Source organism: Clostridium sp. Marseille-QA1073 (assembly GCF_054863625.1).
Window position 1 is genome coordinate 115,343 of sequence record NZ_JBSVQM010000006.1, and the last position, 57,671, is coordinate 173,013.

61 protein-coding genes and 2 pseudogenes (2 of these 63 running past the window's edge) are annotated in these 57,671 nt (G+C 27.3%); 1 reads left to right on the plus strand and 62 read right to left on the minus strand.

Annotation, left to right across the window (positions count from 1 at the left end):
- The 46 genes and pseudogenes from scpB to dapF all read right to left on the minus strand — a co-directional run.
- A protein-coding gene (gene scpB, locus ACY1IQ_RS07395) for an SMC-Scp complex subunit ScpB (RefSeq protein WP_461613343.1) crosses the window boundary here: on the minus strand, positions 1 to 346 show its 5' portion. Its footprint begins 224 nt before the window's first position; the window shows 346 of its 570 coding nt (coding positions 1-346); the start codon lies at positions 344 to 346; its stop codon lies off the left edge, out of view.
- Complete coding sequence (locus tag ACY1IQ_RS07400; protein WP_461613344.1) at positions 339 to 1,088, minus strand: segregation/condensation protein A; 750 nt, start codon at positions 1,086 to 1,088, stop codon at positions 339 to 341. Before ACY1IQ_RS07400 ends, scpB begins: the two co-directional genes overlap by 8 nt.
- A 526-nt stretch (positions 1,089 to 1,614) precedes the next feature.
- The gene (locus ACY1IQ_RS07405) at positions 1,615 to 2,805 is read right to left on the minus strand and encodes a D-alanyl-D-alanine carboxypeptidase family protein (RefSeq protein ID WP_461613345.1); all 1,191 of its coding nucleotides are present in this window, start codon (positions 2,803 to 2,805) and stop codon (positions 1,615 to 1,617) included.
- A 347-nt stretch (positions 2,806 to 3,152) separates the two neighbouring features.
- On the minus strand, positions 3,153 to 4,457 hold the full coding sequence (locus ACY1IQ_RS07410) for a pyrimidine-nucleoside phosphorylase (protein WP_461613346.1): 1,305 nt from the start codon (positions 4,455 to 4,457) through the stop codon (positions 3,153 to 3,155).
- 64 nt (positions 4,458 to 4,521) lie between these two features.
- On the minus strand, positions 4,522 to 5,340 hold the full coding sequence (locus ACY1IQ_RS07415) for a purine-nucleoside phosphorylase (protein ID WP_461613347.1): 819 nt from the start codon (positions 5,338 to 5,340) through the stop codon (positions 4,522 to 4,524).
- Positions 5,341 to 5,411: 71 nt separating this feature from the next.
- Entirely contained in the window at positions 5,412 to 6,227 is an 816-nt protein-coding gene (locus tag ACY1IQ_RS07420; RefSeq protein ID WP_461613348.1) for a purine-nucleoside phosphorylase, read from the minus strand.
- Between the two features lie 11 nt (positions 6,228 to 6,238).
- On the minus strand, positions 6,239 to 7,414 hold the full coding sequence (locus tag ACY1IQ_RS07425) for a phosphopentomutase (protein ID WP_461613349.1): 1,176 nt from the start codon (positions 7,412 to 7,414) through the stop codon (positions 6,239 to 6,241).
- Between the two features lie 33 nt (positions 7,415 to 7,447).
- Positions 7,448 to 8,326: a site-specific tyrosine recombinase XerD gene (gene xerD / locus ACY1IQ_RS07430; protein WP_461613350.1), complete on the minus strand. Its 879-nt coding sequence runs from the start codon at positions 8,324 to 8,326 to the stop codon at positions 7,448 to 7,450.
- Between the two features lie 261 nt (positions 8,327 to 8,587).
- The gene (spoIIM, locus tag ACY1IQ_RS07435) at positions 8,588 to 9,211 is read right to left on the minus strand and encodes a stage II sporulation protein M (RefSeq protein ID WP_461613351.1); all 624 of its coding nucleotides are present in this window, start codon (positions 9,209 to 9,211) and stop codon (positions 8,588 to 8,590) included.
- 74 nt (positions 9,212 to 9,285) lie between these two features.
- Positions 9,286 to 9,804, minus strand: a complete 519-nt coding sequence (locus ACY1IQ_RS07440; RefSeq protein WP_461613352.1) for an NUDIX hydrolase — start codon at positions 9,802 to 9,804, stop codon at positions 9,286 to 9,288.
- A 1,269-nt stretch (positions 9,805 to 11,073) separates the two neighbouring features.
- Positions 11,074 to 11,883, minus strand: a complete 810-nt coding sequence (gene spo0A / locus ACY1IQ_RS07445; RefSeq protein WP_461613353.1) for a sporulation transcription factor Spo0A — start codon at positions 11,881 to 11,883, stop codon at positions 11,074 to 11,076.
- Positions 11,884 to 12,069: 186 nt separating this feature from the next.
- Positions 12,070 to 13,257 (minus strand): SpoIVB peptidase, encoded by a 1,188-nt coding sequence (gene spoIVB, locus ACY1IQ_RS07450; RefSeq protein WP_461613354.1) that lies wholly within the window; start codon positions 13,255 to 13,257, stop codon positions 12,070 to 12,072.
- Between the two features lie 441 nt (positions 13,258 to 13,698).
- Positions 13,699 to 15,390 (minus strand): annotated as a pseudogene (gene recN / locus ACY1IQ_RS07455) (DNA repair protein RecN).
- A 12-nt stretch (positions 15,391 to 15,402) separates the two neighbouring features.
- The gene (locus ACY1IQ_RS07460) at positions 15,403 to 15,855 is read right to left on the minus strand and encodes an arginine repressor (RefSeq protein WP_461613355.1); all 453 of its coding nucleotides are present in this window, start codon (positions 15,853 to 15,855) and stop codon (positions 15,403 to 15,405) included.
- Positions 15,852 to 16,706: an NAD(+)/NADH kinase gene (locus ACY1IQ_RS07465; RefSeq protein WP_461613356.1), complete on the minus strand. Its 855-nt coding sequence runs from the start codon at positions 16,704 to 16,706 to the stop codon at positions 15,852 to 15,854. Before ACY1IQ_RS07465 ends, ACY1IQ_RS07460 begins: the two co-directional genes overlap by 4 nt.
- The gene (locus ACY1IQ_RS07470) at positions 16,703 to 17,527 is read right to left on the minus strand and encodes a TlyA family RNA methyltransferase (RefSeq protein ID WP_461613357.1); all 825 of its coding nucleotides are present in this window, start codon (positions 17,525 to 17,527) and stop codon (positions 16,703 to 16,705) included. Before ACY1IQ_RS07470 ends, ACY1IQ_RS07465 begins: the two co-directional genes overlap by 4 nt.
- Positions 17,528 to 17,537: 10 nt before the next feature.
- Positions 17,538 to 19,403, minus strand: a complete 1,866-nt coding sequence (dxs, locus tag ACY1IQ_RS07475) for a 1-deoxy-D-xylulose-5-phosphate synthase (protein WP_461613358.1) — start codon at positions 19,401 to 19,403, stop codon at positions 17,538 to 17,540.
- 4 nt (positions 19,404 to 19,407) lie between these two features.
- Complete coding sequence (locus ACY1IQ_RS07480; RefSeq protein WP_461613359.1) at positions 19,408 to 19,983, minus strand: hypothetical protein; 576 nt, start codon at positions 19,981 to 19,983, stop codon at positions 19,408 to 19,410.
- 677 nt (positions 19,984 to 20,660) lie between these two features.
- Positions 20,661 to 21,527, minus strand: coding sequence for a polyprenyl synthetase family protein (locus ACY1IQ_RS07485; protein ID WP_461613438.1), 867 nt, complete (start codon positions 21,525 to 21,527; stop codon positions 20,661 to 20,663).
- Between the two features lie 118 nt (positions 21,528 to 21,645).
- Positions 21,646 to 21,870, minus strand: a complete 225-nt coding sequence (locus ACY1IQ_RS07490; RefSeq protein ID WP_461613360.1) for an exodeoxyribonuclease VII small subunit — start codon at positions 21,868 to 21,870, stop codon at positions 21,646 to 21,648.
- Positions 21,870 to 23,075, minus strand: coding sequence for an exodeoxyribonuclease VII large subunit (gene xseA / locus ACY1IQ_RS07495; protein ID WP_461613361.1), 1,206 nt, complete (start codon positions 23,073 to 23,075; stop codon positions 21,870 to 21,872). Before xseA ends, ACY1IQ_RS07490 begins: the two co-directional genes overlap by 1 nt.
- Positions 23,068 to 23,913 carry a bifunctional 5,10-methylenetetrahydrofolate dehydrogenase/5,10-methenyltetrahydrofolate cyclohydrolase gene (locus ACY1IQ_RS07500; RefSeq protein ID WP_461613362.1) on the minus strand — a complete coding sequence of 282 codons (846 nt, stop codon included), beginning with the start codon at positions 23,911 to 23,913 and terminating at the stop codon, positions 23,068 to 23,070. Before ACY1IQ_RS07500 ends, xseA begins: the two co-directional genes overlap by 8 nt.
- A 167-nt stretch (positions 23,914 to 24,080) precedes the next feature.
- A complete protein-coding gene (nusB, locus tag ACY1IQ_RS07505; RefSeq protein WP_461613363.1) occupies positions 24,081 to 24,485 on the minus strand; it encodes a transcription antitermination factor NusB in 405 nt (134 codons plus the stop codon).
- 596 nt (positions 24,486 to 25,081) lie between these two features.
- A complete protein-coding gene (locus ACY1IQ_RS07510) occupies positions 25,082 to 25,483 on the minus strand; it encodes an Asp23/Gls24 family envelope stress response protein (RefSeq protein WP_461613364.1) in 402 nt (133 codons plus the stop codon).
- 76 nt (positions 25,484 to 25,559) lie between these two features.
- Positions 25,560 to 26,060: a SpoIIIAH-like family protein gene (locus ACY1IQ_RS07515; RefSeq protein WP_461613365.1), complete on the minus strand. Its 501-nt coding sequence runs from the start codon at positions 26,058 to 26,060 to the stop codon at positions 25,560 to 25,562.
- Positions 26,061 to 26,100: 40 nt separating this feature from the next.
- Positions 26,101 to 26,775, minus strand: a complete 675-nt coding sequence (gene spoIIIAG, locus ACY1IQ_RS07520) for a stage III sporulation protein AG (RefSeq protein WP_461613366.1) — start codon at positions 26,773 to 26,775, stop codon at positions 26,101 to 26,103.
- A gap of 38 nt (positions 26,776 to 26,813) precedes the next feature.
- Positions 26,814 to 27,422, minus strand: a complete 609-nt coding sequence (spoIIIAF, locus tag ACY1IQ_RS07525; RefSeq protein ID WP_461613367.1) for a stage III sporulation protein AF — start codon at positions 27,420 to 27,422, stop codon at positions 26,814 to 26,816.
- Positions 27,423 to 27,440: 18 nt separating this feature from the next.
- Entirely contained in the window at positions 27,441 to 28,592 is a 1,152-nt protein-coding gene (gene spoIIIAE, locus ACY1IQ_RS07530) for a stage III sporulation protein AE (RefSeq protein WP_461613368.1), read from the minus strand.
- A 9-nt stretch (positions 28,593 to 28,601) separates the two neighbouring features.
- Positions 28,602 to 28,985, minus strand: coding sequence for a stage III sporulation protein AD (gene spoIIIAD, locus ACY1IQ_RS07535; RefSeq protein ID WP_461613369.1), 384 nt, complete (start codon positions 28,983 to 28,985; stop codon positions 28,602 to 28,604).
- 12 nt (positions 28,986 to 28,997) lie between these two features.
- Positions 28,998 to 29,195, minus strand: a complete 198-nt coding sequence (spoIIIAC, locus tag ACY1IQ_RS07540) for a stage III sporulation protein AC (RefSeq protein WP_039632654.1) — start codon at positions 29,193 to 29,195, stop codon at positions 28,998 to 29,000.
- Between the two features lie 12 nt (positions 29,196 to 29,207).
- Positions 29,208 to 29,726, minus strand: coding sequence for a stage III sporulation protein SpoIIIAB (spoIIIAB, locus tag ACY1IQ_RS07545; protein ID WP_461613370.1), 519 nt, complete (start codon positions 29,724 to 29,726; stop codon positions 29,208 to 29,210).
- Positions 29,720 to 30,643: a stage III sporulation protein AA gene (gene spoIIIAA, locus ACY1IQ_RS07550; protein WP_461613371.1), complete on the minus strand. Its 924-nt coding sequence runs from the start codon at positions 30,641 to 30,643 to the stop codon at positions 29,720 to 29,722. The genes spoIIIAB and spoIIIAA overlap by 7 nt, the downstream gene beginning before the upstream one ends.
- Positions 30,644 to 31,141: 498 nt before the next feature.
- Positions 31,142 to 31,699 carry an elongation factor P gene (efp, locus tag ACY1IQ_RS07555; RefSeq protein ID WP_039632650.1) on the minus strand — a complete coding sequence of 186 codons (558 nt, stop codon included), beginning with the start codon at positions 31,697 to 31,699 and terminating at the stop codon, positions 31,142 to 31,144.
- 321 nt (positions 31,700 to 32,020) lie between these two features.
- Positions 32,021 to 32,455 carry a type II 3-dehydroquinate dehydratase gene (aroQ, locus tag ACY1IQ_RS07560; RefSeq protein WP_461613372.1) on the minus strand — a complete coding sequence of 145 codons (435 nt, stop codon included), beginning with the start codon at positions 32,453 to 32,455 and terminating at the stop codon, positions 32,021 to 32,023.
- A gap of 165 nt (positions 32,456 to 32,620) precedes the next feature.
- Positions 32,621 to 33,136: a shikimate kinase gene (locus tag ACY1IQ_RS07565; protein WP_461613373.1), complete on the minus strand. Its 516-nt coding sequence runs from the start codon at positions 33,134 to 33,136 to the stop codon at positions 32,621 to 32,623.
- A gap of 21 nt (positions 33,137 to 33,157) precedes the next feature.
- Positions 33,158 to 33,385 carry a hypothetical protein gene (locus ACY1IQ_RS07570; RefSeq protein ID WP_461613374.1) on the minus strand — a complete coding sequence of 76 codons (228 nt, stop codon included), beginning with the start codon at positions 33,383 to 33,385 and terminating at the stop codon, positions 33,158 to 33,160.
- A gap of 31 nt (positions 33,386 to 33,416) precedes the next feature.
- Entirely contained in the window at positions 33,417 to 33,539 is a 123-nt protein-coding gene (locus ACY1IQ_RS07575) for a hypothetical protein (protein ID WP_461613375.1), read from the minus strand.
- Positions 33,540 to 33,611: 72 nt separating this feature from the next.
- Positions 33,612 to 33,836, minus strand: a complete 225-nt coding sequence (locus tag ACY1IQ_RS07580) for a hypothetical protein (protein ID WP_461613376.1) — start codon at positions 33,834 to 33,836, stop codon at positions 33,612 to 33,614.
- 415 nt (positions 33,837 to 34,251) lie between these two features.
- Positions 34,252 to 34,722, minus strand: a complete 471-nt coding sequence (locus tag ACY1IQ_RS07585; RefSeq protein WP_461613377.1) for a hypothetical protein — start codon at positions 34,720 to 34,722, stop codon at positions 34,252 to 34,254.
- Positions 34,719 to 35,129, minus strand: coding sequence for a hypothetical protein (locus tag ACY1IQ_RS07590; protein WP_461613378.1), 411 nt, complete (start codon positions 35,127 to 35,129; stop codon positions 34,719 to 34,721). Before ACY1IQ_RS07590 ends, ACY1IQ_RS07585 begins: the two co-directional genes overlap by 4 nt.
- Entirely contained in the window at positions 35,108 to 35,590 is a 483-nt protein-coding gene (locus ACY1IQ_RS07595) for a prepilin-type N-terminal cleavage/methylation domain-containing protein (RefSeq protein WP_461613379.1), read from the minus strand. The genes ACY1IQ_RS07590 and ACY1IQ_RS07595 overlap by 22 nt, the downstream gene beginning before the upstream one ends.
- Positions 35,559 to 35,987 carry a prepilin-type N-terminal cleavage/methylation domain-containing protein gene (locus ACY1IQ_RS07600; protein WP_461613380.1) on the minus strand — a complete coding sequence of 143 codons (429 nt, stop codon included), beginning with the start codon at positions 35,985 to 35,987 and terminating at the stop codon, positions 35,559 to 35,561. The genes ACY1IQ_RS07595 and ACY1IQ_RS07600 overlap by 32 nt, the downstream gene beginning before the upstream one ends.
- On the minus strand, positions 35,968 to 36,399 hold the full coding sequence (locus ACY1IQ_RS07605; RefSeq protein WP_461613381.1) for a hypothetical protein: 432 nt from the start codon (positions 36,397 to 36,399) through the stop codon (positions 35,968 to 35,970). The genes ACY1IQ_RS07600 and ACY1IQ_RS07605 overlap by 20 nt, the downstream gene beginning before the upstream one ends.
- A 13-nt stretch (positions 36,400 to 36,412) precedes the next feature.
- Positions 36,413 to 37,606: a type II secretion system F family protein gene (locus ACY1IQ_RS07610; RefSeq protein WP_461613382.1), complete on the minus strand. Its 1,194-nt coding sequence runs from the start codon at positions 37,604 to 37,606 to the stop codon at positions 36,413 to 36,415.
- 18 nt (positions 37,607 to 37,624) lie between these two features.
- Complete coding sequence (locus tag ACY1IQ_RS07615; RefSeq protein WP_461613383.1) at positions 37,625 to 39,103, minus strand: GspE/PulE family protein; 1,479 nt, start codon at positions 39,101 to 39,103, stop codon at positions 37,625 to 37,627.
- Between the two features lie 153 nt (positions 39,104 to 39,256).
- Entirely contained in the window at positions 39,257 to 40,054 is a 798-nt protein-coding gene (gene dapF, locus ACY1IQ_RS07620; protein WP_461613439.1) for a diaminopimelate epimerase, read from the minus strand.
- 218 nt (positions 40,055 to 40,272) lie between these two features.
- Here dapF and ACY1IQ_RS07625 point away from each other — a divergent pair.
- A pseudogene (locus tag ACY1IQ_RS07625) lies at positions 40,273 to 42,019 on the plus strand (Rqc2 family fibronectin-binding protein).
- A 145-nt stretch (positions 42,020 to 42,164) separates the two neighbouring features.
- Here the strand turns inward: ACY1IQ_RS07625 and ACY1IQ_RS07630 are convergent.
- The 16 genes from ACY1IQ_RS07630 to uvrC form a co-directional block, all read right to left on the minus strand.
- Positions 42,165 to 43,277 (minus strand): THUMP domain-containing class I SAM-dependent RNA methyltransferase, encoded by a 1,113-nt coding sequence (locus ACY1IQ_RS07630; RefSeq protein WP_461613384.1) that lies wholly within the window; start codon positions 43,275 to 43,277, stop codon positions 42,165 to 42,167.
- 10 nt (positions 43,278 to 43,287) lie between these two features.
- Positions 43,288 to 43,824, minus strand: coding sequence for a bifunctional pyr operon transcriptional regulator/uracil phosphoribosyltransferase PyrR (gene pyrR / locus ACY1IQ_RS07635; protein ID WP_039632622.1), 537 nt, complete (start codon positions 43,822 to 43,824; stop codon positions 43,288 to 43,290).
- A 12-nt stretch (positions 43,825 to 43,836) separates the two neighbouring features.
- Positions 43,837 to 44,757, minus strand: coding sequence for an RluA family pseudouridine synthase (locus ACY1IQ_RS07640; RefSeq protein ID WP_461613385.1), 921 nt, complete (start codon positions 44,755 to 44,757; stop codon positions 43,837 to 43,839).
- Entirely contained in the window at positions 44,757 to 45,209 is a 453-nt protein-coding gene (lspA, locus tag ACY1IQ_RS07645; RefSeq protein ID WP_461613386.1) for a signal peptidase II, read from the minus strand. Before lspA ends, ACY1IQ_RS07640 begins: the two co-directional genes overlap by 1 nt.
- 70 nt (positions 45,210 to 45,279) lie before the next feature.
- Positions 45,280 to 45,885 carry a TraR/DksA C4-type zinc finger protein gene (locus tag ACY1IQ_RS07650; protein ID WP_461613387.1) on the minus strand — a complete coding sequence of 202 codons (606 nt, stop codon included), beginning with the start codon at positions 45,883 to 45,885 and terminating at the stop codon, positions 45,280 to 45,282.
- A gap of 73 nt (positions 45,886 to 45,958) precedes the next feature.
- On the minus strand, positions 45,959 to 47,260 hold the full coding sequence (gene aroA / locus ACY1IQ_RS07655) for a 3-phosphoshikimate 1-carboxyvinyltransferase (protein ID WP_461613388.1): 1,302 nt from the start codon (positions 47,258 to 47,260) through the stop codon (positions 45,959 to 45,961).
- Between the two features lie 13 nt (positions 47,261 to 47,273).
- Complete coding sequence (aroF, locus tag ACY1IQ_RS07660; RefSeq protein WP_461613389.1) at positions 47,274 to 48,074, minus strand: 3-deoxy-7-phosphoheptulonate synthase; 801 nt, start codon at positions 48,072 to 48,074, stop codon at positions 47,274 to 47,276.
- 11 nt (positions 48,075 to 48,085) lie between these two features.
- Positions 48,086 to 48,778 carry a 5'-methylthioadenosine/adenosylhomocysteine nucleosidase gene (locus tag ACY1IQ_RS07665; protein WP_461613390.1) on the minus strand — a complete coding sequence of 231 codons (693 nt, stop codon included), beginning with the start codon at positions 48,776 to 48,778 and terminating at the stop codon, positions 48,086 to 48,088.
- A 1-nt stretch (position 48,779) separates the two neighbouring features.
- Positions 48,780 to 49,868 carry a 3-dehydroquinate synthase gene (gene aroB / locus ACY1IQ_RS07670; protein ID WP_461613391.1) on the minus strand — a complete coding sequence of 363 codons (1,089 nt, stop codon included), beginning with the start codon at positions 49,866 to 49,868 and terminating at the stop codon, positions 48,780 to 48,782.
- A gap of 322 nt (positions 49,869 to 50,190) precedes the next feature.
- Entirely contained in the window at positions 50,191 to 51,495 is a 1,305-nt protein-coding gene (locus ACY1IQ_RS07675; RefSeq protein WP_461613392.1) for a DRTGG domain-containing protein, read from the minus strand.
- Between the two features lie 3 nt (positions 51,496 to 51,498).
- Positions 51,499 to 52,449, minus strand: a complete 951-nt coding sequence (whiA, locus tag ACY1IQ_RS07680) for a DNA-binding protein WhiA (protein ID WP_461613393.1) — start codon at positions 52,447 to 52,449, stop codon at positions 51,499 to 51,501.
- Positions 52,450 to 52,451: 2 nt separating this feature from the next.
- Positions 52,452 to 53,795, minus strand: coding sequence for a gluconeogenesis factor YvcK family protein (locus tag ACY1IQ_RS07685; RefSeq protein ID WP_461613394.1), 1,344 nt, complete (start codon positions 53,793 to 53,795; stop codon positions 52,452 to 52,454).
- Entirely contained in the window at positions 53,792 to 54,676 is an 885-nt protein-coding gene (rapZ, locus tag ACY1IQ_RS07690) for an RNase adapter RapZ (protein ID WP_461613395.1), read from the minus strand. The genes ACY1IQ_RS07685 and rapZ overlap by 4 nt, the downstream gene beginning before the upstream one ends.
- Before the next feature lie 380 nt (positions 54,677 to 55,056).
- A complete protein-coding gene (murB, locus tag ACY1IQ_RS07695) occupies positions 55,057 to 55,974 on the minus strand; it encodes a UDP-N-acetylmuramate dehydrogenase (RefSeq protein ID WP_461613396.1) in 918 nt (305 codons plus the stop codon).
- A 77-nt stretch (positions 55,975 to 56,051) separates the two neighbouring features.
- A complete protein-coding gene (locus tag ACY1IQ_RS07700; RefSeq protein ID WP_461613397.1) occupies positions 56,052 to 56,771 on the minus strand; it encodes a PHP domain-containing protein in 720 nt (239 codons plus the stop codon).
- A 128-nt stretch (positions 56,772 to 56,899) separates the two neighbouring features.
- A protein-coding gene (gene uvrC, locus ACY1IQ_RS07705; protein WP_461613398.1) for an excinuclease ABC subunit UvrC crosses the window boundary here: on the minus strand, positions 56,900 to 57,671 show its 3' end. It continues 1,103 nt past the right edge of the window; 772 of the gene's 1,875 nt are visible here — the last part of the coding sequence; the start codon falls outside the window, past its right edge — the gene reads right to left on this strand; it ends in the stop codon at positions 56,900 to 56,902.

Consider the following 57,671-nt stretch of genomic DNA (forward strand, 5'->3'; position numbering starts at 1 on the left):
AGGCAATTATAGCTAAAGTTTCTAAAGCTGCTTGAGATAAAGATTGTCTTACATTAGTTTTAAGTAATTTTTGAATATAATCAGAATTTTGAGGCTTAGTTACAAATTGATATTCCTTATTGTTTTTTATTATTTTAAGTCCTCTGACTTCTTCTTCTTTATACAATTTCATTAATTCTTTCATTAACTTTTCTGTATAATCTACAGAGCATTCTATTATAGATGCTATAGTATTTACACTTAATGGATCCCCACTAACATAAAGCAATGATTCTATAATAGAATAATATACTTTTTTATGAGACACTTCTTCTATTTCTAATTGATTATTATCATATTTACTCACTATCCTCTATCCTTTCTATGTATATATCATAAAAATTTTTTTCTTGTATAACCTTCACTGTTTTCAACTTTATCAATTCAAGCAGCGCTAAAAAAGTAACAATAACCTCAGTTTTACTTTCATATTTACGAATAAGCTTCGTAAAATAAAGTTTTGACTGAGAGGATGTTAAACTCTTTAATTCTTCCATCTTATCTTCAATTTTAAAAGTTTCTATTTGAATCTTCTCTTGGAAATTTGAGCCTACATTCATTTTGTTTATGTAATTATTTATTAGCTCATTATATAAATTATACAAATCTAACATTGTTACATTCTTAAGTAGATCTAATGGATTTTCTTTTTTACTGCTTTTTTCTTCAATTATTTCTGGTTTTTTGCTAAATACCGCTCCTGTTTCCCTTTGTTTAGATGCTAAAAATTCAGAAGCTAATTTATATTTTTTATATTGAACTAACTTTTCAATAAGTTCCTTAGCTGCATCTTCTTCATTTTCACTTTCTTCAACTTTAGGCTTAGGTAATAAAAGCTTTGACTTAATTTCAATAAGTGTAGCAGCAATAACAATAAACTCTGAAGTTATTTCTAAATCCATTTCCTTCATATCATTTAAATATTGTAAATACTGATTTGTTATCTCCATTATTTTTACATCATAAATATCCATTTCATTCTTTTTAATTAAATGTAACAATAGATCAAAAGGACCTTCAAAGTTAGTTATTTTAATACTTAATGCCATAAAAATACTCCTTTTTTATATTAGACATCTTTAAAAAATAATTAATCATCATGTTAAATTTTACATATCATATTTCATTAGAAGAAAGCAATTATATTAGCTCTATTAGTAGAACCTACTTTCTCATTTGATAAAAAGTATTTCTTTCATTTTAACTTTAAATAATTATTTTATTACATTGCCTTAAGTTATATTTTATTATTCAGCGTGAACTACTATATTCTATGTATTATATTAATTAAGAAAATTTATTACAGAAATTAATTAAAATCATTTAATTATATAAATATAATAAGTTTAAAATTTGTTGTTTTTTAAGAATACAATTGAAAAATTCTCAGGCTCTGCTGAGAATTCACTGTAACAGTATATTGATTAGTATTATTAATCCTCAATTATATAAAAACACACTAATTTCTAAAATAATTTCTCTCTAGTATTATAGCATCTTTATAGCTAAAATTCATTATTAAAGTAAAAATCCTAGGTATAATACCTAGGATTTTACTCTAATATTTTATATATTTTAAATTGCTTTATCAAATAAATCAGAAATACTATTTTTAATATTTTTAAAGAATTCAGATTGTTTTACTTCTCTATCACTATATAACTCTACTTTTCCTAATAACTTATTCCCTATATAGACCTCACAATAACCTACAATGTCACCTTCTTTATAGTGCTTTCTTGTGGTATCTATAGTGGTTTTTTTCACTATTTCTTCTTCACTATTCTTCTCCATTGTTACTTTTAAATTGTCTTTAGCTTTGGCTATAAAGAAGTTATCTCCTTTTTTATTTAGAGCTACTCTTTCGATTTCTTCATCTTTTCTAACTGCATCTTTGCTTTCAAATTTGGCAAATCCATAGGTCATAAGTTTACTTGCATCCGCATTTCTTATTTTATAAGTTGGAGAACCCATAATAATTGCAAGCATTCTTACATTATTTCTTACAGATGTTGCAGAAATACAATATTTCGCTTCCTCTGTAAATCCTGTTTTTAGTCCATCGCAGCCTTCATAGAATCTTACTAATTTATTATGATTTACTAATTCTATCGGAGTTTTACGACCTTCACTTATCGTTTCCATATAAATTGAAGAATACTTTAATATGGTAGGATGCTTTAATAATTCCATAGACATAATAGCAATATCATTTGCCGTAGTTAAATGTCCATCAGCACTTAGTCCTGTGCAGTTTCTAAAAGTTGTATTTTTCATTCCTAATTCTTGTGCTCTTTTATTCATCATTTCAACAAAAGCTTCTTCTGTACCACCTATTTGCTCTGCCATCGCTACTGCAGCATCATTTCCGGAAGCAATAGCTATACCTTTTAATATCTCTTCAACGGTTCTAACTTCACCTTCATCAAGTATCATGCTACTTCCACCCATGGATTTTACCTTAGCACTACAAACAATTTTATCATCTAATTTAAGCTTACCAGAATCTATAGCTTCCATTGCTAATAACATAGTCATAATTTTAGTAACAGATGCTGGTGCAAATTTCTCATTAGGATTTTTTTCAAAAATCACCTTACCACTAGAAGGCTCAATTAATAATGCTGATTTAGCATCAACCTCTACAGAATTTGTAGCTGCTTCTTTATTTATTTTCTCCTCAGCTTTTACTGGAATAACTAAGAACTGGCTTAATAATGTAAAACTTAATAATAAGCTCAATAGAGTTTTTTTATTTTTTTTCATTGTTATCCTCCTTAAGTAAAAATTATCTAAACTTATTTTTACCTAAAATAAGAATATTATCACAGAATCCACTAAAATTTATATAATATAAAAAAATATTGTACAAAGTTAAGACATTTGATCAATATTTATAATATTTAAAATTGCTATCAATGAGTTAAATCTATTATTTATCTATATAATGTAAAAATTATCAATCTAATTATTATATGTATTTAATAAATATACTTTTCTTTGCTAAATTTCTAATATAACCTTAAATTACATTAGAAATTTTCACCCTTTATTTTATCTAAGCTTATTTTTATAAAAGTAAAGCTTTCTGCACAATACAGAAAGCTTTTTATCTATTTTATTACATCATATATTAATGGTATATTATCTTCATAATTTAGAGAGATAACATAATTACTAATCACTCCAGTTTTAGCTCTTTCTATATTACTTTCATCATTGGAATGAATATATGCTAAAACTTCATTTTCTTCAACTTTATCTCCTCTTTTTTTATTTAAAACAATTCCTACAGCTAAATCTATTATTGACTCTTTAGTTGCTCTACCTGCACCAAGTTCCATAGCAACTATTCCTAATCTTTCAGCATGTATTTTTTCAACAACTCCAGATTTAGGGCTTAAAACTGGTATTACATATTTTGCTTTAGGAAGTTTTGAAACGTCATCAATTACAGATTCATCTCCACCTTGAGCTTTAACAAATTCCTTAAATTTTTCTAAAGCTTTACCATTTTTTATTACTTCTTTAAGCATTTCTCTTGCTTCATTTTCATCTTTAGCTTTTTCTGCTAAAACTACCATATGGCTACCTAACATTAAACATAATTCTTCTAAATCTTTAGGACCATTGCCTTTAAGTGTATTTATAGCCTCTTCAACCTCTAATGCATTCCCTATTGCTAAACCCAGTGGTTGATCCATGTCTGATAATACTGCTATAGTATTTCTATTAACAGACCTTCCTATTTTAACCATCTCAGTTCCTAATTCACGAGCATTTTCTACTGTTTTCATAAAGGCACCTTCTCCAACCTTTACATCTAAAACAATACAATCTGCTCCAGAAGCTATTTTTTTGCTCATTATGCTAGATGCAATTAATGAAACATTGTCTACTGTAGCAGTAACGTCTCTTAGTGCATATAATTTCTTATCTGCTGGTGCTAAATCAGCAGTTTGACCACCTACAGCAATTTTAATGTTATTAACATTATTTATAAATTGTTCTTCACTCATAGCCACCGAAAAGTTTTTGAAAGTCTCGAGTTTATCTATTGTACCACCAGTATGTCCTAAACCTCTTCCTGACATTTTAGCTACTGGAATATCAAGTGCTGCAACCATAGGTGCAAGTATTAATGTAGTTGTATCTCCTACCCCACCAGTACTATGTTTATCAACCTTAATTCCTCTTATAGGACTTAAATCTATAATATCTCCTGAATTAACCATAGCCATAGTTAAATCAGCAGTCTCCCTTGCATTCATTTTTTGAAAATATATTGCCATAAGCATAGCTGACATTTGATAATCTGGTATTGCTCCCTTAGTATAGTTTTCTACTATAAAATTTATTTCTTCTGTACTTAATTCTTCATTATTTCTCTTTTTTAATATTAAATCGTACATTCTCATAGTATATTATTTCTATCGTGCACAATAAAATTTTATGCCAATAAAAATATTCCACCTCCTTAAGTTACATATTCTTTACTATTTCCTTTACTAAGGATATAAATTTAGTCATCGCTCTATTTGCTGTTTCCATTACCTTTGAATGATCTAATGGTTCCAAATCATCTGCTATTGCCATATCAGTAATGCAAGATATTCCTAAAACTTTCATAGACATATGATTAGCCACAATAACCTCTGGTACTGTTGACATTCCTACTGCATCTCCGCCTATTTTTCTTAACATTCTAAGCTCATATGGTGTCTCATAAGTAGGACCTGTTACTGGGCAATATATTCCTTCTTGCAATTTTATATTTAATGTACTTGCTGCTTTTTTAGCAATACTTCTTAATTCTTTATCATAAGCATTAGACATGTCTGGGAATCTTGGTCCTAATTCTTTATAGTTTTTACCTATCAATGGATTGTCACCCATCATATTAATATGATCATTAATGAGCATTAAGTCACCAGCCTCAAATTCTGGATTCATACCTCCTGCAGCGTTAGTAATAATTATCTTATCAATTCCTAAAGATTTTATTACTCTCACTGGGAAAGTCACAATTTCCATAGAATATCCTTCATAATAATGAAATCTGCCATTCATTGCAAGAATACGTTTTCCCATTAACTCTCCAATTATCATTTCCCCTGCATGTCCTTTTACAGTAGACTCAGGAAATCCTGGAATATCTTTATATTTAATTATAGTAGTATTCTTTATGTCCTTTACTATTCCACCTAGGCCACTTCCAAGTACTATAGCTAGGTCAATTTTCCTATTTTCTTTATTTAGAATATATTCTCTAGCACTATTAATTTTTTCTAATAATTCCATATTTCCCTCCAAAGTTTTTTAGTTAAGCATTTCCTTTAATATTTAAAAGGAAATACTTAACTAATAATAAATTACATTCTTGCTATTATTTCTTTTACCAATTTAACAAATTGAGACTTTACTTTAGCGGAAGTTTCTATTACTTCATTATGATTTAGCGGCTGATCTAATATTCCTGCTGCCATATTTGTTATACATGAGATTCCTAAAGTTTTTATCCCGCAATGTCTAGCTGCAATAACTTCCGGAACTGTTGACATTCCTACTGCATCTGCACCTAAAATTCTAGCCATCCTCACTTCTGCTGGTGTTTCATAAGTTGGGCCTGAGAACATCATGTATACACCTTCTTGTAATTTTAAGTTTAGATTACTACTAACTTCATGTGCTAGCTTAATATAATCTTTTGAATATGCTTCGGACATATCTGGAAATCTTGGTCCAATCTTATCATCATTTTTTCCGATTAATGGACTATTTCCACAGAAATTAATATGATCATTAATAAGCATTAAATCTCCTGGTACAAATGAAGTATTTACTCCACCAGCAGCATTTGTAACTATTAATGATTTAACTCCTAAATTTTTCATTATGTATATAGGTAGTGCTAAAGTGCTTATATCATATCCTTCATAATAATGGAATCTACCTTGCATCATTATAACATTTTTACCATTAAGCTTTCCAACCACAAATTGCCCTGCATGGCCTTGTACTGTAGATACTGGTAAATTAGGTACTTCAGAATACTTTATTACAGTTCTTTCTTCTACTGTATCTGCCATATCACCAAGTCCTGAACCTAATATTACTCCAATTTCAGGCTGAAAATTTAATTTACTTTTAATATACTCCACACTTTCCATAACTATTTTAATATCCATATTACTTCCTCCTAATTCGTTAATAAGTCTTTAAAGCTTTCACCTTTAAGCTCATTTTCTATATCTAATAAATCAAGTACAGTTTTTCCTATATCGCAAAAACTTTTTCTTGTACCTAAATTTATATTTTGCTTTATTTTTTTTCCATAAACTAATACTGGTATATATTCTCTTGAATGATCTGTACCCTCAGTGGTAGGATCACATCCATGGTCAGCTGTTATTATAAGCACATCATCTTCACCTAAGTTTGCTAATATTTCTGTTAATCTATTATCAAATTCTATTAATGCCTTAGCATAGCCTTCTACATCATTTCTATGACCGTATTTCATATCAAAATCAACTAGATTTGTAAATATTAATCCACATTCCTCAGTTTTCATATAATCTATAGTTTTATCTACACCATCCATATTATCTTTTATATGAACTGAATGTGTAACACCTCTTTTATTAAATATATCCTCTATTTTACCTACAGCCATTACACTTTTATTATTTTCTTTAATGTAGTCTAGTATAGTTTTATCAAATGGGTCTAATGCATAATCGTGTCTATTAGAAGTTCTTTTAAATTCACCTTTTTTATTTCCTAAAAATGGTCTTGCTATAACTCTTCCTACCATTTTATCATCTACAAGCATTTCTCTTGCAATTTTACACATATTATAAAGCTCTTGTAATGGAATTATTTCTTCATGTGCTGCAATTTGGAACACACTATCTGCTGAAGTATAAACTATAGGGTATCCTGTTTTAATATGTTCTTCTCCAAGTTCTTCAATAATCGCTGTACCTGAAGCAACTTTATTTCCTAACACTTTTCTCCCAATTCTACTTTCAAATTCTTCTATAATCTCTTTAGGAAAACCTTTAGGGTAAGTTTTCAATGGTTTTTCTAGTACAACACCACTTAATTCCCAATGTCCTGTAATTGTATCTTTACCTTTAGAAAGTTCCATACATCTGCCGTAAACACCTTCTATATTATTACAAGCTTTAATATTTTTTATTTCATCTATATGCCCTAATCCTAATTTTTCCATGTTAGGCAATGAAAATTCATTTATAGATTTGGCTATATTACCTAATGTATTACTTCCTTTATCGCCATATTCATTTGCATCTGGAAGTTCTCCTATACCAACACTATCCAGTACTATAAGTACAACTTTTTTTGTCATCTAATCCTAACTCCTTTCAGTTTATCAATATTACTATGCTCTAGGATGAGATTTTCTATAAATCTCCTCAATCTTATTTTTTCTAGAAATAAATGAGTAAATTTGGGTAGCACTCATATTATTATGACCTAATAATTCCTGAACAGATTTAATATCTGCGCCATTTTGTAATAAGTGAACTGCAAAGGAATGCCTCAAAGTATAAGAATTCATGTATTTATTTATATTTGCTTCTTTAGAGTAATATTTAATTATTTTCCAAAAACCTTGTCTACTCATCTTATTACCTTTAATATTTAAAAATAATAAATCAAAGTTATATTTATTAAACTGATCACGTACTTCCAAATATTGGCTAAGATATTTACATGCAGTTCTGCCTAAAGGAATTATTCGTTCATCTTCATCTTTGCTCCTAATTTTAATATAAAGAAGCTTTAAATTTATATCATAGATTGTTAACCCCAATAATTCACTTACTTTTATCCCAGTAGCATACATAACTTCTAACATAGCTTTATCTCTTATACCTTTAGCCGTAGATAAATCTGGCTGTAATAAAAACTTATCTACTTCTTCTACTGTTAAAATTTTAGGTATTTCTTTTTTATTTTTAGGAAGCTCATAAGCTAAAGTTGGATCTTCATCTACTATTTTATTTATAAGTAGGTATTTATAAAAATTTCTTATTGAAATAATATTACGAATAACTGAAGTATTAGCTTTACCTTCCTTTTGTAACTTTTGTGCATAAAGAATGATTACATCAGTAGTTATAGTATTTAACTCTTCATCTCTACTCTTCAAAAAATCAATGAAATTGGTTAAATCTCTTTTATATGCATCAATTGTATTGTAAGATAAATTTTTAAACTGTAAATGCTCAATATATTTTCTTAATAATTCATTCATATAAAACTCCATAAAATCTAAAAATTTATAAAAAGTTTAAAGATATGAATGTAATTATACTAACAGCTCACGTTGTTTATCAACAGATTTACAAACTAAAATACTATTTTCGTATATTGTTGATCCCTTAGTTATCAAATGAAATATATAATCTAATATATTTGGTAATATTATCCCCATAAAAATTATGATGATTAAAGTTCTAAGGTATAATATCAGAAAATCCCTTAATTCTTTATTCATAAAATGATACCCCTATATTTATAACATTAACTTAATTAGAAAAGGACTTATAAAGGTTTCAAAAAGTATACCTACGAAGGTAACTAATCCACAGCATAAAAGAGTAGCTGAATAATTTAAAGTATTTAATTTTAGATTTATATTTTTATAGTAAACTTTGTTCTTAATTTTAGAAAAAGAATATTTAATTCCTAAAACTGATGCGAAGATAATACATGGAACATAAATAAAATTTTGCGGAAGAACTCCTAAAAAGGATAATAAAGCTCCTTTATTACTTAATTTTGATATAAAAAAGCTAAAAGTAAAACCTATTGTAAATCCTTTAAAAATATTTAATATTAATATTATTGGTATACCTATAGCTGTTAATCCTAAACCCCAATAGGCAAAGATGATAAATATATTATTTTTCACACCTTGAATGAATATTGATTTATAGCTTGTACTTTTTATTGAATAACTATCAGATATTACCGTTATATAATTTACAATTGAATCTTTTTCTACAGCTGTTAGCTTTTTAACTCCACATATACCTAAAACAATACCTATACAAAGGCAAAGTATTGCAATAAAATATAAGATTAAATCTTCATCTAATTGCCTATTAAATCCTTCTGATAAAGTTCTTAAAGACATTCTAACTCCTCCTTAACTACATAAAGTTAATTAATATTTATGTAGTAAGATAAAGTTATATGCCATTAAAATAATTATAAGAAGCTCAATGCAGCGATAGTCTTACCGTCAATTATTTCTCCATTCTTAATCATTTCTTTTATTTCTTCTATTCTATATTCATGCAAATTTATAAACTCATCTTCATCTCCACCTATATTTCCTTCATATAGATTTATTGCTTTAAATATGTGAATATACTCATCACTAAAGCCCGGAGTAGTTGCTATTTTCCCTAAATATTTTAGTTCTTTTGACTTATATCCTGTTTCTTCTTCTAATTCTCTAATAGCACATGATTCTGGATTTTCTTCAACTTCTAATTTTCCTGCTGGTATTTCTAATATTGACATATTTAATGGTTTTCTAAATTGCTCTACTAATATTAAAGTATGTTTATCTTTAAAAGCTAATATAGCCACTGCGCCTGGATGCTCTATAATTTCTCTTTTACTAATCTTACCATTAGGAAGTTCTACATCTTCTATTTTTAAATTTAAGATTTTTCCTTTATATATATATTCTTTATTAATGGTTTTCTCGTAAAGCTTCATAAAATACCTCCTAAAAAATTCAAACCTATGTAATACTTAATGATATACATAGGCTAATAAATAAATTTATTTTTAATTCAAACTTACTGCATTTAAATTACTGAATATCTCCTTAAAGTCTGCCTATTAATCAGCCTAAAAATTCCAGTTTATTGACTTTATTATATAATACTTTATCCAGAAAAATCAATGACAAATAAAAAATATCTAAATTAAATTAGATATTTTTTAAAATAAGATTTAAAATAAAAAACAAAACAATTATTTATCTTAATTAGATAGTTTATTGTTAATCTCATTACTTACTTTAGTCATTTCTTTTGTATTTTTAATCATGTTCATTAATAAGTATAGATTCCATTATAAACATTATCTCTAATAGATATTTCAAACTCTTTATATAATTCATTTTTTTCATTTAAAAGTTCGAGAAACTCATCATAGTCTTCTTGCAATTCTCTTGATGGTTTTAAATTTTCATATTTCTTTATAATTTTTTCTTCTTCTCTTATTAAATTAGCTAACTCATCGGCAATTTCTTTTATTATAAGAAGAAGTTAAACTAGAGATTTTTTCAAAATAATCAATGACATTTGAGCTCTAGTTTATTATTTTCTATATTAAGATTCTCATATTGTTCTTTAAATTCTTTTAAATTACAACAGAAAGTTACCCCCCGCGCGCACCCCCCCCCCCCCCCCCCCCCCCCCTTGTATGCACACACTGTTGTATATTATACATAAAAATAATATAGATGTTAATAATAACCATATGTTTACCTTTGCGAGAATTTCTTTCATTAAAAACTGTTTTAATATACATAAAATTCCTCCTGCTAATCACTGTTAGTTAGAATTATTGTATAATTGCAATATTCTATAAAAGTAGATTTATTCCTCTTAATTTTTATGATATAAGACAATGTTTTATTTCTACATATTTTAAAATTCCCATAAAATACTTATACTTGTTGAATTAACTTTATATTCTTATATCTAAGGTAGTTTTTCTTTTCTTTTAATAATCAATTCTTTTATATAATTTTAAAAAACCTTTTTAGAACATCTTCTAAGTATGAATTACACTCTATTAATCTAGGCAAAAAAAGAAAACCTCTTATTGGTTCAAATCTCTATATGAATCAATAAGAGGTTTCGTAAAATATCCCATTTTAATCAACTTAATAAAACATATCAGTTGATGTATAGCTATAACATTTTTATCTATGCAATTTTTCTAATTTTAGTAATGTCGACCTATTATATTCTATTATCCCACCCTATTTTTTAATCTTAACTTATCTGCAACCATTGCAATAAATTCAGAATTTGTAGGTTTACCTTTATCATTATGAATAGTATACCCAAATAATTTATTTATGGTATCTACTTGGCCTCTGCTCCAAGCTACTTCTATTGCGTGTCTTATTGCCCTTTCAACTCTGCTAGCAGTAGTATTATATTTCTTAGCTATAGTTGGATATAATTCCTTAGTAACTGCAGATAAAAATTCAATATCATTTACAACTAATGTAATAGCCTCTCTTAGATACATATATCCTTTAATATGAGCAGGAACACCTATTTCATGAATTATATTCGTAATTTCCGCCTCTAAATTCATAGGTTCATTTTGTGTAGCTTTTACTTCTGGTGTATCTACTACTATTGGTTTTTTAGTATCGTCACTAGTTATTGTATTATTAAACATTTGTCTAATTCTCTTTGTAAATACATCCATATCGAATGGTTTCACTACATAATAGTCTGCTCCCAATGTTATTGCTCTTTGAGTGATTTTATCTTGTCCTACTGCAGATAGAACAATTATTCTTGGCATAGGGTCTAAATTCATGCTATTTAATTTTTCAAGTACTCCAAGTCCATCTAAATGCGGCATAATTATATCTAAAACAACTAATTCAGGTTTCTTTTCCTGTATTAATTTTAAAGCTTCTATACCATCCTTTGCAATCGCAACAACATTTATATCTCTTTGACTCAATAAATAATCATTAAGAATATTACAAAATTCCTTATTATCATCTGCTATAAGTACACTGATACTAGTTTGTTCCATATTATTATACTCCCCTTTTTCTATAAATTGCCATATACTAACAATTTATAATTTCGACAAAACTAAAACAATTCCTTCTTAAAAAATCATAAAAAAATAAAAATGTGAATAATTGCTAAAAATAATAAAATGTATAAAATAATACTACTCTTATACATTTTATTATTTTTTATACATAAAATCTACCTATTTTGTTAAAATCCCCGCATCATTTAACATCCAATCTATATAAATTCCATATCCAGTATCTGGTTTATTAATTAAAACATGAGTAACAGCACCGATTATTTTTCCATTTTGTATTATAGGACTTCCGCTCATACCCTGTACTATACCACCTGTTTTTTCTAAGAACTCTTTATCTGTTATTCTTATAATCATACTTTTCGACCCTGGTTCCTTTTGAGGTAAAAGTTTTTCAATTTCTATATTATAAAACTTTGGTTCACTTCCCTCTACTGTAGTTAGTATTTGAGCTTTACCTATTTTTATCTCGTCTCTAGATGCTACAGGTAATGGAGTAGAATAACTGTTGTTTATTAGACCAATATTTCCTTCTCCAAACACTCCACATTCAGTATTATTAGTGATATTTCCAAGACACTTTTCTTCATCAACGAATATTCCTCTAAGTTCTCCTGGATTTCCTTTTGTTCCTTTTCTTACTGATACGATATTAGAAGAAACTACTTCTCCGTTTGATATATTCATTATATTACCTGTATCAACATCCGTTATTGGATGTCCTAGTGCTCCAAATTTTCCTGTATTATTATCATAAAAAGTTAACGTCCCAACACCGGCAGTTGAATCTCTTACCCAAAGTCCAATCTTATATTTGCCATCATTTGCACTTAAAACAGGTTTCACTGTTATATCTAAAGTTTCATCTTTTCTAGAAACTGTAATAGTAATATCATCACCATTACATCTGTTTACATAAGTAGATACATCTTCGGAACTCTTTATATCTACTCCATTTATTTTTATTATACTATCTCCAATTTGTATTCCTGCTTTTGTTGCAGGACTAACAATTCCATCTTTTGTTTCAATGTCAGACAGAGCAATTATTAAAGCACCTTTAGTATTAAGTTTTATTCCTACAGGCTGACCTCCCGGATATAGTTTTATTTCGGAAGTTTTAGCATATGTGCTTTGAGTTAATAATATATCGTTATTACTAAAATCGTTAATGTTGCTACTTTGTATATTATTTAGATCATGATCTTTAGTATAGGATGCTTCTATATGCCTATTTTCTTCTTTTAATGGATTATGAATAATATATTCATTAAAAGAACTATAATTGCTTATAGTTAGTGATAAGAAAATTGATATAAAAAAGCACCATAAACCATTATATCTCTTCATAATGCTATACCTCCTTTTCAAGTCTGTACTCTTAAATTGCCCTGTTTTAATACTTATTATGTTGAGAGGATATTTCTTTAAAAGTTAAAATTGATATGATATTACTATTATTTAGAAAGGTTAATAAAAAGATCTTTAATAAATACTTATCTTTCGATTACTATGAAAAGGTAGGAAATTATATATTAAAAAATTTTAAACTTAATTTAATATCTTATTAATTGTATATTATTAATTTAAAATTCTATATATGTTAAAAAGTTTAATAATTACTGATATTTTAAACTAATAATTAAAAATTATTTTTTTAACATAACTACCATTATTTATTATTTTTTTAATTTTATTAATTTATTTATTCTGTTAATTATAAAAAAACTATGAATTAATTAAAATTAATTCATAGTTTTATTTTGTCATTTCTTTTTTATATTATGTATATTATATTATATTTCGCTTTAAAATATTTGCCATTTCAATCATTTCTTCTGAGTTATCCAAAGTTAATTTAGTAACTTCACTACCACCTATCATTCTTGCAATTTCATATTTTTTTTCTTCTCTATTCATTTTTGTAACATTAGTATAAGTAGTATTTTCTAATGATTCTTTTGTAATTAAATAATTATAATCTGCCATGCTAGCAATTTGAGGTAAATGAGTTACACAAAAAACCTGATGATTCTTCGAAATTAAGTACATTTTCTCGCCAACTCTTTGAGCTATTCTTCCACTTATTCCTGTATCTATTTCATCGAATATTACTGTAGGAATTTCATCCTTATCTACAAATACAGTTTTAAGTGCCAGCATAATTCTAGATAGCTCTCCACCAGATACAATATCCTCTAAAGGTTGAAGTGGTTGACCTGGGTTCGTGGAAATATTAAACTGCACCTTATCACTTCCGTTACTTGATAATTCTGTAGTATGTATTATTTCTATTTTAAATGTACTCTTATCAAGTCCTATGTAATCAAGTTCTTTTTTTATATTTTTTTCTAATTGTTCACTAATTTCAACTCTCATATTATAAATGTTTAGAGCTTGTTTTTGCATTATATCTACTAATTGCACTTTTTCTTTTTCTAGCTTTTCAATAATTTCTCCACTATTAAGTAATTCATCAAGTTTTTTTTCTAAATCAGATTTGTAACTTAATACATCAGCAATAGTTTCTCCATATTTCTTCTTACAAACTCCTAATTGATACATTCTGGAATTTACAAATTCTAATTCTTTCTCATCATAATAAATATTATCTTTTAAAGTTCTAATTTCATCTGTATTTTGCTCTATCAAATAATAACATTCCTCTAGAGCATTAGATATATTTTTAATCTCGCTCTTATGGTTTTCTATAGTTCTTAGTTCCCTAATAACATAAGATAATCCATCAATTACAGAAAATCCTTCTTCTAGATTATTTTTTAATAAATTATAAGAGGATAATAAACTTTTTCTATTTTTTCAGCATTAGATAAAAGTGAAAATCTTTCTTCTAATTCCTCATCTTCTCCTAATTTAGGATTTATATTATTTATTTCATCAATTTGAAACTTAATAAAATCCATATTTTTCCCTCTGATTATTATTACCTCTTAAATCAGAAATTTTTTTCTCAATTGAGGATAACTTATCATAGTTTTCTTTATAATCATTTAGCAAATGTTCTATTTTATCACTACCAAAGGCATCTACATAATTTATATGATTACTATTATCTAATAAATTTTGATTTTCATGTTGACCATGAATATCTAGTAACACTTCGCTAATTAATTTTATTTTTGATAATATTAAAGTTTTATTATTTATCTTTGCAATAGATTTACCTGTATTAAAACTTTCTCTAGTTAAAACTATTACATCATCATAATCTATATCTAGTATATCTAGAATATTTTTAGTTTTTTCATTATCAATAGCAAAAATTGCTTCTACTATAGTCTTTTCTTCACCAGCTCTAATTAAATTTTTATTAAACTTTCCACCTAAAACATAATTAATTGCATCTATTAATATAGATTTTCCTGCTCCAGTTTCTCCAGATAAAACATTAAAACCTTCTTCAAAATCTATAGATAATTCTTCAATTAATGCAAAGTTCTTAATATTTAATTGTAAAAGCATCCTTTAATCATCCTATCTATGAATCAAATTTTTAATTAATGATACTATCTCTTCTGCTTTTTCATCGCTTCTAGTAATAACTAAAACAGTATTATCTCCAGCTATAGTACCTGCTACTCCATCTAGTTCAAAAGAGTCCAGTGCTTCTGCGGCTAAAGAAGCTGAAGCGGATATAGTTTTAACTACTAAAAACTTATCAATTTTTTCTACAGTTAAAGCAGTCTTTGATAACATATTTGCCATAGCATTTGGATTATAATTTTTTGCTTTAGTTGGTGCTGAATACTTGTATTTTCCATTATGAGATAAAATTTTTATAAGATTTAACTCCTTAATATCTCTTGAAACTGTTGCTTGGGTTACATTAATCCCTTCATTCCTTAGTTCTTCCGCTAATTCTTCCTGAGTTTCAACATCTTTAGATTTAATAATCTCATAAATCTTTTCATGACGTAAACTTTTCACGAATCATCACCTTCACACTCTATTGACCTAGAAATTATTTTTTTTCTTAATACCTTAAAATAATTATAGTCATTAAATTTTATTAATTTACATTTTCTTGGTAACACTTCTACAAATACTTCTTCATCATGATTAAGTTCAACCACATTTTGACCATCAATATTTAAATAGGCATCTTCAGAATAAGATTTTATTTTAATATTTATCTTGTTCTTAGAATGTAATACTATTGTTTTAATTCCTACTGAAATTGGACAAATTGGTGTTATTGATACAATATCCAGAGTTGGATAAATTATAGGACCTCCTGCTGATAATGAATATGCTGTAGATCCTGTTGGAGTGCTAATAATTAATCCATCTGCTTTATAATTTATATAAAAGGTGTTATCTATATATATATAATAACTAATGGCTCTGGATAAAGTTCCTTTTGATACAACAATATCATTTAAAGCTGTATAATAATATTCACTATTGCTTTTGGGAAGTGAACATTTTATCATCATCCTATCATCAATATGAAATTCTTTATTAAGTATCCTTTTAATTGCCTCTTCAAAGCCGGACAATTCTATACTAGATAAAAAACCCAAATGACCTATATTTACCGCCAGTATAGGAGTCTCAAATTTCTCCACCGCTCTTGCAGCTCTTAAAATAGTTCCATCCCCACCTAAGGCTATCAATAAGTCTAAATCCCTATTTTTTTCTTCTTCTAAATGAAGAGCATCATAGAATTTGTATATTTCACAATTTATAAAGTATTTTCTTACTATTAATTCAACATACTTTATTGTTTTACCTTCTTTATCTTTTGTCGAATTAATATTTATACCTATTTTTTTCATATCTCCTCCATGGATAATGCAAAATGAGATGAATTTACAACCTTAGAAATAAGATCATAACTAAATTCTTCCTTGTTATTATGATTTTTAGTAAATTCTATTAAATATTCAATATTACCATTAGGTCCCTTAATAGGAGAATAATCTAAATTTATTATTTTAAGACCTATTTCTTTAAGAAACTCTATGATTTTAATTATGACATCTCTATGAATATCTGGTTTTTTAACAACACCTTTTTTATTTACTTTTCCTATTCCAACTTCAAATTGCGGCTTAATAAGAGCAACGCATATTCCATCATCTTTTAATAAATTTACCACAGATGGAATTACCTTTTTTAAAGATATGAAAGAAACATCTATTGATGCAAAATCGCAATATTCTCCAATGTCTTCAAGACTTAGATATCTAACATTAGTATTTTCCATAGAAACTACCTTAGGATTTCTCCTAAGGTCTTCCACCAATTGATTAGTACCAACATCGATAGCGTAAATTTTTTTAGCTTTATGCTTAAGCATACAGTCAGTAAACCCGCCAGTAGATGCTCCAATATCTAAACAAATTTTTTCCTCTAAATCAATTGAAAAAAATTTTAAAGCTTTTTCAAGTTTTAACCCTCCTCTACTAACATAGGGCATAACTTCACCTTTAAACTCTATTAGTACGTTTTCATCAAATTTCTTGCCGCATTTTATTTCCTTTATATTATTAACATAAATTTTGCCGTCAATTATGTACTCTCTAGCTTTTTCTCTAGAATTAGCAATTTTTTTATTATAAACTAAAACATCTAATCTTATCTTATTGTTACACATATAAACTCCTTTATAGAAGATTTATAATACTATTATAAATACCTTCAGCATCTAAATTATAGATTTTATATAAGGTATCTACTGAACCGTGAGTTATAAATTTATCATTAAATCCTAAATTTATAACCTTAGTATTTTTTGAAATACTATTTACATATTGAAGAACATTACTACCTAATCCACCAGATATTACGTTGTCTTCAATAGTTACAATACTATATCCACTTTCTATAAGTTCCTTTATTAAATTCTTATCTAAAGGTTTGATAAAACAAGCATTTACTATTGTACTTTCAATATTATTTTGTAGAAGCTTTTCTCTAACTAAAACAGCATTTTGAACCATTTTCCCAGTAGCTACTAATGCTATTTTTCCCTTCATTTCTTGAAGTACTTCCCATTTACCCTTTATAAGCTTCTTTATAGGAGATAGATGTACATTCTCATTATCTCCACCACGAGGATATCTTATAGCTATGGGATAATTTTCACCTAGCGCAAAGTTAAGCATAGTTTTAAGTTCATCTACACACTTAGGACTCATTATTGTCATATTAGGTATATGTGATAAATAAGACAAGTCAAATATTCCTTGGTGAGTTTCTCCATCTTGTCCTACTATCCCAGCTCTATCAATAGCAAAAACTACTGGTAAATTTTGCAACGCCACATCATGAAGAACCTGATCATAAGCTCTTTGAAGAAAAGTTGAATAAACTGCAAATACTGGTCTTAATCCTGCTGATGCCATACCAGCAGCCATAGTTACCGCATGTTGTTCTGCAATTCCAACATCAAAAAATCTTTTAGGAAATTCTTTCGCAAAATTTCCTAGTCCAGTTCCTTCAGGCATAGCAGCAGTAATTGCCACTACTTCTTTTTTAAGTTTAGCTATATTTATAAGTTCCTCTCCAAAAACAGATGAATAGCTTTTACATTTGCTGGAACTTATTTTACCATTATTGCAATCAAAAGGTCCTACACCATGAAATTTATGCGGAGACTTTTCAGCAAAAGGATATCCTTTTCCTTTAGTGGTTATTGCATGTATTACAACTGGGCCATTTATATTTTTAGCCATTTTTAATACTTTGCTTACCTCTTTTATATTATGTCCATCAATAGGTCCAATATATTTAATACCCATATCTTCAAAAAACATTCCCGGTACTAAAATTTGTTTTAAACCATCTTTAATTTTATGTATAGAATTTACCATTCCCTTTCCAACAGTAGGTATCTTTTCTAATGTAGATGTAACATCATTTTTCATTTTATTATAAAAGGAATCCATTCTTATTTGACTTAAATAAGTTGATACTCCCCCTACATTTTTAGATATAGACATTTGGTTATCATTTAATATTATAATAAGCTTAGTTTTTTTATCACCTACGTCATTTAATGCTTCTAAGGCCATACCTCCAGTTAAAGCACCATCACCAATAACCGCAATAATGTCATTATTTTCTCCTCTTAAATCCCTTGCTCGTGCCATTCCTATGGCTGCAGATAGTGAAGTACTGCTATGACCTGTTTCAAAAAAGTCATATTTACTTTCTTCTCTTTTAGGAAAACCACTTATTCCTCCATAATTCCTTAAACCATCAAATTCATCTTTTCTTCCTGTCAAAATTTTATGAACATAGGATTGATGTCCTACATCCCATATAACTTTATCTTTATCAAAATTAAAAACATTAAACAAACTAATAGTTAGCTCAACTACACCTAAATTAGAAGCTAAGTGGCCTCCGGTTTTTGAAACTTTTTCTATTAAAAATTGGCGTATTTCTTGAGCAAACTCATTTAGTTCCTGTATATTCATCTCTCTTATACTGCTAAAATCACTATAACTATGTAAGTATTTTGTCATTTTTTTATCCTCTTTTTACAAAATGTAATATTTTTGCAACCGTAAAAATTATATCATTGCTTTTTGCAATAGCAAATTTCTTCCCCATAGCTTTTCCCCCTACGGTCATAGAAGCAATTATAGCGCTAACTATAGCCGCTATAAATACATAATTTAAGGTTGGGTATAAATGTTTGACTTTTTCCACTATAACTACGCCTACAGATCCACTTATTATACCACATATATCGCCTACAACATCGTTGCAAAAATTAGAAACCTTGCTAGCATTTCTCATTAATTTTACAGCTATATTGGCTCCCCCTATTTTTTGAGATGCCATTGAATGAAATGGCACTTCATTACCAGCAGTCACAGCGGTACCAATTATATCAAAGATAACTCCTAATAAAACAATAAAAAGTAATATTCCTATAGCTATTGGTACATTTACCTGTGACAGTGTAGCTTCAGATAAGAGTGAAACTGAACCACTTATAATCATCGTGGATATAATAATTACAAAAATCCAACGATTTTCTTTCTTTTTACCTTCTTTTTTTGAATTTTTATTTCTTTTTTTATATCTATCTTTACTCAATATAATCCTCCAAAAAATCAAAAAGTGGTAACATATTAAGTAAATTTTGCGGCTTAGGTCCAGCAGGATTTCCCATAGAGCAACTAAAATGTCGCCATTTCAGTAGTTTCCTTTTAATGCTCTATCTATAGTGTTACCAAATCTATAGGGCTAGATTACCACTTAGTCCACACTACAATCCCTAATATGTTTTACAAAATAAACAGTCTAGGAGATTTCCTCAACAGTTAGGTATTTTTTTATCCTCTTTTGCAGCATAGGTTTTAGTGAGCAATAACCTCAATGCTTTGGCCTAAGCATATTGGTTTGTTCTCACCTCTACCCACCCCACTCAAGGCAAGCTACTCTGCACATAGCTAAGTTTACCACAATGCAGGTTTAATCCATTGCCGTACTTTAGATATTTCTTCCAAAGCACATACAATGGTCTCCACGGATGTAGGGTCAATGTCGCATGCCTTTGCGATTGCCCCACAACCTTACTCCCAGCACCAACCCACAACTGGGCGTTATAAGCCAGCACAAGGAACTTCATCGATATGCTCTTTAACGGATTTTTAGCCCCGTCCTCAAAAATACTTACCTGACTAGAATACTGCACCACCTTTTGAAACACATTATACCACATGAAATAAAAATGTCAAAATCGTAAATTTCACTTAAAAATCTCTTTTAAATTAATATTGGCGCTCTAATAAAAACATGGTTAATTCACTCAATAAAGATGTGTTTTTATTAAGTTTATTTAATAATTCAAAGCATTCTTTAGTAATTTCTTCACATAAACTTATACACTTTTCTAACCCATACATTGTAACAAAAGTTGTCTTCTCATTGTTCTTATCACTTAAACTTTTTCCTATAAAATTTTCATCTCCAGTAGCATCTAATATATCATCTTTTATTTGAAAAGCTAATCCTAATTTATCTCCATACTCCCCTAAAATGCGAATTTCTTCTTCTGTTGCTTCTCCTAAAGTTGCACCACTTATAATTGAAGCTTTTATAAGTTGTCCCGTTTTATTTTTATGCATTTTAAGCATTGTTTCTTCTGATATTTTTTTATTTTCACTTTCTATATCTATAATTTGTCCTAATATCATTCCTTCTGCTCCTGAAGCATTAGCTATAATATTAGAAGCTTTTATTTTTCTTTCTTCACACCTTAAGCATTCATTAAACATTATTATCATAGCTTCATTTAGTAGACCATCACCAGCTAAAATAGCTCTAGCTTCTCCAAACTTAATATGGTTTGTTGCCATTCCTCTTCTTAATTCATCATTGTCCATAGAAGGTAAGTCATCATGTATTAAAGAATATGTATGAATCATCTCCATAGCTGCTGCAAAAGGTAATGCTTCCATATAATTTTCTTTATATAATCCATAAACTAAAAGTAAAAGTATAGGTCTGATTCTTTTTCCACCTATATTTAAACTATAAATCATTGGTTCAAAATATCCTTTATTTTCTGATGGCTTATTTTCAAAATATTCATTTATCCATGTTTCTATTAAATTTTTATAATCTTTTATAAACATTTCCATTTCCTTTCCATTATATACAACTAATAATAGAAAATTTAGTACTTATCAATTGTACATATTTCTTTTTTAGAATTTGCTATAAATAAAAGGTAATATTATTTAATAATTAGAATTAATCAACTTCTTCAAAATTAAAATCCTTTTCTTCATCATTTGATAATAACTTAATCTTGCCTTCATACTCATTTAACATTTTGTAAAGTTCATTACAAAGTTTAATTCCTGCTTCATATTGTTTCATAGAATCTTCTAAAGTTAGCTCACTACTCTCCATGTCAGAGATTATTTCTGTCAATTTCATTAATTTATCTTCATAACTTTCTTTTTTTCTTGCCATTAAACATTCTCCTTATATTGAACTTTAAACTCCCCACTACCATCTTTCAATAAAATTTTGATTTGGTCTTTTGCTTTTAAGGATTTAATTGAAGTTATTAAATTATTATTTTCATCTTCAACTAATGCATAGCCCTTATTTAGTACATTTAATGGATTATGAGCACTCAGCAATTCATAACTTTTAGAAATTTTTAATAGTTGCTTTTCCAATATATTCTCAATTTTATTATCTAATAAATTTTTAAATTTATCTATAGTTTGATACTGATTAATAATATAATTTTCTGGACTATTTAATTGAAGAGTCTTTATATATAAATTTAATTTATTTTTTTCTTCCTTAATTTTTTTATCTATATTTATATTAATTAATACTTTATACCCCATTAATCTCTCTTCTAAATCCTTCAAAACTGGAACTGTAAATTCTGCTGCTTGTGACGGGGTTGCAGCTCTCTTATCACTAACAAAATCACTTATAGTATAATCCGTTTCATGACCTACACCTGTAACTATAGGCTTTGTAGAAGCTGAAATAGCTCTTGCTACTATTTCTTCATTAAAAGGCCATAGTTCTTCAATAGATCCTCCTCCTCTAGCTAAAATTATTACATCTACATCTTCCATTTTATTTAAACACTCTATAGCTCTTACTATGTCTTCACTAGCATTAGCCCCTTGGACTAAGGAAGGATATATGAGTAAATTAACTTTAGGATTTCTTCTAGTTGATACATTTATAATATCCCTAATAGCTGCTCCTGTAGGTGAGGTTATAACTCCTACAGTTCTAGGGAAAACAGGTAATTCTTTTTTTCTAGAAGAGTCAAAAATTCCTTCTATTTCTAATTTCTTTTTTAACTTTTCAAAGGCTATATAGAGTTCGCCTTGTCCATCTACATCCATACTATTACAATATAGCTGATACACACCTTCTTTTTCATACACAGATATTCTTCCACTAACAACAACATTCATACCATTTTCTGGTATGAATGTTAATGAGTTTGCATTACTTTTAAACATAACGCAGTTTATTTTAGAAGAATGGTCTTTTAAAGAAAAATAAATGTGCCCACTACTATGAATTTTTACATTAGATAATTCTCCTTTAACATTAGAATTACTAAGTATAAAGTCATTATCAATAGTCTTTTTAATATAACTATTTAATGCGGTAACACTAATTATTTTTTTATACATTTTTATTCCACGCCTCACAGGTATTTCTTAATAGCATAGTTGTTGTCATAGCGCCTACTCCTCCAGGTACTGGGCTTACATGAGATGCTACCTCTATAACTTCATCATAGCATACATCTCCTTTAATCTTTCCATCTACCATTGTAGTTCCAACGTCTATAACAATTGCTCCATCTTTTACAAAATCTTTTGTCACAAATCCTGGTCTACCAATTGCAGCAACTAATATATCCGCTTCTTTACAAACTTCTTTTAAGTTTTTTGTTTTAGAATGACATATAGTAACAGTAGCATTTTCATTTAATAAAAGCTGTGCCACCGGTTTTCCTACTATATTACTTCTTCCTATAACTACTGCATTCTTTCCTTTAATATCATCTTCAACATACTTAATAAGCTCAAGTATACTTTTAGCAGTACAAGGTATAAAGCACTTTTCTCCTTTGTATAATCTTCCTGTATTAATATCTGTTAATCCATCTATGTCTTTATTATGACAGATTGCTGAAGTTACTTCTTTTTCATCAAAATTCTTTGGTAGGGGTAATTGAAGAATTATTCCATCTACTGTATTATCATTATTTAACTCTTTAATTTTATCTATAAGTTCTTCCTGTGTAATAGTTTCATCTAATATTAGAGAGTTATAACTTACACCTAGGGATTCACTAAGCTTTTGTTGATTTTTCATATAAGAAATAGATCCACCATCATTTCCAACTAAAATAGCTACCATTGACGGCTTTCTTACACCTATTAATGTTTTTTCTTCAATTCTAGCTTTTATGTTTTCTCTATGAGTTACAGCAATTTGTTTTCCATCAATTTTTATACCCATTACAGTATTCCCCCTTTTTAATATATAAATAAGCCTCAAAAAATAATTAGTTAATTTATGATATTTTACCACTAGCATGTCTATGATATTACTATCAATATAACCTACATTGGAGGTTTAAAATAAAATATTTTCTCATCTCAACTAGTTATTTTATTTCAGCTCCTTTATTTACCTTTAATTATACTATTTAATACTCCATTAATAAAGGAAGAAGCATTATCTTCTCCATATTTTTTCGCAAGTTCTATAGCTTCATTAACTGATACCTTTTCAGGAATATCATCTTCAAACAAGATTTCACAAGTTGCTATTCTAAGTATAGCTAAATTCATTTTTGATAGTCTATTTAAGCTCCATTTAACTAAATTTTTTTCTATAGTTTCATCAATTAAAATTATGTTTTCATTAGTAGTCTTTAAAATTCTTATTATGTATCCAAAATCCACATCATCCAATTTTATGTCAGTATTTTCTTTGAAGCTTTCAACTATATCAGTATAACTTTCTTTATTTATTGACATTTCAAATAATAGCTTCATAGCTATTTCTCTTGATTTTTTTCTATTCATAAATTGCCTCCTAAATATGTAATTATTAATTTATGTCATTTTTAAATATATGCTGAATTTTAAATTATAACTATTATATCTTATATATAGATGTACTACTTCCTAATTTAATCTACAAATCTATATATTTAGGCTACTAAATCGTTAAAATTTCCGCCTTATGTAATACGAATTGACTATTGATAATGGACAATTATTGATACTTCTCTTTTATAAGAAAAGTTTTCAGTTGATTTCTTTTCACATGACACAATTATTTTTATTAAAAAATCTATTAAAAATCTATTATAGAAATTAGTTTAATGAAAACTAATTTCCATCATAATTGTCAATTGTCCATTCTCAATTCTCCATTGATTAAAATTGTGAATTGAAATATCTAAAAGATCAACTATATTCGTTTATACATTAAGTCCTGAAATAGTATGTATTGCATAAAATATTTTTAAATTTTATCTCATTATTTTTATTACCGATATATACAATAACCTATGATATAATTATTTTCAACCTGAAAATAATTATATCATAAATAATTGACACAATAAAAGAAAACTAAACATAAAAACACCCTCTTTATCAGAGGGTGTTTATTGCTAGTTCTCTTTTGCATCTTCCTTATCTGATTTAGGGAGTATAACATTTTGTACAAAAACATTAACTGCTGATACTGTTAAGCCTGTCATTGTTTCTACAGTTCTTCTTACATTGTTTTGAACTTTTTCTGCAATTTCAGATATCTTAACTCCATACTCAACTGTAATATATAGATCTATAACAGCACTATCCTCTTCTAAACTAACCTTAACTCCTTTAGAAGCATTTTTCTTTCCCCCAAAGATTTGGCTAATTTCTCCTACTAAGCTAGCACTCATTCCAGTAATACCTTTTATTTCAGACGCTGCTATTCCAGCAATTACACTAACTACCTCGTCAGATATTTTTACAATACCCATTTCCATATCGTTGATTTCCTCATGTATTTTATTTTCTTCCATATCAGTACCCCCTTGCATTTACATAGGTAAAAGTTGTTAAAAATATTATATCAGATAAAGAATTATATTACAAATATTATTCCATAGCCTTTATTTGTATGTTTTTAATGTTAGCTTTATTCATCACCACATCTTTTACTTGTCTTATTTGTTGATCAGTTAATTCTTTATCAACTTTTACAACTACATTAGCTTTACTATCTTCTAATTCACATACTGCTTCCTCAAAGCCTTGTGCTTTTAAAGCAAGCTCAATATTAGTTTCTTTATCTGTTCTAAGCGCTAAATTTTTATACTCTTCAGCAGCTTCCGCTTTTTGCTCAGCAGGAGTATTTTCATCATCTAATAAAGTTTTTAAGGTTTGAATAGCTTTATTTCTACCTTGTTCACGACTTAGTCTTGATTCTGTAAAGTAATTAGTACTGCTTGTAGTCTTAGTTTTTTCTTCTTTAACTGTCTCTCCTATGAATTGATCATCAGTTACATATAGTGGTCCATTTACCTTAGTTGCCGCATATCCACATAATACTATAACTAATAGCAATGCAGAAATAATTACAGTTTGTTTTTTATTCATTTATATTCCCCCCAAAATTTTATTTCTAACTCATTATATGCTAATTTTTCATAGGATATACCTGTACTTTTTCTTCCTCTAAACCGAAAAGATTAGTAACTGCTTGACGTACTCTAAGCTCTGTTACTTTATCTCCTGCACCTTCAGCTACTATACATATACCAGTTATTTTAGGATTATAGGTTTTAACTATTAATGGTTCTGTTTTTCCTCCATCATTAGACATAACAACAGTACTTCCCCCATTCTCCTGTGTTATATTCCTTTCACCTCCACCGGTATCTTTTTCTTTTGTAGTACTTTTTGAATCATTTATATTGAATGCTGGAACTTGTTCTTCCCCACCATCAAAATAAATCATTGCCTCTATCTTTCCAACGCCTTCAATTTTTCCTAAAATACCTATTAGCTCATTTTGAACTTTTTCTTTATAAGATATTTTTGCTTCTATAATACTAGCTTCTTGTTGTTTATTATTATTGTTATCATTATTGACCATATTAGAAGCTTTTGTGTCTTTAAAAAAACTTCCTACAATTGTTAAAGCTATTCCAGCTAGTAGAAGTAAGATTAAATTGAAAGTTTTATTGTTTGAATTTGCTTTTTTACTTATTAAGTTATTTTTTCCCTCATCAGGATTATTTATTCCAACATTCACATTATTTTTACCTTTGTTAAAATCCATTAGTATGTTTTTGAGCTTATCAAAATTCACATTTATTCCTCCTTTTTTTATTCATAGGTTAAATATAATTAATTACTGTTATATAATGCATTTTCTTTATAAACATATATAATTTCTTCAGGTACACTATATTTAGAGCTAATATACTTTTTTATTTCTAGTGCATTCTCATCCTGAGAGTCTTGAACCTTATCTACTGTTACACTATCACTCCCTATTTCTACTTTCTTTATCTTTTCAACGGTACTATCATTTAATCCAATTTCTATACTGTCAATTTGAAAGCTATTAGATTCTTTAATAAAGGAGGCTTCTACTTTTGTTTTAAATTTTTTATTACCATATTCCTCCTGAAGATCCTTGGTGCACTGTATCTCCATATTCTGTTCAAAATTTTTAATAGTATTTTCTACATTGGCTTGTCTATATTTTTCATAATCTACTTCATACTTTTGATCAAATATGTATGCAGCAGAATTTTCAATTTGCCTATGAATGTCTGCCTTAGAATTTAAAAGTTTAACAATTGGATTTAAAATTATAACTACTAATATTAGACCTAATGCAAATTTGCAATATTTTTTTAGTTTATTATCTGGTAGTATCATCTGTACTGCTGTAATAAAAAATACTGCAGTACAGATATTTATTATCCATTGTTTTAAAGAGTCTATCATCTTTTCACCACCCTATCCTCACAGCATTATAATGCTTTTTCCTGTAGAAGCTACAATGGTAATCATTATGAAGAACATTATGCTTACACTTATTATGCAAGAATTTATCATGATAAGAGAATTCCCAGCTGAATCAATCACTGAAACAACTTTTTTATCACTTATAGGCTCTATTAAAGCTGCAGTAAGCTTATATATAAATGCCATGATTAATATTTTTATTATTGGAAGCAGCATTATTACTATTATTACAATTAAGCCTATAGAGCTTATAGCGTTTTTTAAAAGTACCGTATAGCCTGCTACTGTAGAAATAGCATCAGATAATGTTTTTCCTACTAAAGGTATAAAGCTATCAACTGCAAATTTTGCAGTTTTCATAGTTACTAAATCAAGACTTTTAGCTGCAATACTTCTTATGGTTATTATTGCTATAAAAACAGTCATGAATATTCCTTGTGTCCATAGTGCTGATTTTCTAAGAAGGTTTGATAAATTATTTACTTTATAATCATCAGAAATATTATTAACAAATTCCAATACAAAACTCATGCAAATTATAGGTATTAGTACAGTAGCATAAAATCTTGCTCCTACACTACTTATTCCCATTATTATTGGATCCATTAAAGTTGCTTCTACAAAACCTCCAACGCTAGCCAAAAGCATCATTAATATAGGGAATAATGCAGCTACAAAATTACTCATTTCCATAATTGCATCCTTAGCTAAAGTTACACCTATATAAAAGCCTTTTACAATCAGAATTATCATTACAGAATAACAAGCAAAATAAGCAATATTTGTTAAATTTTCATTACTAAATGCATTTTGAAGATTATTTAATAATGCACATACAATAGCTACAATTATTAGTGAACCTACTAATTTAAAAGCAACTAAAACTTCTTTAAATGCATATGTGGAAAAGTATTTAAATAGCTCTTTCATAGATAGTCCACTATCTCCGTTTTTTATATAGTTTTTTACAAATTCTTTTGGATTCATATTATTTAATATTTCATATTCACTTTGTATATTAGTTATATAATCATATAGTTTTTCTATTTGGGCATTTTGTTCTTCTGTTAATCCTGTGGTATCTTCCATAGCTTGTACATTAAAAGGTAACCATAATATAATAGCTAATACTAACAAAAATCTCTTCATATTCTACCTCTACATTATCTTTAATATAGTTTGCATAACACCCATAAGTATTGGCATCGCTAAAGTAAGTATTAATATTTTCCCTGCAAATTCAACCTTAGATGCTATGCTGTTTTCTCCCGCATCCTTGCAAACTTCACTACAAAATGAAGATAAATAAGCTATTCCCAAAATTTTAAATACTGTATCTAGATAAATTACATCAATATTTGCTTTATTTGCTAAGGTTTGAAGAAAATTTATTACAACTGTTAGCTTACTTATCATAAATAAAAATATGGTTATTCCAGCTATTAAACTCACAAATAATGCAATATCATCTCTTTTTCCTTTAATAGTTTGAGTAATAAAGAGAGCACAAAATGCAAAGCCTACTATTTGCAATATTTCCATAATGTCCTCCTTTTAGAAATAAAATAGAGTTTGTATTGATGTGAAGAGTTTGCTTATTAAACTTATTATCATCATCAAAATTATTATTATTCCTGCAAAATTTGCTATTACAGCATATTCTTCTTTACCACCACTTTTTAAAACCTTATCTATTATTATAAGAACAACCCCTACCGCTCCAATTTTAAATATTAAATTGAAATCTAACATTGACTCATCCCCCTAAATAAGAACTATTACTACCATAGCACCTATAGTAAAACCTAAATATCTATACATTTTTAAATTCTTCTCTAAGGACTGTTCTGCATTTTTTATGGCCTTTTCTAAATTTATAATTGTCAGCTTAAACATTTCATCCTGACCTTCTAAACTTATCTCACCTAAAGTTTTAGCCAAACTTAGAAATATCCCTATATCTTCTTTAGTTAATTCTAAGCTTTCTTTATTATCCTCAAAGGATCGTATAAAAGCTTCATATACACTATCACACTCATGTCTTCTTAGCATATTTGATACACTATAAAAAACTTTATTTACTGGACTTTTTGTCTTTTCTGCTACAGTTATAAGTCCCTCTTGAAGTAATACATGGCTGTAACTTATTTCATTTTTTAAATGATATATAGCGCCCTCTAATTCCCTTAAATGTATGACCCTTTTTTTAAGATTTTCACCATACAAATATCCGATAAGAGAAGCAGACGTTAAAATCATAAAAGAACCTACTAATTTTAACATTTGTAATCACCTCTTATTTCTCCTCTCTTTGTAAAGTCATATACGTATTCAATAGTACCTACACCTTTTCTATTGCTTAATACTATTGCTCGTTTAAATACACCATTTTCCATAATTTCTCTAAACACTGGACGTTTATATAAATCTTCTACATCAAATCCATGAATTGTAGTGATTAAATTAACTCCAGAATTTAAAGCTGCAATTATACTTTCCATATCACTTGAGGTTCCTATTTCATCACAAATTATTATCTGTGGAGACATACTTCTAATTGCCATTATTATTCCTTGACTTTTAGGACAGTTGTCCAAGACATCTGTTCTATCTCCAATATTCATTTGAGGTATTCCATTATAGCAAGCTCCTAATTCACTTCTTTCATCTACAATAGTTATATTTTTTCCCGTAAGTTTTAAACTGCTACTTCCTGTAGATAACACTCTACATATATCTCTAAGGATAGTTGTTTTACCACATTTAGGTGGAGATATAATTATAGTGTTTAAAACATTATTTTCCTCTATCATATAGGGTAATATTTCTTTAGAACAATCTATTACTTCCCTTGCAACCCTTATGTTTACAGAAACAATATTTTTTATAGTTTTTATTATGTTATTTTCCGTTACTACCGTTCCACATAATCCAACTCTATGTCCACCTTTTATAGTTATATACCCTTGTTTAATTTCATCCTCAAAAGCATATATAGAATAATTGCTTATTTTTTGAAGAACATATTTCATTTCTTCTAAAGATGTCTTATAATGAAAAGATTTTTCATTATTATTAGAATAAACATATAATGGCCTATTTACTTTTAATCTAATTTCCTGTAGCTTATTTATATCTACAGTATTTTCTAAGAAATCTCTAATACTTTTAGGTAATATATCTAGTATTTCTTTTGCCATTTTTATCACCCTTTCATATTTCATTATTATTTAGATGGTGGACAAATTATTACTAGTATTTATATTTTTTAATAAATCTAAAATAAAATAATTATTAAAAAATTCTAGGAATATTTTTTATCAAAAAAATAAAACCAGATACTGGTACTACCTGGTCTTTTAATACAACATATAATATATAGATAAATTACTTATAAGGTTAATATATAGTCTAATATGCCTATGGTATTAAATATTCAAATTCACAGCTTTAATCAATGGAGGATTGAAAATGGATAATTATTTACTACTAAATATATAGTGAGTCTTTTATAATAAATAGCTATATAAGTTCAAATAAAATAGAAATCTAAATAATCTAATAATAGATTATATAAATGTATGAATTAAATTTGTAACTAATATATCTATATATATGATGATTAGTTATTTTTAAGATACAAATATAAAAGAGTCAATTTAGAAATATTTCTAAATTGACTCTTTATAATTTTAATATTAAACTCTCTCCATATATTCGCCTGATCTTGTATCTACTCTTATAGTTTCACCTTCATTAACAAACAATGGTACTTGAACAATTGCTCCTGTCTCTACAGTAGCAGGTTTTAAAACATTTGTAGCAGTATTTCCTTTAACTGCTGGTTCTGTATGAGTAATTACTAATTCTACAAAGTTTGGAGCTTCTACTGAGAAAGCTTCTCCTTTATAAAATTTAATTATTGCAAACATATTTTCTTTTAAGAACTTTATAGCATCTTCAACTTTTTCATAGTTTAGTGGAATTTGTTCAAAAGTTTCTTGATCCATGAAGTAATATAATTCTCCATCAGAATATAAATATTGCATTTCTTTTCTTTCTATTACTGCTTCTTGTAATTTAGCAGTTGGGTTAAAAGTTGTTTCAGTAACTCCTCCAGTTAAAACGTTTCTTAATTTTGCTCTAACGAAAGCCGCACCTTTACCTGGTTTTACATGTAAAAATTCTATAACTGTAAAAACTTGTCCACCCTCTTCAAAAGTCGTTCCTTTTCTTAAATCTCCAGCTGAAATCATTAATGTTACCTCCTAATATAAATAGTTAAACATTTGTTAATTATATTTATTATAACCTATTTAAAATAAATTAATACCAATTTATAGCTATATACAAAGCCAGTAAGAGATGAGTTTCTTAGATAATTTTATTATTGTAAAAATTAAAACAAACTCTCCCAATCTATTTAAATACGTTAAATTTATAACCTGTATATATAAAATACGGTATTTTTAAAATTACATGCATATGAAATAGTTTTTTTCTAAATGGACCTCTAAATCATTAATTTTAACAAAATCTATAATCCTTAGCGCAAAAAAATAAACTTAATTTTAAGTTTATTTTTGCAAGGTGTTAATTATCGCTTCTATAGCCATAATATATCCATAATGTCCAAATCCACTTATGACACCATAACACCCTTCGCTTATAACACTATTTCTTCTATACTCTTCTCTTTTATAAATATTGCTAAGATGAACCTCAATAGTAATAATATTATAGGCTCTTATAGCATCTAGAATAGCAATACTATAATGAGAATATGCTCCAGGATTTATAACTACTCCATCATATACATTTATAGCACTATGTAATTTAGAAATAATATCACCTTCATAATTGCTTTGATAAAAGTCAATATTTATGCTGATATCTTTAAATCTATTTTTAATTTCTTCATTAATTTGTTGTAATGTTAAGTCTCCATAAATGCTCTTTTCTCTATTGCCTAATAAATTAAGATTGGGACCATTTACAACTAAAATATTCATATTTAAAACCACCTTATCATAGTCGCTAATAATAATATTTTACCAAAACTCAATAATATTTGCAATTATAATTGAGAAAATTATTAATATAATTTATTAATATCTGTGAAATAAAACTCACTAACTAACTATTTTAAAACATAATTAAAGCTCTAAATTAAAGCTCTAAAATTTTCTTATATTATTCATTATTAAATCTATATTTTCTTCTTTATTTTCTCCTAGCTCTATGGTCATATGTGCTTTACTATATGTTTTTATTCTTTCTTCATACATATTTTTTAATTTCTTCTCATAATCACATTTTAAAAGGGGTCTATCCACAATATTTTTTCCTCTCTTTATAAGAAGTTCTAAGTCTACCTTTAAAAATATAACTATCCCTATATCTTTTAAGGTTTTCATATTGTCATTGAAAATCGGAAGGCCCCCACCTGTACTTATTAAAGTTCTTTCAGTTTTTTTAAAATCATTTAATAGATTTTTTTCACACTGTCTAAAATACTGCTCTCCCTTTAAAAGAAAAATATTATTTATGGTATTATTTTCTCGCTTTTCTATCAACTTATCTGTATCAATAAAATTGTAACAAAGTTCTTTACTGACTTCATATCCTAAAGTAGTTTTTCCACTAAGGCTCATACCAATAAAAATTATATTTTTATTTAATTCCTTTATCATTATATGCTCCTAAAATAATAATTATTTATTCTTAATAAAGGTAATATCAAAAGTAATTTTTTCATTAGGGATGATAAGTATATTATTAAGGGATTCTACAGATTGAAATCCTTTTAAATAATTAATAATTGGTACAAGCTCTTTGTAGTTACCATTAAAGCTTACTTTATAACTACATAGCTCGCCATCCATGCTCATTTCAATAATATTTAAACTCTCATAAGATAATATTATTTCTAAGGCATCCACAAATCCATAATTCTTTTTATCATCTTTTGATTTATATTCTCCAATTACCTCTTTGGTTATATTTACTATAAAAATTATATAAATACAAAGTAATCACTATTACAGCTGTTACTGTTATTAATATATTAAGTTTTAATAATTTAAATCTTTTCATAATGCTACCTTGAAATATTTCTTCTCCTTTTCATAAATTATAGGAGATAGATATTTAATACTATATTTATTTTCAATTATTTTTACTGCGTTTATATAATTTTTTATCCTCAATAAATATTTCTAGTTCAATAGAATCTTTATTGATATTAATAAATTTAATATGGAAATTATCTAAATTTAAATTTTTAGTCAAATCATTAAATTTTTCAATGGCTACTATTTCTTTTTTATTCTCCTTCTTTATAAAGCTTTTATTTTCTTTTTTGTGCATTTCATAACTATCTATTTTATCCATATTAGTTTTTAAAAAATATATTTAATATTAAGATAACACATAGGATTATAGTAAATAATTTTATTATACTCTCTACTTTTTTCTCTCTTACGCTTATATATCCACTAGATATAAACCTACTCTTTTTCATACGCTCACCCAATTATTGCATATTGTAATATTCTTTCCATAGTAAGTGGTGATAGTTCTGTACTATTATATGTATCCTGTAAATATGTAAATTTGACATATATTACTAATTTTTCTTTTCTCATGAAATCTTTTTATAGTATAACTTTCACTTCATTCAGGTAAAATCTAATAAATTTATTCTTTTTTTTTTTTTTTTTTTTTTTTTTTTTTTTTTTTTTTTTTTTTTCATTGCATAAACTAATATATTTTTTACCTAATAGATATATATAATTTTACATATATTCTAAATATCTAATCGAACACTTTTCTCTCTTTTATCGTATAAGTCTTTAACATAGTTTTGTATAAAATTAATTCTTAATCCATTACAGTTGTAAATAGAAGAATCTTTTAAAAGAGAGTATTTATTTTCATGAAAACAATATAGGATAATATTATAACAAGCTTTATCCTCTTTGATTATTTCATAAGAAAACATCACCTTTTCTCCATACTGTTCTGTTATTTCATTTCTCAATATATAGTACACATACCTTTTACTTACCTTAGGTATACTTATTGTTTTAATGAAAAGCTCTTCCCCCTCAATTATTAACGTAATAGTTTTATTTTTTAAACTTATACTTTTAATTTGTTCATTACTATATTCTTTATTAAATTTCACATTATTAAGTATAGTTTTTTTAACTTCTATCGCCTTTGATTCTTCATTATTACCATAAATGATTAACTTATTATTAAATATAGCTATCACCTCTCTATAATAATAGTTTTTATATATTTAAAAGAATCTTTTCCATTTTTATTTTCTAGTGCATAATATTCTTCTTTAAATTGTCTTCCCATATAAGGAATAGTTAAAATAAAACACTTATATTGTTTATCATATTTTATATATGAATTTTGATAAGTTATATCAACTGATGAGAGATCTTCTATATCATTAGATTTTAAATAAAGTGATAATTTAGTTAATAAAATCTCTCTATACTTTTCATCTATCTTTTCTCTTAACAAGTAATTATTATTATTATCTTCATACTGTAAATTCAGCATTTTTCTATGAAAAATATAGCTGCTCAAAGCAATGATTATACTTCCTATAATTATAACAGGAATTAACACAGCCCCTTTTTTCTTTAATTTCTTATTAAATAACATCCTCTAGCTCTCACTCCATTTAAACCTTCTAACTCTAAATATAAAAGTCTATCTACAACTTTTATGTGAAAATTCTTTACATCTTTAACTATATAATTTTTATATCCATTATCCTTAGGAAAATTACTATCATGTCCATTAAGCATATATAAATTGTTATCTATAAGTTTTATTGCCTTAATTATAGGATCATTTTTCATATATAAAATAACCATATCTTCCATAACTTTCACATCTCTACTTTGATTATGGATTTGATTTTCTATAAAGTATAAGGCTTCTTCCAAATCAATTTTTTCTCTCATTTCCTTTATATCTTTATGAAAAAATTTATTCATACTAACAAATGAAGATATCAATCCTGAAAGTACAATGGTTATTATAGTTACTGCAACAATTAATTCTAATAAACCATGCCCTCTACTTTTTTTAGTAATTCCCTTTGTAAAAAGTGTATTCAATAGGTATTTCACCTTCCTTAAAATATCCTATCAATGTTATTTTTATTAGGTCTTCCTCAGCTCCAATTTTTAAACATACATATTTTCCATCTTTAGGATTATTATGCTGAAGAACATCTATGAAGTTGCCATCATAATGATTTTGTAAGTTATCTTTAGTAATATATACTTCTTTATCTAAAATACTTATAAGTTCTTCATAGTTAGAATTATATAGAATTATTTTTTCTACTTCATATATCATTTTAACTGTTTCACTTTTTTCTCTATTAAAATTAGAGACTTTATTACTTACTATAATAGTTTGAAAAATTGTGGTACATATTAAAAGTAGTAAAGTCATTGAAACAACTAATTCTAATAATATAAATCCATTTTTATTTTTTGATACTAACATAATTTGTTCCCACCAACATTGTAATTGTATTTATGTCACCACTATTATCTGTAAGTTCTAATGTAAATGCACTTCCACTATATCCAAACTTATTTATTTTAATGGAATCTTGATTAAAATAGGATATCCTAATATTTTGTGGTAGCTTTAGCTTAGTTATTAATTTAGTTTTACAATAAGAGGAGATTTCATTTCTTTCCCTATCAATATATATAATTACATCATTATGTTCTTTTCTACTATAACTTCTACTATAATTAATAAAGCTTACTACTTCGTTACTATAGTGTTCAACCGTTATTTGATTTTCATAGTTCTTAAAAAATTTAAAAGATACCATACCTATAGATAAAATTATAGAAATTATTCCTATCACCAATATAAATTCAATTAATAAAAAGCCTTTTTTCATAGAAACTCCTCATTTATACTGCACTTTCTAATAGAGTAAACATCGGTAATAACATAGCTACTATAGCAGATCCTATTAATAGTCCTACTAGAATTATAGCTATCGGCTGAGTTATAGAAACTAGTCTATCTAAAAAATCATTTATTTCATCCTCTAATATATCTTTCAAGGTTCTAAAGCTTTGATTTAAGCTTCCACTTTCCTCTCCTATTGAAATGATATTAATATAAAAATCAGGAAAGACTCCAACACTATTTATACTATTGCTTAAGCTATTACCTAATTTTAAAATTTTTAATGAATTATTTAATCTTTCTTTTAAATAATTATTATCAATACAACTAATTGCTATATCATAAACTTTTACTAGATTCATTCCACTTTGTATAAGAAGATACATACTGCTACTAAAGCTTTCTTGAAATCTTTTTATCATAATATTTTTTAAAAAAGGTATATTTATAATTAGTTTTGATATAACTTTATTTTTAAATATATAACTCTTTTTTAATATTAAGGTGACTCCAATAATAAAAAATAAAAGTAATAATATAAGCTTATGTCCTATTAAAAAATTACTTAATTTTAAATAAAATATTGTAATATTAGGTAAATTAGCATTACCAACTTCAAATTGGCTTACAAATTGAGGTAATAACCTTGTCATAAAAAATAATTGAACAATTATTCCTAAAATAAGAACTATAGATGGATAAGTTAGGGAAGATAATATTTTCTTTTTAATTTTATATCTACTTAAATAATAATCATGCATATTATTAAAAACTTCATCTAAATTTCCACTTTCCTGTCCCAATCTAACCATGTTTATAAGTAATTTAGGATAAATTTTAGGGTAATTTTTCATTGCATTGTATAAGCTATTTCCTTTTTCTATATCTTGCTTTATTTCTTTTAAACTATTTTTTAAACTTCTATTTGAAGTTTTATAAATCAGTAAATTTAAAACATCTATAAAATTCATTCCAGACTTTGATGCTATTGCCATATGTTTGCAAAACATAGCAATATCTTTATAGGAAACTAATGTAATAAGATTTAGTTGTAAATCTTTCACTTCAAAATATTTAATACAAAATAATCCCTTATTTTTAAGTTTTCTTAAAAAATCTATATTATTTTCTCCAAATTCACATCCTCTAACAGTATTATTATTTATATCTTTAGCAACAAATCTATATTTCATATACGACCTCATCAATACTTAAATAATCACTTGTAAATTAGCTATATATTCTTCATAAGTAGTTATTCCATATATCACCAAAGCCTTAAGCTTTTCTTTTAAACATTTATTATCTCTGCTAAAACTATACTTTCTAAGTTCACTAACATCATTAAAATTGATTATTAATCTTTTATGTTCTTCTGTAATAACTATCATTTCATATACCATCTGTCTTTCCTTGTATCCTGTATGATTGCATTTTTCACAACCTACACCTTTAAAAAGCTTATCTTGCTTCTCTAAATTTAAATCTTCTTTTTCCTCCATAGTTGGATTATAGGCAGTCTTGCAATTGGTGCATATTTTTCTAACTAACCTTTGAGAAATTACTGCTACTAAAGAATCTACAACTAGATACTTAGGTATCTTCATATCTACCAATCTAATAATAGAACTAGCAGTGTCATTACAATGTAGCGTAGATAAAATTAAATGACCTGTAAGAGAAGAAGTTATTGCAATTTGTGCTGTTTCTTCATCAATTATTTCTCCTACCATGATAATATCTGGGTCTTGGCGAAGTATAGTCCTTAGAGATTTACTAAAAGTTAATCCTGAACTATTATTAATATTTACTTGATTGACTTTCTCAACTTCGTATTCTACAGGATTTTCAACAGTTACTACATTATTATTATCCCTATTTATTTCTAATAACATAGAATACAAAGTAGTTGTTTTGCCACTACCAGTAGGTCCTGTTAACAATATCATTCCATTATTGGACTTTAATATTTTTTTTAACATTTTGTTATCTTCCTCATTAAATCCCAAACTATTAAGATTATATATTTCATCATTTTTATACAGTATTCTAATTACAAACTTTTCTCCATTTATTGTAGGTAATGAGGCTACTCTTAAATCATAATTAATATGATTTGTAGTAAAGCTTATTTTCCCATCCTGTGGCAATAGTTTTTGACTTATATCCATATTAGAAATAATTTTTATTCTATAAGTAATATTTTCATATATTTCCATAGGGAATTCTTCTATTTTTATTAAGTCTCCATTGATTCTTATTCTTACTATTACTCTATTTTTAAAAGGTTCTAGATGTATATCACTAGCTTTCTTATTTATAGCTTCTTTTATTATAGAATCTAATATAACGACTGCTGGCGCATCTTCCTCTTTGTTCGTAAGCTTAATAACGCTATTTCTTTTAAGCATTTCTAGTGTTTTTTGTGCTTTTTCTTTATCATAATAGTAGCTAATTAAATTTAATATACTTTCCATATCTGCTATACTTTGTTTTATGTTTTTAAAAGTAATAAATCTCAATTCTTCTACTACTGATGGATGTAACTCTTTACTGGAAGCTACATAGAGTGTATCTTTCTCTAATTTATAGGGAATCAATTTATACTTTAGTGCAAATTCTTTAGGAAGGATATTAATCAAATCAATATCAATGTTTATATTTTTTAAATCTAAAAAACATTCTTCCAAGTAAAATCACCTACTTTTTGTCATTTCTTACTTTTAATGCTGTCCCTAAATTTAAATTTTACTCTGCAAAATTATGAATTTTTTGTAAATAACCACTTTATGGCAAATTTCACACAAAAAAGAAAAGCCAAATTTGGCTTTTCTTTAAATATTTTATATTCTACCTATAAATACAACTTCTGCTGGCCCTGTCATCATAATTCCGCTGTTAGTTATTTCAATTGCAAGTTCTCCACCTGGTATGGTTACCTTAACGGTATTATCTACTAAATCTAACTTATTACAAGCAACTACTGCCGCACAACTTCCTGTGCCACAAGCTAAAGTAGCACCTGCACCTCTTTCCCAGGTTCTAACTATTATATGATTTCTATTTTTAACTTCGCAAAAATTAACATTAGTTCCCTGGGAGAATAAATTAAATTTTTCTATATTTTTTCCTTCTTCCACATCATATTTATTAAGCTCATCTATGATTATGGTATGAGGAACTCCCATTAACATAGAGGTAATCTTATAGTCTTTATTGTTTATATTAATTACCTTATTTATAATTTCTACTTCACTATTTCCATAATAATCTGAAGGATTAAAAGATGGTAATCCCATATTTATTGTAACTTCACTAACTTTATCATTTACCAAAGTAAGTAATGCTTCTTTAATACCATCTCCTGTTTGAATTTTTATCCTTGTACCATTTACATAGCCGCTTTCATAAACAAATTTAGAAAAACACCTTATTCCATTACCACACATTGAAGCGTAAGAACCATCAGCATTTATTATTATCATCTCTATATCACAAATATCACTTTTCCTAGCTACTAATATTCCATCTCCACCAATTCCAAAATTTCTATCACAAAGCCTTTTAGCTAAAGCTTCTAAATCTGTATACTTATTTTCAAAATCCTCAAAAACTATAAAGTCATTTCCTGCTCCCTGCATCTTTGTAAAATTTAAATTCAAACTTACTACCACCTTTTACAAATTTTTACTAAAGTATCAAAATCAAAATCAAATTATTTAAAATCTATAAATTTCTTTTTTAATCTATAGTATTATTTTATCATAAATTATATAAAAATATATTATATTTTCAATGTTTAACATTAATGTTATACTATACATAATCGAAAAAATTCCATACAGAAAGGAAGATGTATATGGCATTAGATGGAATTTATCTACACAGCATACTTCACGAACTTAAAGTGGAATTTATAAATGCAAGAGTAGAAAAAATAAATCAACCAGAAAAAGATGAAATAACCTTAACTTTTAAAAAAGGTAGAAAAGCTCAAAAGTTACTTATAAGTGCTAGTTCTAATTATCCAAGAATACAAATAACTAATAATTCAAAAGAAAATCCTTTAAAAGCGCCTATGTTCTGTATGGTACTTAGGAAATATTTAAATACTGCAGTATTAGTTGATATAAGACAAATTGAAAGTGATAGAATTGTTATTTTGGATTTTGAAAGTACAGATGAGCTAGGCTTTAATAGTATATATAGTCTTATTGTAGAGATAATGGGAAGGCATAGTAATATAAGCTTAGTAAGGCAAAGAGATAATATTGTAATGGATAGTATTAAACACATTACTCCAGATATTAACACATATAGAGTACTATATTCAGGAGTAGAATATAAATATCCTCCAGCTTCTACAAAACTAAATGCCTTCAATTTTACAAAAGAGAAGTTTATAGATAAAGTTAAAGAAAAGTATATGGAGAAAGATTTTGACAAGAAATTTTTTACTAATATTTTTACTGGTGTAAGTCCTGCCCTTTCCTCTGAGATAATTTATCGCTTGAAAGAAGATAATATTGAATTTACTATAAATAATTTAGAAGAAATATATAAATATACATTAGTATTTTTCAATTATATCGAAACTAATACCTATTCTTTAGGTTCATATGATATGGATGGTGTACTTAAAGATTTTCACTGTATAACCTTTAAAGAACTTTTAAATAATGGTTTTAACTTAAATAAATATGAGTCACCTTCAAAACTTATAGAAGATTTTTATTTTGAGAAAGACAAAATTGATAGATTAAATGCTAGAAGTTATAATCTACAAAAAATTGTTAACAACAACTTAGATAGAGTTAGCAAAAAAATAAATATATTAAATGAAACTTTAGAAAGTTGTAAAGAAAAACAACAACTTAATTTATATGAGAGCTTTAACTGCAAATATTTATGCAATAAAAAAAGGAGATAAATTTATTAATGTATTAAATTATTATAGTGAAGATAATGAATACATTAATATAGAGTTAGATGAACATAAAACTCCTTCTGAAAATATTCAAAATTATTTTAAGAAGTACAATAAACTAAAAAAATCTGAAGAAAATGCAAAAATTCAAATAAAACTTGCATTAGAAGAACAGGAGTATCTTCAATCTGTATTATCACATATACATAATGCAGATAATTACACTGAAATTGAAGATATTAAAAATGAATTAGTAGAAACTGGATATATCGCTTTTAAAAAAGCACATAAAAATAAAAAAAGTAAAATTTCAAAACCTATGCACTTTATATCTAGTGATAATGTAGATATTTATATAGGAAAGAATAATATGCAAAATGATTATTTAACGCTAAAGTTTGCAAATAAAAATGATATATGGCTTCATACTAAAAACATTCCTGGTTCCCATGTAATTATTAAAAATAATGGTAATATAACTGAAACTACTCTTTTAGAAGCTGCAACTTTAGCTGCCCTATACAGCAAAGCTAAAAATTCTTCTAATGTGCCTGTAGATTATACAGAAGTAAAAAATGTTAAAAAAATCTCTGGTGCTAAGCCAGGTATGGTTATTTACTATACTAACAAAACTTTATATGTAACACCAAAGCAATTAAATTTAAAAAGCATGGAATAACCATGCTTTTCATATAATTAATAATTTCAAAATATAATTTGTATTTCTTAAATTTTCAACTATAGTCGGAAATTTATCGTAAATTCTTCATTCTTAATGCTGAATTCTTAATTTAAAAAGTAGTGATATTTAATCACCACTTTTTTTATATGTTATATTGATAATAATAGCATAATAATCTTCCATTATATAGTTTTCTATTTTTATCCGCTTTTTTTCCAAAACATTTTTGGAAGTCTTCATAGGAAGTAAGTATATAACAAGACCAATCATCTAAGTTATTATATACCTTTGAAAAGTCCATATATAAATTTTTAACTTCATCTTCTTTTAAAAGTCTTTCACCATAAGGAGGATTAGTAATTATTATTCCACGTTTTTTCTTTGAACTAAAGCTTTGCATAGGAAGTTTTTGAAACTTTATACAGTCACTTACCCCAGCTTTAACTGCATTATTCATAGCTGTTCTCAATACTCTACCATCTATGTCTGAGGCTAAAATTTGAAGCTCCACATTATTTTCTGCACTTTTAGCCCCTTGTCTAACCTGATCCCAAACTTCTTTATCAAAATTAGGCCAGTTCTCACTTTCAAATTTTCTATTTACACCTGGTGCAATATTTCTAGCAATCATAGCTGCTTCTATTGCAATAGTTCCAGACCCACAGAAAGGATCTACTAAAATTCTTGTTCCATCATATTTGCTTAATAAAACCATTGCTGCAGCTAAGGTTTCCTTAAGTGGTGCTAATCCTGCATTCTCTCTATATCCTCTTTTATGTAAACCTGCTCCTGAAGTATCTATTGAAAGTGTAGCTAAATCTTTTAACAGAGCTATTTCTACTTTATAAATTGGTCCCTCTTCGCTAAACCAATTAGTATTATACTTTTCCTTCATCTTTTCTACTATTGCCTTTTTAACAATACTTTGACAGTCTGGCACACTAAAAAGAGTAGACTTAACTGATTTTCCTATTACGTGCATTTTCCCATCTTGTGGTATTAAATCTCCCCAATTTACCTTTAAAGTTCCTTGAAAAAGCTCTTCAAAGGTTGTTGCCTTAAATTCTGCCATTTTAATAAATACTCTCTCAGCAGTTCTAAGATGAATATTACAAATAGCAATATCCATCTCATCCCCTTCAAAAGTTACTTTTCCATTTTCCACCTTTAAATCTTCATAGCCTAACTCTTTAAGTTCTTTAGCAGTTATAGCTTCTAATCCAAAAGTAGTAGTAGCAACAATCGTATACATCATAAGTTTTCTCCTAGCTTTCTAAAATTTTTACTGAATCCTCTCCATCAATTTCCTCAATCATAACAGAGATAATTTCTTTCCTTGAGGTAGGTATATTCTTACCAACATAATCCGCTCTTATTGGTAATTCTCTATGACCTCTATCTACTAAAACTGCCAATTGAATCATTTCTGGACGTCCTAAATCAATTATAGCATCAATAGCAGCTCTTGCAGTTCTTCCGGTATATAGAACATCATCAACTAATATTATCTTTTTACCTTCAATAGGTACATTTATGTTTTTGTCATTTAGTCTAGGTTCTGGTGAAATTGTTGTTAAATCATCTCTATATAAGGTTACATCTACGCTTCCAACTTCTAATCTTGTTCCTTCGAAAACTTCAATTAAATCTGCAAGTCTTTCAGCTATAGGCACTCCTCTGCTTTTTATACCTACCAACACTAAATTATCAATTCCTTTATTTTTTTCAATTATTTCATGAGCTATTCTTGTCAAAGTTCTTTTTATTGCCGTTTTATCTAATAATACAGATTTAAATTCCACAATAATCACTCCTTACATATCACTTTTTCTTAAATTTTCAAGTAAATCCTCAAAATATTTTGGTATATTTGAAGTAAATTTCATATATTCATTTGTAGTAGGATGTATAAACCCTAATTCTTTAGCATGTAATACTTGTCCTTGTAATTTAAACTTTTGTTTCTTAAATCCATATACTGTATCTCCTACTAACGGATGCCCTATATAAGCCATATGTACTCTAATTTGATGTGTTCTACCTGTTTCTAAATTGCACTTCACCAAGGTGTAATGATTAAATCTTTCTAAAACTTTATAATGAGTTACAGCTTCCTTACCATTATTTTTTACCACTGCCATTTTAATTCTTTCCACAGGATGCCTTCCTATTGGAGCATTTATAGTACCACTATCTTCTTTTAACTTGCCTTCCACTAGGGCATAATATGTTCTTGTCATACTATGTTCCTTAAGTTGTTCTGCTAGCTTATTATGAGCATTATCATTTTTAGCTATAACTAGAATACCTGAAGTATCTTTATCAATACGATGTACTATACCTGGCCTTACAACTCCATTAATTCCTGACAGATCATTACAATGATATAATAATGCATTTACTAAAGTACCACTATAATTTCCTGGCGCTGGATGCACCACCATATCCTGAGGTTTATTTATTACTATAATATCATTATCTTCATAAAGAATATCAAGAGGTATATCTTCCTTTTCTACCTCTAAAACTGTAACTTCTGGAACTTCCACAAAAACTAAATCATTTAATTTAAGTTTATAATTACTTTTTTTAATTTTTTCATTAACCTTAACCTTTTCTTCTGCAATTAATCCTTGAACATAAGAACGAGATTTATCGTCTAATTTCTCTGAGATAAATACATCTAATCTTTTATTTATATCATTTTCTTTTACTTCTAATCTTTCTATTTCCATTAAACTTCGTTCCTTATTATACAAATTATTAATCCTATTGTTCCTAAAGTTACAAATATATCTGCCACATTAAATGTTGGAAAATGATAAACATCTTTATAATGTACCAAGATAAAATCTACAACATATTTATAAACTACCCTATCATAAAAATTACCTATAGCTCCTGATATTATCATAGCAAAACTTATTCTAGTTAAAAGAGATTTAGGTTTATATTTAATTAGATAAAATAATATAACTCCTATAACTAAAAAAGTAGTAATTACTAAGAACCATAACTTATTTTGAAGCATTCCAAAAGCTGCTCCTCTATTTTCTAAATACTCAAAGGACAGTAGATTTTTTATTATCTCTATTCCTTCATTATTTTTTAAAACTTTTAGTGCCCATATCTTAGATAATCTATCTAAAATCATGCCTAAAAATATAATTACAAATTCTAACGCCATAGTTGTTCCCCCTAGAGTAAAATAATATTTCTGATAGACTAGCTATCAGAAATATTATATAAATAATTTTTTAGTCTGGTAATTGATTTTTATACTGTTCATTACTAATTAGATCCATATGATCTACATAATAATTGTCATCATCATAATCTTCATCATATACATTATCCATAGCATTAAATCTAGCTACTGCTTGATAACTATCTTCTGTATCAAACTCCACTGAAGATGTGTTATCATAGTTATATTTAAAAGGACTTCCCAATACATGTTCTTCAACAGGTCTATTATTAACATCATCTGGAAGAGAGTCATTTATACTATTTTGACAATGTACGCAATGCTCGGCATAGGGAATAAATTCTAGTCTTCCTTGTGGTATAGGTTTCTTGCATATTTTGCAGTTGCCATATTCTCCATTTTCTATGTTTTTAAGTGCATTATCTATTTTATTTAAAATAGCTACTTCATTGTCCTTAAGCGCCCTATCTCTTTGTATGTTAAATAAATTTCCTGCTGCATCTGCTCCATGATTATCATAATGTGAAAGTTCAGAAGATATCTCCACATTTGAATTTACCGTTCCATTGCTCTCAATTTGATTTATTATCTGATTTACCTTGTTTTTTTCCCTTAATAACTTATCTTTAAAATAATTAAGCCTAGTTTTGTCCATTTTTATCCACTCCTCAAATAAAAGCTAATAAATTTACTACTCTTAATTATTTTCTCAATATAGCTAAATTTTATTACAATTCATTAATAATATTTATAATATTTTTAAAACACATTAATGAATTAGGAAAGGAAACATTACTGCATTGATAATCACCAATAGTAGTTATTCCTTTGTTCCTCATAGAGACTATTAAAAAGGCTAATGCAATTCTGTGATCCTTATAAGAATTTATATAGACATCTTTTTTAATATAATGATTTAATCCTAATACTTCAATATTATTATCATTATAACATGCCTCTATTCCTAAATTTTCCAAATTGTTTATTATAGCTTCTATCCTATTACACTCCTTATATTTTAGCTCCTCTATTTCTTTAAATATAGTTTTTCCACTACTAAAGGCTGCAACCACACTTAACATTGGTATTTCATCTATAATACTAGGTATATCCTCACTTTCTACAATTACTCCATTTAAATTACTACTATAAACTGTAATATCTCCTACAGGTTCTTCATTTATATACCCTTTATTATTTACTGTAATTTTGCCACCCATTTTTTTTAGAATTTCAATATACTTTATTCTTCCTTTATTTAATAGAACATTTTCAATCTTTATGGAAGATTTTTCTCCTAATAGAGTTGCTCCAATCAAAAAAGCTGCTGAAGAAGGATCTCCAGGAACAAATATATCCTTTGAATCCATAGATGAATTCTCTATAGAAATACTGTTTTCTTTTCTTTCAATATGACATCCTAGATATTTAAACATATTTTCTGTATGATCTCTAGTAGATATATTTTCTATAACTTCTGTTCTTCCTTTTGATAAATATCCTCCAATTAAAATACAGGATTTTACTTGTGCAGATGCAATAGGAAGCTCATATTTAATACCTTTCAATCCATTATTTTTTTTAAATTTCAAAGGAAGTTTTTCATCTTTACAACAAATATTTGCTCCCATTAATCTTAAAGGCTCTACAATTCTTTTCATTGGTCTATTACTCAATGAATTATCTCCAATTAGTGTAGTTTCTATATTACATCCACTTAAAAGTCCACTTAACAATCTTGCGGCAGTTCCAGAATTGTTCACATTTAAAACTTCTACTTTATCATTGAAATTTTTATAACCTGGCGAAGTTACAGATAGTTTATCTTCATGTAAAACAATATCAACTCCCAATTCCTTCATACATTGGACTGTTGATAAACAATCTTCACTAAGAGGGAAATTATAAATACTATAATTTCCCTCTGGCATAGAACCAATTATTAAGGATCTATGTGCAATAGATTTATCTCCAGGTATATTAATAACTAAATCTTTAAACTTCTTATATCCTTCAACTATTAAATCCATAGAGTTATATCTCCTAAAAAATATTTTTTAACTCATTAACTTTTGAAACTATAGATTTCATTATATCCATAGATACAGTTTGCTTTGAATCAGAAATTGCTCTATCTGGTTCTATATGACTTTCTATCATAACTCCATCAGCTCCACTGGCAATGCTTGCTATAGCCATTCTCTCTACTAGTTCTCTTCTACCTGTTCCATGACTAGGATCTACGATTATCGGTATTCTACATTTTTCTTTTATTACCGCTACACTATTCAAATCTAAAGTATTTCTAGTATAGGTTTCAAAGGTTCTAATACCTCTTTCACAAAGCACTACACTTTCATTACCACTAGACATAATATATTCTGCAGCATTGAGCCACTCAGTTAATGTAGCACTCATACCTCTTTTTAATAATATAGGTAAATTACACTTTCCTAATTCTTTAAGTAATGTATAATTGTACATATTTCTTGAGCCTACTTGTATCATATCTATATAATCTACACATTTTTCAATATCTCTTGCATCCATTATTTCTGTTACTATAGGCATATTGAACTCTTTTCCCACCTCATGAAGAATTCTTATACCTTCATATTTAAGTCCTTGAAAATCGTAAGGAGAAGTTCGAGGTTTAAAGGCTCCTCCTCTTAAAATATGTACTCCCATATCTTTTAAGTTTTTTCCAATTTCTTTCATAGTATTATAATTTTCCACAGAACAAGGACCAGATATTATTACTTTTTCTTTTTTACCAATAGTTATATCTTTTACTTTAATTATTATTTTAGGACCACTATTATTTCCTACTAATAAATTTTCCATAAAATGCTCACCTACATAGCTCTTAGCATGTTTTTTAATATATTGTTGGAGTTCTCTACTGCTATATCTTTAAATTTCTCATAATCCATATGAGCACCATTATTTGCATTATCTGATATAGATCGTATTATTATAAAAGGAATATTATTTAAATACGCAACATGAGCTATACTAGCGCCTTCCATTTCGCAAGCTAAAGCTTCGAATTCGTTCTTTAGCCATCTAATTTTCTCTACATCTGCAATAAATTGATCTCCTGATACTATTCTTCCAACAAAATTTTTATGGTCCTTAAGGTCTTTACAAGCATCTTTTGCATATTTTATAAGTTCACTATCACATTTAAAATCAAAAACATCCATTCGTGGAATTTGCCCTATCTTATCTCCAAAAGCTGAAGTATCCATATCATGTTGAACTAAGTCACTGGCAATCACTATATCTCCTGGATATATTTCTTCCCCTATACCTCCAGCTATTCCAATATTTATAACAGTATTTATCTTATAATCATCTACTAATATTTGAGTACAAACAGCCGCATTTACTTTACCTATTCCACTCTTTACAATTACTACTTCTTTTCCAAAAATTCTACCTTTATTAAAGCACATATTTGCCTTTTCAATTTTACTTTCAACCTGCATTTCATCTATTAAAATTTGTACCTCTTCTTCCATGGCACCTATTATTCCAATTCTCATATTAATAACTCCTTCCTATGCTTTCCTTTAGTGCTTCTATTATTTCCTTTTCACTAACATCTATTTTTATTTTACAAGCACCAATATTTTCTAGTAATGTGAATTTTATATTATTACCTTCCATTTTCTTATCATGCTTTATAGAATACAAAAACAAGTCTAAATTGTCAACTTTGTAAAAGGTTTCTATATTTATTTTTTTATAGAGATTCTCTATCTCTTTATAGACATTTGTATTCAATTTTAATTTCATTTCAGATATTTTTATGGAGGTTAAACTACCTAACGCTACTGCTATACCATGTGGAACTAAATAATTTGAATCTGATTCTATAGCATGCCCTATAGTATGTCCAAAGTTTAATACATTTCTATATCCTAGATCCTGGTAATCTTTCTCAACTACCGAAGCCTTAATTTTTAAACACTCTTTAACTATATATAATAATTTATCATTTTCTAATTCCATTATAGCTTTAACATTTTCTTTTATATACTTTAATAGCTCTGAACTTTCTATAAGACCATATTTTATAACTTCACCAAGGCCACTTATAAACTGCAATTTATTTAAAGTCTTTAGAAAGTTAACGGAAACAAAGACAAATATAGGATCATAAAAACAACCTATAGCATTTTTAATTCCCTTTATATTATAAGCTACTTTACCGCCTATAGCACTATCTACTTGCGATATTAATGTAGTAGGTACATTTATATATTTTATACCTCTCATAAATGTTGCAGCTACAAATCCAACTATATCTCCAACAATACCTCCACCAAAAGCAATTAATATGCTATTTCTATCTGCATTATTTTCTATTAAAAAATTATAAATTTCTTCTACAGTTTTATAAGTTTTATTTTCTTCGCCCTGATTAAAAACAAAAATTTTATAATTATAATTTTTCATCAGTAATTTTAGCTTTTTTTCATACAATGAATAAACTTTATCATCGGTTATTATATAAAATTTATCTGTACTTTTTAATTTGTGCTCATTAAAAGCTAAAAATATTTTACTAATATCATTATCTATATAAACCTTATAATTTTTGTTTTTATTATTTATACAGATTTCTTTCATATACTTTCTCCTTAAAAACTATATCTATAGGGTTTCATAGCAAAAATTTAATTTATACAATATTTTAATTTCCATAAGAAAATTTTTTTTATAATGAATGAAAAATGAAGAATGAAAATTATGATTAAAACTTCACTATATTTATTATAAACTTATGTTAATTTATATGTAAAATATAATTGATTTTAATATTCTTACCTTTTAATTAAAAATAAAATCTTATAATTTAGATTGTAAAATAAATTTTTTTCATTAAAAATCCCTAGAATTAAATTTATCCTAGGGTATTAATAACAATATTTTGTATCTTTTAATTTTAAGTTTATTTTTTTAATACTTTAGCTGAAAGTACTGATTTCGCAACTAATTCCTTTTGGCTATTATACATAGATATTTCTACCTTTGAATAATATCTTCCTCTATCTAAAACTTCAGCGTAGACATCTATTACTCTTCCCATTTGAACAGGTTTTGTAAAATATGATGAAAAACTATCTATTGCTACATTTGCATTACTATTTTGTCTAAGTGCCATAGTTCCCATAGTTGAAAGCATCATATTAAGTACATTCCATGATGCTGTGCCTATAGAATCTAGCATTTCTGGCACTATTTCACCCCAAAAATGCATAGTATCCTTTTGAGCTTCAAACTCAAAATTCTTTATTATTAAATCATCCATAGTTTCCCCTACATGAGGCTGTCTTACTGCTATTTGCATAGCTTTAATAACATCCTCTCTGGATATAACTCCTACTAATTTCTTCTTATTAACTACAGGACAAAGTTTTATTCCTTCCCATGCCATAATATGAGCTGCATAAGCTAATGTAGTAGTAGGAGAAACCCCTATAGGTTCTTTTATCATAATTTTTTCTATTAATTCACTATCATCTGTATTACTAGGAATATCTGCTAAAGTAACAATTCCAACAACTTTATGCTCTTCATCAATAACAGGATACCTTTCATGTTCAGTTTCAATAACTAGATCCTTTAATTTTTTAATATCATCTTTTGTAGTAAGATAAGAAGGATGAGCTTCCATTATATCTTCTACTAAAATAATATCCTTTTTAATGTTATTTTCAAAAATTGCTCTATTAATCATACTAGCTACTGTAAAGGTATCATAGGTAGAAGAAATAAGAGGAAGATGCTTTTCATCTGCTAGATTTATAATTTCTTTACTACAATCAAATCCTCCTGTAATAAGTACTGCACAGTGATTTTCAAGTGCAAGTTTTTGTGCTTCTTCTCTATTACCCACTATAAGTAATGATCCTGGATTTATGTATTTTGGTATAGTTTCAACTTCCATTGCACCAATTACAAATCTATCTAAAGCTTTATCAATTCCATCTTCTCCACCTATTATCGTTCCTTCAACAATATTAGCAATATCTCCAAAAGTTAATTTATCTATATGCTTTTTCTCTAACTTTTCAACTCTAACAGTTCCAACTCTTGAGATTGTATTAACAATTCCTATAGCCTCACACTCTTTAATAGCTCTATAAGCAGTACCTTCACTAACTCCTAGTTCACTACTTACACCTCTTACAGAAATTTTAGTTCCTATATCTAATGAGAGTATATACTTTATAATCTCTTCGTGCTTTGACATGATTTACCTCTCTTCCTTCCGTAGTTCTTCAGCTATCTTTTCAATTCTTCTAAGTCTATGATTAACACCTGATTTACCTACTGGCGGATTTAGCATTCCACCTAATTCTTTTAAAGATTCATCAGGATATTCTAATCTTAACTCTGCAATTTCTCTTAAATTTTTCGGCAATCTATTAAGTCCAATCTCATTTTGAATCATTTTTATACTCTCAACCTGTCTTACTGCTGCATTTACTGTTTTACTTAGATTAGCAGTTTCACAGTTAACAAGCCTATTTACATTGTTTCTCATTTCCTTCATTATTCTTATATTTTCAAGCTCTAAAAGAGAACTATGAGCTCCTATAATATTTAATAGATCTACAATTTGCTCTCCCTCTTTAATGTAAATCACATAGCTACTTTTTCTTTGAATTACTTTGGAAGACAATCCATAACTATTAATTAAATTGCTTAATTCATTTGCATAATCTAAATTATGAGTTACAAATTCTAAATGATAGGTTTTTTCAGGATTACTAATGCTTCCTCCGCCTAAAAAAGCACCTCTAATATAAGCTCTTTTATGACTTTCTTCACTTATTATTCTTTCAGGAATACTATAGTCTAATCCTAAAAAGTCCTTATTAGTTAGAACTCCTACTTCCAATAATAATTCCTTAACATTCATATCTTCTGTTATCATAACTACATATACGTTATTTTTCTTTAATGAATTGCTTCTTTTTACTAATAATTTTGTATGTATATTAAAATGCTCTTTTAATAGTTTAAATATAAGTCTAGCAATAGCTGGATTTTCAGTAATAACTTTAAAGCTCATTGCTTTATTAGCTCCAAGGCCTAAAGTTCCACTAGCTTTCATTATTCCAGAAAGCTCAGCTATTGCTTCTTTTTTATTTAGGTCAGTATACCTGCATATTTCATTTTTTACCTTTAGTGAAAACGACATAACTAACTTTTCTCCCTATCCTCTCTAAATTCTTTTAGCATCTGTGATAAATAAAAGAATTCCAGGATTCTTTTCTCATCATAAAATAATTTCTTTCTCATAACAGTTTCTACTAAAATTGCTGCTAATTTGTCCTCATCATGTTTTATATATCCATTTTTAAGCTTTACAAAATTACTCTTAATATATTCAACACCTAGATCCGAATTGTATTCTTCATCTAACATTACTAATTGAGGATTTTTATTTAGACATTTTTGCTTATCTTCTTCACTTAAAGCTTCACTGTTTACAATTACATAGTCTACTATGTCCTTTGAAGAATGTTTATAAATAGCACTAATATGATCCTGGACACTATAATTATCACTTTCTCCTGGTTGAGTTAATATATTTGATATATATATCTTTATAGCTTTAGTTTTTAGAATGGCATCTTTAATTCCGTCTACTAACAAATTTGGAATGATACTAGTATAGAGACTTCCAGGTCCTAATACAACTGCATCTGCTTCTAATATGGCATCAATTGCATCTTGTACTGCCTTTGCACCTCTAGGTTCAATGTAAACTTCATCTATTCCACTTTTAAACTTTATGCATTGTTTAGGAATATTTGATTCACCTTTAATAATAAAACCATTTTTTAATCGTGCTGAAAGAGTTATATTTTCTAAAGTAACAGGAATAACTCTTCCAGTTACCGCTAAAACAGAACAAGTTTTTTTAACTGCTTCATGAAAATTATCTGATATTCCATCCATAGCTGCTAAAAATAAGTTCCCAAAATTTTGATTTTCAAGTCTTCCATCTTTAAATCTATATTGAAACAACTCCTCCATAATCGGTTCTGTATAAGCTAATGCAGTTATGCAGTTTCTTATATCTCCTGGTGGAAGCATTCCTAAGTCCTTTCGTAGAAGTCCTGAACCACCACCATCATCTGCAACTGTAACTATTGCTGTAATATTACTGGTATATCTCTTTAAGCCACTTAATAAAGTGGAAAGCCCTGTGCCTCCACCTATTACTACAATCTTAGGTCCTTTTACTAATATTTTTTTCTCATATATTAATTCCCCTAAGCTTTTTTTATTAAAAGATAAACTGTCCACATCTAGACTTCCTAAAGAAAGCATCTTCTTAGTATAACCTTTAAATCCGTTATAAGTAATAACTACTCCTATTGTAATTATTCCAATAAAAAATAATATATATTTATTTCCAAGAGAATTTTTATTTATAATCTCTAAAATACCATATATGAAAACAAATATTCCAAATAACATTTGACCAATCCATCTCTTAATACCTATGCCTGGCCTCAACCAGTATTTAAGCTTCATAGCTTTCCAGCACCTCTACTTATATCTTCATTTACATCCCTATGATCAACTGTTACACTATATCCACTATGACTTAAAATTTCATGTACTTTGTTCGCAATGGCAACAGATCTATGTCTTCCACCTGTACAGCCAATAGAAATAATAAGCTGCCTTTTTCCCTCTTTTTTATAATTAGGTAATAGAAACTCTAGCATATCTATTAGTTTATCTATAAATTGCTCTGTTTCTACTTTACTTAAAACATAATCTCTTACTGGTCTATCATTACCTGAATAAGGCTTTAGTTCTGGTATATAGTATGGATTTGGTAGAAACCTTACATCAAATACTAAATCTGAATCTACAGGTATTCCATATTTAAATCCAAAGGATAAAACATTTATAAATAATTGGGTTTCTATTTGTCCCTGCTCACCAAAAATATTAGTTATTTCTTCATTTAAATCTTTGTTACTTAATTTAGTTGTGTTTATAATATAGTTGGCTTTTTCTCTAATAGCCTTTAATTTTTTCTTTTCAATAGTAATTCCATTAATTACTCTGCCTTCAGGTGCTAATGGATGCTTTCTTCTTGACTCTTTATATCTCTTAACTATTACTTCATCAGTGGCTTCTAAAAATAATATTTCATATTTATATCCACTTTCATTTAAATGCTGTAAGCTATCAAATAAATCATCAAAAAACTTTCTTCCTCTTATATCAACAACAACAGCAATTTTATCTATTTTTCCTTCAGTTTGGTAACAAGCCTCTGCAAACTTAGGAATTAATGTTGGCGGAAGATTATCAACGCAAAAATATCCTAAATCTTCAAGACTTCTTATAGCTTGAGTCTTTCCCGCTCCTGACATTCCTGTAACTATAACAAATCTCATATAACTCCATCCTTTATTAAATATAATTTATTCTAAAAAAGTCTAAAAATTTTAACCATAATTCTTAATTTTTAATTTCTAAAAAAGACTTTTTGTTATAAAATTAAAATATCATATAAATTAAATTTTTACTAACTAACCCTTGTTATTGATTCTATCTAAATTTAATGTATAATTCCCTCATTATACATTATAATAATATTTTTCATATAGTATTATACCATATCTACCTTAATTTTTGTGAGTACTACATTTTTAATTCTTATCATATTAATAATTAAAAATGTATAAAATATTTTTGTACTATCTTTTTAAAATTATTCTAAATGAGAAGTTTATTATTAAATTTAATAAAGTGGCGACTAAAAGTCACCACTTTATTATTTATCTTCACCAACTATTCTTACTTCTGTGTGTAATTCTACTGAAAAACTTTCAAAAACATTTTTTTGGACTAATGCAATTAATTCTAAAACCTGCTGAGCACTTGCATTCCCTTTATTTATAATAAATCCTGAATGTTTTTCTGAAACTTCAGCATCTCCAACATTTAACCCTTTAAGTCCAGCATCTTGTATAAGCTTTCCTGCAAAATACCCTTCTGGTCTTTTAAAAGTGCTTCCTGCTGATGCATATTCTAATGGTTGTCTCTGTGTTCTTCTTGATGTCAATTCATCAATTCTATTTTTTATTAAATCCTTCACCCCTGGTTTTAGATTTAATGTAACTTCTAATACAATATAATTATATTTGATTATTGCACTCATCCTATAAGAAAGCTCTAATTCTTCTTTTGAAAGAGTTTTAAAATTTCCTTCTCTATCTATTACCAGTGCACTCTCTATAACCTTAGACATTTCTCCATCATATGCTCCAGCATTCATTGTAGTTGCTCCACCAATGCTTCCTGGAATCCCACAAGCAAATTCAAACCCTGTTAATGAAGCCTCTAGTGCAGCATCAGACACATCACAAAGTAATACACCACTTTGAGCAATTATTTTATTTCCTACAACTCCAACTTTATCTAGTTTGGAAAATTTTATAACAACTCCTCTTATTCCACCATCTTTAACAAGTAGATTAGAGCCATTTCCTAATATAAAATAACTTTCATTATGCTTATTACATAGTTTTATAATCTCTTTTACTTCCTCATAATTAGTTGGATATACAATTACATCTGCTGGTCCACCTAATTTAAAAGATGTATGATCTTTCATTGGTGCATCTAATACTATATTTTCTTCTTTCAATATACTCTTTAATTCGATAAGCAATTCCTTGTTTTGATTCATTTCCTACCTCTTCTAAAAAAAATTATTTACACACAATATATAGTATAATTTATATAGTACAGTATAATCAACAACTATTAAACAATTTTACCTTTTTTCTGTAAATAATTTATAAATTTTTTCTCATCATAATTCATTATCAACTCATCGGGCATTTGTATATCTCTAACAAGCTTTTTCACAGAATCAAATTCACCTATGTTAAAACAAGCATGAGCATCACTACCAAACATAACTTTTACACCATATTTTTTACAAAGTTCTCCAATTTTATAGCAGTTTTCATCACTACCTTTTCTGGAACCATTAAGTGAACTATTATTAAGTTCTATGATTATATCTTTTTCCTTTGCCCTCATCACTACTTTTTCTGCATCAATTGGAAAACGTGGATTTCCTGAATGACCTATAATCATTACATTTTTATTATCCATAACCTTAATTAAGGCATTTGTATTCTCTTCTACTGTTCCAGGTTTTATACATACATCATGTAGACTTGCTATCATATAATCTAACTTATTTCCAATTCTTTCTGGAATATCTATATTGCCTTCATAATCAATTATATTAGCTTCGCATCCTCTTAAAATTTTAACACCATAAAGTTTTCTTGGAGTTACATCCAAATTAGCAAAATGAAATAAATGTGGTCCTCCAGGCATTTGTGGTGCATGATCTGAAACTCCTAAGACCTTAAGTCCTTTATTAGAAGCCTCTTTTATATTTTCAAGTAAAGTACTATAAGCATGACCACTAGCAATTGTATGAGTATGAACATCTACTACACATTTCAAGTTAATCACTCCTTAATTTTTCTTAAAGTATTTAAAAATAACTAATTAAAGTTGTCTAAGACTTTTTATATTATCAATATTCTTTAATAATATTGGTAAATATAAGTTAAAATAAACATCTATACTTGTTAGTTACTTTCTTGAAGATTACTAAAGTATTCTTTTATACTTTCAACAGCTCTAATATCCATAGAAGGTGTTGATAGTAATTCTTCATCACTTGCATTTTTAATATTTTCTACGCTCCCAAACTTCTTAAGTAATTCTTTTCTTCTCTTTTCCCCTATTCTAGGTATATCTTCTAATGTAGAGTATAATGTGGTTTTATTTCTTAAAGATCTATGATAAGTAATAGCAAATCTATGTACTTCATCTTGTATTCTTGTAATTAAATGCATACATTGTGAATTAATCCTTATAGGTAATTCTTCATTATTATAAATTAATCCCCTAGTTCTATGTTTATCATCTTTAACCATTCCACATACAGGAATATTAATATTTAATTCCTGCAGCACCTCTAATGCTATATTTACCTGTCCTCTTCCTCCATCCATCATTATAAGGTCAGGAAATACTGAAAATTTACCAGCACTTAAAGAAATTTTATTTTCTTTAATTTTTTTAATTTCCTCTAATCCATGATTAAATCTTCTAGTCAATATTTCTCTCATGGACTCATAATCATTAGCTCCCTTTACAGTTTTAATTTTAAATCTTCTATAGTCACTATTTTTAGGTTTCCCATCTTGAAATACTACCATAGTTCCAACAGAGTCCATCCCCATTATATTAGAGATATCATAGGCTTCAATTCTCTGTGGTGTCTCATCTAGACCTAAAACATCTGTCAATTCTGCTAATGCTATATTTTGTAATTCTTTATCTAATTTATGTTTA

Bases quoted from the DNA above. Each gene is read 5' to 3' on its own strand.
- ACY1IQ_RS07650 (WP_461613387.1), bottom strand. From the start codon at position 45,885: ATGGACAAAACTAGGCTTAATTATTTTAAAGATAAGTTATTAAGGGAA.
- rapZ (WP_461613395.1), bottom strand. From the start codon at position 54,676: ATGAGATTTGTTATAGTTACAGGAATGTCAGGAGCGGGAAAGACTCAA.
- ACY1IQ_RS07440 (WP_461613352.1), bottom strand. From the start codon at position 9,804: ATGAAGCTTTACGAGAAAACCATTAATAAAGAATATATATATAAAGGA.
- ACY1IQ_RS07500 (WP_461613362.1), bottom strand. From the start codon at position 23,913: ATGGGTATAAAAATTGATGGAAAACAAATTGCTGTAACTCATAGAGAA.
- spoIIIAA (WP_461613371.1), bottom strand. From the start codon at position 30,643: ATGGCAAAAGAAATACTAGATATATTACCTAAAAGTATTAGAGATTTC.
- spoIIIAF (WP_461613367.1), bottom strand. From the start codon at position 27,422: ATGATAGACTCTTTAAAACAATGGATAATAAATATCTGTACTGCAGTA.
- spoIIIAE (WP_461613368.1), bottom strand. From the start codon at position 28,592: ATGAAGAGATTTTTGTTAGTATTAGCTATTATATTATGGTTACCTTTT.
- ACY1IQ_RS07400 (WP_461613344.1), bottom strand. From the start codon at position 1,088: ATGGCATTAAGTATTAAAATAACTAACTTTGAAGGTCCTTTTGATCTA.
- xerD (WP_461613350.1), bottom strand. From the start codon at position 8,326: ATGAATGAATTATTAAGAAAATATATTGAGCATTTACAGTTTAAAAAT.
- ACY1IQ_RS07405 (WP_461613345.1), bottom strand. From the start codon at position 2,805: ATGAAAAAAAATAAAAAAACTCTATTGAGCTTATTATTAAGTTTTACA.
- murB (WP_461613396.1), bottom strand. From the start codon at position 55,974: ATGAATCAAAACAAGGAATTGCTTATCGAATTAAAGAGTATATTGAAA.
- dapF (WP_461613439.1), bottom strand. From the start codon at position 40,054: ATGCAGGGAGCAGGAAATGACTTTATAGTTTTTGAGGATTTTGAAAAT.
- xseA (WP_461613361.1), bottom strand. From the start codon at position 23,075: ATGTATAAAAAAATAATTAGTGTTACCGCATTAAATAGTTATATTAAA.
- ACY1IQ_RS07425 (WP_461613349.1), bottom strand. From the start codon at position 7,414: ATGACAAAAAAAGTTGTACTTATAGTACTGGATAGTGTTGGTATAGGA.
- lspA (WP_461613386.1), bottom strand. From the start codon at position 45,209: ATGGCGTTAGAATTTGTAATTATATTTTTAGGCATGATTTTAGATAGA.
- ACY1IQ_RS07465 (WP_461613356.1), bottom strand. From the start codon at position 16,706: ATGAAAAAAATAGGTATAAATATTAATTCGACAAAAGATAAAGAAGGT.
- ACY1IQ_RS07410 (WP_461613346.1), bottom strand. From the start codon at position 4,457: ATGAGAATGTACGATTTAATATTAAAAAAGAGAAATAATGAAGAATTA.
- ACY1IQ_RS07590 (WP_461613378.1), bottom strand. From the start codon at position 35,129: ATGTTATTTAATAAGAAATTAAAGAAAAAAGGGGCTGTGTTAATTCCT.
- spoIIIAD (WP_461613369.1), bottom strand. From the start codon at position 28,985: ATGGAAATATTGCAAATAGTAGGCTTTGCATTTTGTGCTCTCTTTATT.
- ACY1IQ_RS07515 (WP_461613365.1), bottom strand. From the start codon at position 26,060: ATGAATAAAAAACAAACTGTAATTATTTCTGCATTGCTATTAGTTATA.
- ACY1IQ_RS07675 (WP_461613392.1), bottom strand. From the start codon at position 51,495: ATGTCAAAGCACGAAGAGATTATAAAGTATATACTCTCATTAGATATA.
- spo0A (WP_461613353.1), bottom strand. From the start codon at position 11,883: ATGGAACAAACTAGTATCAGTGTACTTATAGCAGATGATAATAAGGAA.
- ACY1IQ_RS07640 (WP_461613385.1), bottom strand. From the start codon at position 44,757: ATGGAAATAGAAAGATTAGAAGTAAAAGAAAATGATATAAATAAAAGA.
- ACY1IQ_RS07490 (WP_461613360.1), bottom strand. From the start codon at position 21,870: ATGGCAAGAAAAAAAGAAAGTTATGAAGATAAATTAATGAAATTGACA.
- ACY1IQ_RS07420 (WP_461613348.1), bottom strand. From the start codon at position 6,227: ATGGATATTAAAATAGTTATGGAAAGTGTGGAGTATATTAAAAGTAAA.
- aroA (WP_461613388.1), bottom strand. From the start codon at position 47,260: ATGGATTTAATAGTTGAAGGATATAAGAAGTTTAAAGATTTAGTTATT.
- ACY1IQ_RS07485 (WP_461613438.1), bottom strand. From the start codon at position 21,527: ATGTTTATAAAAGATTATAAAAATTTAATAGAAACATGGATAAATGAA.
- dxs (WP_461613358.1), bottom strand. From the start codon at position 19,403: ATGACAAAATACTTACATAGTTATAGTGATTTTAGCAGTATAAGAGAG.
- ACY1IQ_RS07605 (WP_461613381.1), bottom strand. From the start codon at position 36,399: ATGAAAAAAGGCTTTTTATTAATTGAATTTATATTGGTGATAGGAATA.
- ACY1IQ_RS07575 (WP_461613375.1), bottom strand. From the start codon at position 33,539: ATGAAAAGATTTAAATTATTAAAACTTAATATATTAATAACAGTAACA.
- ACY1IQ_RS07685 (WP_461613394.1), bottom strand. From the start codon at position 53,795: ATGAAGCTTAAATACTGGTTGAGGCCAGGCATAGGTATTAAGAGATGG.
- ACY1IQ_RS07510 (WP_461613364.1), bottom strand. From the start codon at position 25,483: ATGGAAGAAAATAAAATACATGAGGAAATCAACGATATGGAAATGGGT.
- ACY1IQ_RS07600 (WP_461613380.1), bottom strand. From the start codon at position 35,987: ATGTTAGTATCAAAAAATAAAAATGGATTTATATTATTAGAATTAGTT.
- spoIIIAB (WP_461613370.1), bottom strand. From the start codon at position 29,726: ATGTTAAAATTAGTAGGTTCTTTTATGATTTTAACGTCTGCTTCTCTT.
- aroQ (WP_461613372.1), bottom strand. From the start codon at position 32,455: ATGAATATTTTAGTTGTAAATGGTCCCAATCTTAATTTATTAGGCAAT.
- spoIVB (WP_461613354.1), bottom strand. From the start codon at position 13,257: ATGAAGAGATATAATGGTTTATGGTGCTTTTTTATATCAATTTTCTTA.
- spoIIM (WP_461613351.1), bottom strand. From the start codon at position 9,211: ATGTCTTTAAGAACTTTATCAGAAGGATTTAATAGGCAATTAGATGAA.
- efp (WP_039632650.1), bottom strand. From the start codon at position 31,699: ATGATTTCAGCTGGAGATTTAAGAAAAGGAACGACTTTTGAAGAGGGT.
- whiA (WP_461613393.1), bottom strand. From the start codon at position 52,449: ATGTCGTTTTCACTAAAGGTAAAAAATGAAATATGCAGGTATACTGAC.
- aroF (WP_461613389.1), bottom strand. From the start codon at position 48,074: ATGGAAAATTTATTAGTAGGAAATAATAGTGGTCCTAAAATAATAATT.
- spoIIIAC (WP_039632654.1), bottom strand. From the start codon at position 29,195: ATGTTAGATTTCAATTTAATATTTAAAATTGGAGCGGTAGGGGTTGTT.
- ACY1IQ_RS07415 (WP_461613347.1), bottom strand. From the start codon at position 5,340: ATGGAATTATTAGAAAAAATTAATAGTGCTAGAGAATATATTCTAAAT.
- aroB (WP_461613391.1), bottom strand. From the start codon at position 49,868: ATGAAAGAAATCTGTATAAATAATAAAAACAAAAATTATAAGGTTTAT.
- ACY1IQ_RS07580 (WP_461613376.1), bottom strand. From the start codon at position 33,836: ATGGATAAAATAGATAGTTATGAAATGCACAAAAAAGAAAATAAAAGC.
- ACY1IQ_RS07470 (WP_461613357.1), bottom strand. From the start codon at position 17,527: ATGTGTAACAATAAGATAAGATTAGATGTTTTAGTTTATAATAAAAAA.
- ACY1IQ_RS07565 (WP_461613373.1), bottom strand. From the start codon at position 33,136: ATGATAAAGGAATTAAATAAAAATATAATTTTTATTGGTATGAGCCTT.
- nusB (WP_461613363.1), bottom strand. From the start codon at position 24,485: ATGAATAGAAAAAAATCAAGAGAAATAGCTATGAAGCTATTATTTGAA.
- ACY1IQ_RS07610 (WP_461613382.1), bottom strand. From the start codon at position 37,606: ATGAAATATAGATTTGTTGCTAAAGATATAAATAATAATACTGTTAGA.
- ACY1IQ_RS07665 (WP_461613390.1), bottom strand. From the start codon at position 48,778: ATGAGAATTGGAATAATAGGTGCCATGGAAGAAGAGGTACAAATTTTA.
- ACY1IQ_RS07630 (WP_461613384.1), bottom strand. From the start codon at position 43,277: ATGATGTATACGATTGTTGCTACTACTACTTTTGGATTAGAAGCTATA.